Below are 45,119 nucleotides of genomic sequence, written 5' to 3' on the forward strand. Positions count from 1 at the left end.
CTGTCCTGATCGACGGCACCGTCCGCACGCTCTCACCCACACTGATGCGGCTCGTGCGCGCCCTGGCCCACCGTCCCGGACAGGTCCTCGACCGGGCCCGCCTGCTCACCTGCCTCGGAGAGGACGCCGACGCCCACGCCGTGGAGACGGCCGTGGCCCGACTGCGCACCGCCCTGGGCGACCCCCGGATCGTCCAGACCGTGGTCAAGCGCGGCTACCGGCTGGCACTGGACACACCCGACTGCACCGCCTGACCCGCACCAGGAAGGACGGGGCGGGCGCGCCCGCCACGCGATGAACCGAGACACCCTGATCCTGGCCGTCCACGGCACCCGCGACCCCCACGGCACCGCCGTCGCCCGAACCCTGGCCCGCGACGTGGCCAACCTGGTCAGCCAGCCCACCAGGCTGGCCTTCGCCGACGTGCGCACACCGACCGTCGGCCAGGTCGCGGCCCGGACCCCCGGCCCCCTCGTGGTCGTGCCCGCGTTCCTCGCCTCGGGCTACCACGTGCGCACCGACATCCCGCACCAGCTCGCCCGGGCCGGGCGAGCGGACGCCGTCGTCACCCCGGCGCTGGGCGACCATCCCGCGGTCCTGGGCACCGCCGTGCGCCGTCTGGACGCCGCCGGATACCGCCCTGGTGACGCCGTCGTGCTGGCCTGCGCCGGCACCTCCGACCCCCACGCGGGCGACGAGCTGCGTGAGGCCGCCTCCCGCCTGTCGCGACGCCTGGCGGCCCCGGTGGAGGCGGGCTTCATCGCCACCGGAAGGCCCACCGTCACCGAAAGGGTCGCCCAGCTGCGCGAGCGGGGCCACCGGCGGGTGGCCGTGGCGGCCTGGTTGCTGGCTCCGGGCCTGTTCCATGACCGGCTGGCCCACACGGGCGCCGACGTGGTGGCCGACCCCCTGTGCCCGGCCCCGGCCATCGCCCGCGCCGTGGTGGCCCGCTACCACCGGGCCGCGATCGGCCAGCCCGCCTGAGCGACCGCTCGTGCAGCACGGCTCGGGACTCCCGGGCGATCCCCGTCCGGCGCCGCGTCCTTCCCCACCGGGCCGGAGGCCGCGCTCAGCTCACCCCTCGGTGAAGCGCAGCTGGTACAGAACCGAGTCGGAACTCGCGATCGCCTGGCAGGCAGCGAAGTGCGGCTTGGAGTCCGGGTGGGCGATGGCCGCCCGGAAGGCCTCCTCACTGCTCCACTGGGCGTAGTTGCAGACCCGGGTGCCGTCGAGGCTGGCGTGCACGCTCGCCGAGACGAACCCGGGGAGGTGGCGCATGACGTCGTCCGTCGCCTCACGCAGGATCTCCAGCAGCCGCTCGTGGTTCTCGGGCTCGACGGTGAAGGTGTTGACGAGGGCGACGCCGTCGCGGTCGGTGCTGATCACGGGCATGGCTGGGATACCTCACTTGGGCGGCTCGGGCGGCGGACACCACGACCCCGCGGATCGAACTCCTGGCGTCGACGCGGGGCTTCGCACCGTGGCCCGCCTCACAGTAATCGCAGCGTAGGGCGTGTGTAAGGCAAACGGCGGGTCCGGAAACGGTGTGTCGTACGCGTGCTGCGAGGCACTACGGAGCAAAGCCGGTCGAACCGGTTGTCCGTCTCAGGGTTGTCCGTCCAGAGGCACCGGGCAACACCGGATCGCCGTTTGCGTGGGGGCTGACCAGGATGCGCACGCCGTCGATGACCCGGCGTCTGTTTCCCGGAAGTGGGGGTGCGGCGGAACCCTGCCTGGCATCCTGGTTGTCGTGCCTGGCCGTCATGAACACACCGATGCCGCGTGGGCCCTGCTCGCCCCGCTCCCGCCCACCGACGCACTCAAGGGCGAGAAGTGGGCGGCCGATCAGCGCGAGGTCATCGACGCGACCCTGTTCCCGGCCCGGCGGCGCACCGCCGGTGCCACCCCACAAGCGGTCCCGTCCGGGACGCACCGTACGGGTGCGCCGCAATCGGACGCCCCGGCCGCGGACAGACCACCAAGGTCCACCTGCCCGTTGACCAGCACCCGCGCCCACTGGTCCTGACCACCGGCCCCGGCCCGCGCGGGGACCCTCTCATCCTCGCCCGTCCGGGAACGGGGCGGTCGCCCGAGGCCTCAGGACGCCGGTCCGTGTCTCACAGCGCGACCTTTGCACGGAGAGAGGACGGCGGATGGAACACGACTCTTCGGACGCAGTGCCGCGAGGCCGCGCGGGAACAGGCAGAACGTGCTTCCGGACCTTCGGTTGGAGCGTGGACGACCGGTGAGCGTCGAACCCGTGGAGTTCGGCCCCGCGTTGAGGACGCTGAGGAGCAGTCAGGGTCTGTCCCTCGGAGACCTCGCACGCCTGGTCAACTACAGCAAGAGCCACCTCAGCCGGGTGGAGAACGGCAAGAAGCAGCCGACCTCGGATCTGGCCCGGCACTGTGACGTCGCGCTGGGTGGCGAGGGCAGTCTCGTCCGTATCGCCATGAGCGTTCCGCGTCGCGTGCGACAGGCCATGGCGGCTCCCACAGTGCGGCAGCTCCCGCGTTCCGTCACCGACTTCGTCGGGCGGGTCGACCTCCTTCGACAACTCGACGGAATGTGCCCGGAAACCTCCGACGGGCGGTATCGGGGCTCCCCGCTCGTCCTGGTCGACGGACCCGCCGGGATCGGCAAGACCGAGACGGTCCTGCGCTGGGGGCACGTCGCAGCGGAGAGGTTTCGCGATGGCACGCTCTTCGCGGACCTGAACGGATTCCGGCAGGGCGGTTCGGCCCTCACCGCCGAGCAGGTGCTCCGCCGCTTCCTCCACGACCTCGGCGAGTCGGGCGCGGCTCTGAACGGGAGGGACGCACAGCAACTGGGCGTTCGCTTCCGCAGTCTGCTCACCGGGAAGCGCATGCTGATCGTCCTGGACAACACCACCGGGCCCGAACAGGTGCGCCCCCTCCTGCCCGCCAGTCCCGGCTGCATGACCGTTGTCACCAGCCGCAGCCGGATGCCGGGCCTGCTGGCCAGAGACGGCGCTCTGCGTGTCCAGGTCCCGCCCATGGACCCCGAGGAGAGCCTGGAGCTCCTGGCCACCCTCGACCCCGAAGGCCGACTGGCCCGCAGGCCCGAGTACCTCGACGCGTGCGGGCACGTACCCCTGCTCATCCGTATCGCCTCCCGGCGGAACATGAACCCGGAGTTCTACGACAGCCCCTGCCGGTGGGAGAGCGCCGCGATGCTGCGGCTCTTCTCCATGGGCGGTGACGACTCCACGTCCCTGCGGTCCCTGCTGTCGGGGTCGTACGAGGTGCTGACCGACGAGGCCACACGTGCCTTCAGGCTGCTGGGTACCCGCACAGAGGGGTGGTGCACGGCCCGCGACGCCGCCCGGCATCTGGACACCGGGCAGTCGGCGGCCGAGGAGTTGTTGTCCGAACTGGCCGACCTGCACCTGATCCAGTACCGGGACGGGTGGTTCTCCTTCGATCCCCTGCACCGCGCCTTCGCTATCGAAAGGGCGGGCGCGGTGCGGCCGGATCGGGGCGTCGGACCGGTGTAGCCGCTCGGAGGTGTGGCGCCTCAGCACCAGCAGCCGCCGGGGGCACGGGAGCGGCCCGCGGCAGTGGTCCACCGTTCCGGGAACGACCGCCCCGAAGGGCGCCGTCCGCATTGCAGAGGTCCTCACTCGTGATGGAATGCCCCGTCATCACATTTATCGACGACTTCGTGGTTCTTGTGCAAACAAGAGGCGTTGTCTGGGATCTCCGAAGAACAGACAACGGGCAACGCCTCCCCAACGGTGTCGAAACGAATGCAGACTTGTCGTCCATCGGTGATTGAGGACGGACACGTGCAACTTCCCTCCGATTCCATCCGCGTCGACGACAGGAACAAGGGTCCGCGCCATGGGCGATCGCGCCTCCGCCATCCGGCCGCGTACCGCCACCGGGCGACGTCTCCCGGCGGGTCCGCCTGGAACCGAACCCCAATACCAGCGGCGGGTCGCCCGACCGCTCGGCGAGAGTGATTCCCTCTCCTCCCTTTCCGTGGATCCCTCGACGCGTGTCCACGTCGAGGGCCGTCCCGGACGAACAACGGTCGCTGTCACAACAGACCCGCCGTGATCCACATCAGTGCCGTGCTCATGAGCGCACCGAACCAGAATGGGCTAGTTGATGCGCGATGTCAGGCTCGACAGATACCAGGAATACATCAAGCGGCACGGGCTCACGGAACAACAGGTACTGGACCAGGTCGACGAGACGTTCGGAGAGCCGCTCCTCGTCGTCGCCGCGGGATCGGTCATCTCCGGATTCGGCAACGACACCAGCGACCTGGACCTGTACACCGTCGTGGAAGACGACGTGGCCAGCCTGCTTCCGCTGATGTCGTATCCCAACGGCGCACGGATCGACGCGGTCCTGTGCGGAGCCCGACAACTCCTGGACAGCCACCGGGAACTCGGTTCGGACACGTGGCCCCCGCGGCAGGTGAAACCGGGGGACATCTGGGCCAAACGCAAGGCGATCGACGCCATCACCAGGTACGGCCTGGGCCTTCCGCTCTTCGGCACAGAGCGGTGGACCGCCTGGCAGCGGCGTTTGCAGGCCGAAGCGCACGGGTGGATGAGTGACTGGCACGCGGTGGACGCGTACCGCATGCGGGCGGCGGCGAGGGCCCTGCTCACCCACAAGCCCCTGGTGGCCGGCATCCGAGCGGGCGACGCGCTCATGGCGGCGCTCGAACGCCACGCGCTCGCGCGGGGAGAACCGTACTTCAAATGGAAATGGCTGGGGGAGAAGCTGGAACGCCTGGGCGACTCACAGGCGCTCTCGGCCTACGAACAGTCGCTGAGCCCTCCGCTCTCCGAACGCGACGTGCCGCGCTACGTCGAGCGCACCGAAGACCTGCTCCACTCCTACCTGGGCGATGTCGACACCGGCTCCTGGCGCCTGAGCCTGCAACCGGCGGTCGGTACCTCCTGGGAGCCGTTCGGGGAGGAACACCTGGTCTCCCGGTGGGGGCTGCGGGCGGCGGCGGTCTCAGCGGGAAGCAGCGTCGGTGAGCCCGGTACCTGGACCTATCGCCTCTCTGAGACGTGGGATCCGGACGTCGAGGCGCTCTTCAGTGAGGACATGCTCTGGCTCGGCGTGCAGCAGGCGGGGCCGCTCCCAGGCCAACCGGAATGAGGAGGACGCATGAACGTGCGGCGCAGCATGTTGGTCACCGGTGCCACCGGAGTGGTCGGCTGGGAACTGGTACAACAGGCACGCGCGGCGGGGTGGGACGTCGTCGGCTGCTCGGCGCGGGGGAGCGACACCAGCACCGCCTGGCGCATGGGCAAGGAACCGCCTCCCGCGGAACTGGACAGGGAATGGCACGTCATCGTGCACGCCGCCGCCCGGCCGCGTTGGAACCTTCCCCGGGACGAGGCGGTCAGCGGCAACCTGGCGCCCGTGGCGGCACTGGCCCCGTTGGTGGGCCGGGGAACGCACGTCATCCACATCTCCACCGCGTATTCGATCGGCCTGCGAGGGGACACACGCTCCGACTCCCTCCACGACTACCGCAACACGTACGAATGGTCGAAGGCCGCGGCGGAGCGGGAAGCACGGGAACGCTACTCGGCGAGCATCGTCCGCCCGCCACTGATCCTCGGACGCCGTTCGGACGGAGCCGTCAGGAGACGGAGCGGGCTCTACTCCCTGCTCCAGGCATCAGTGACCGGAGCCCTCCCCGTGCTCGTGGGAGAGCCGGACGCCGGCTTCGAGGCCGTCACCACCTGCGACGTCGCCACGTGTGTGCTGGCGATCGCCGACGGCGGGCCCGCCGCACGGCCCGTCGTTCTCGGCCGTGCGGAACACGCGGCGCCCGCGGGGGAGATCTGGGATCTCGCCTTCGCCTCGCTGAACGAATGGAGAGTCGAGCGCGGAGCGGGCGAACTGGAGGCGCCCACCTTCATCACGCCCGACCAGTGGAACCGCTTCTACTTTCCCTTCGCCCGGCCGCACCTCTCGGACCTCCAACTGCACACCATCGACCTGCTCAGCGAATTCATCCCCTACCTCTCCCGGGTCGATCCGATCGGCGTGAACTGGTGCGTCGATCCCGTTGAAGCCGCCCTGCCCACCATCGTGCGGGGCTGGGCCGAGCGGTTGCCCGGCCTGGCGATGCGAAGCCCACAGCCCTGGACGGTCAAGGAGCAGGTATGACGGACGCGTACGCCTTCGAAGCCGCGAGAGTCTCTGCCTGGTCGGACACGTCGCGTCTCATCCCGCAGGGCGGCATCGACGAACTCGCCGCCCACGCAGAGGAGAACGACAGGTCCGGCAGACTGTCGGATCGCAGTATCGATGTCCTGCGTGAGGCCGGATACTTCGGCCTGCCCGTCCCCCGGGACTTCGAGGGCCAGGGGGCGTCAGTCGAGGAGTGCTGCGCGGTACAGCGTCGGATCGGGGCGGCGGACCCCGCGCTGGCGATCGCCACCAGCATGCACCTCTTCTCGGTCGGGGTCGTCGTCGAGCACTGGAACCGCAACCACGACGAGTCGTGGATGCTGTTGGAGGCGATCGCCAGCCAGCAGCGGATCGTGAGCAACGCGTTCGCGGAGCCCGGACTCGCCGGAGCGCTCACGAGGTCGAACTGCGTCGCCCGCAGGTCCGGTGAGGACTGGATCCTCGACGGCCTCAAGGTGCCCTGCTCGCTGGCGGAGCGCAGTGATCTGCTCTGTCTGCAGATGATGGACGAGCAGGACGGGGAAGACGCCCTGATGGTCGCTCTGCTCGCGACCAGGAGTCCCGGAATCAGGACCGAACGCACCTGGAACACCCTCGGGATGAGAGCGACGGAGTCGGACTCCGTGCGGTTCGAACAATGCAGGTTCTCCGATGACCTGGTCTTCCACCGGACGGAACCGGGATCCCAGAGCGATGAGGTCTTCGCCGCCGGCATCGCCTGGTTCTGTGTCGCCTCGACCGCGTCCTACCTGGGTGTCATCTCGGCGGCGGTCGACGAGTCCCGCGTCGCTCTCCAGAAGTCCCGGATCACGCACCTCGACGCGTCACGGTCGCAGCTGCCCTCCTTCCAGGGAGCACTCGGCGACATCATGTCCCTGGTCCTGCCGATGGAATGGTCCTGTGCGGGGCTCGCGCGTCAACTGGGCGAGAAGGGTACCGATCCGCGCGCCCTGATCCCCTCGGCGCTGGCCCTCAAGCAGCAGACGGCCCAGCTGGCGACCACCGCCGTGGCGATGGCGGCCGAACTCGTCGGAGTGGGCTCGTACTCGGCGAACGGCAAGGTGGCGCGGCTCCTGCGAGACGCCCAGGCGGCCCGCTACCATCCGCCCACCCGGTTCGCCACACGGCAGCTCCTGGGGCGTTGGGCACTCGGACTTCCGTTCGGTTTCGAGCTGGACGAGAAGCCGGTTGGAGACGACTGAGATGCTCGAACCCGTCGATCTCATCCGTACCCACCAGTCCTCCGGCCGGTCGTTCCTTCACAACATCATGGGTGCCGTCGACCCGGAGGTCTCGGGGAAGGGGCAGTGGATAACGAGCCGGGACGGCAGCCGCTATCTCGACGTCGGTTCCTTCGGGGTGTTCCTCCTCGGACACGGGCACCCCGGGCCGGTGGGCGCGGTCGCTCGGCAGCTCGACCTCATGGCGGGCTCCAGCAGGACCCTTCCCAACCCGGTCAACGCCCGCGCGGCGGCCGCGCTGGCGGGGGCAGCACCACCGGGCCTGTCCAAGGTGCTCCTTCTGAACTCCGGGTCCGAAGCGGTGGAGGCCGCACTGAAACTCGCCAGGGCCCGCACGGGGCGGACACCCCTGGCACACCTCTCCGGCTCCTTCCACGGCAAGAGCACCGGCGCGCTGAGTCTCACCGACGCACGCGCGTTCCGCCAGGGAATCGGCCCGTTGCTGCCGGACGTGGTGAGGCTTCCACGCGACGACGCCGCCGCGGCCGCCGATCTGATCGAACGCCACCGGCCAGCCGCCGTGTTCGCCGAACCCGTGCAGGGCGAGGGCGGTATGTATCCGATCGGGCGGGACTACGCCGCGGTCCTGCGGGAGGCGTGCACTCGAACAGGCAGCCTGCTGGTCTTCGACGAGATCCAGTCCGGTCTCGGGCGGTGCGGAACGCTGTGGGCCCATGAGGGTCTCGGCGTGCTCCCCGACGTCCTGCTCAGCGGGAAGGCGCTGGGAGGCGGTGTCATGCCGGCTTCGGCGGTGATCGCCACCGAGGACGCGTTCCGTCCGTATGACGTCGATCCACTGCTGCACACCTCCACGTTCGGCGGGAACCCCCTGGCGTCGGCTGCCGTTCTCGGTGCGCTGGACGTCATCGCCGAGCTGGACGTGCCGGCAAGGGCCAGCCGTGCGGGTGAATCGCTGAAGGGGGTCCTGAACGGACTCGTCTCGAACCGGCCCTCGTTGTTCTCCGCCGTGACCGGACGCGGCCTCATGCTGGGCCTGCACTGCCGCAAGGCGGACGTCACGGCTGAACTGATGCGGGAGTCCCTGACCGAGGGTGTGCTGCTGACCATGTGTCTCACCACGCCGACCGTGCTGCGATTGACGCCGTCCGCCTTCATCGACGCCGAGGAAATGGATTTCCTGGGGCGGAAGCTGGACATCGCGGCCGCGAGGGTGGAAAGAGAGCTTGCCTGACTCCTTCGCGGTCCACCTCGCCGTCGTCGCGACCGGAACGGGGACGCACCGGACCGGAGGAAGCAGTCCCCGCCGGGGCCCCGGCGTTCTCGGCCCCGGCCGTCATGCCGTCGCCCAGTTTTCCGAACAGGAGTTGTATGAGTGTTCGAAGCACGAACGGACTGCGGTCCCACGTTTGTCGAACCAGTCACGGTGCCGTGATCACGCTGGTGATCATCCAGGGATCCCTGGAGGACATCGCCGGTGGAGTACGCGCCGGCCAGTGGCGGATGGTGGCGGCGCAGACCCGACAGCTGGTTCTGGCGAGTCTCCAGGTGAGCGGGCTCGAGTTCGGCGGTGAGCCCTACTGGCAGGAGAACGGCGGCGCCCTCGACCAGATCACCCGTGCGCCGGAGTCGCTCCGCGTCCAGGGGTTCACACTCGTCCACGAGGCGAACGCACTCGCCACCGACCCCTCAGGGGCCGATTCCTGGCTGGCCCGACTCGAGGGGTGGGCGGGTCTGGTGCAGAAGGGGCTCGGCCTCGACGAGAACCTGCCCGAACTCCGATCGCCCCAAGGAATGTTCGGAGGGCTCAGGTTGGTCAGGGGATGGACCGAGACCGTCGACTCCCTCGGTCTTCCGCCCCTGCTTCCCAGCGACTGGACCAAGCCGCTCTAGACAGCGTTCCCGCCTGCGCCCGGACCCCGGAATCCCGCCGGTTCGAGCGGCTCCATCCCCCTGTTCGCCCTCAAGTGAGCCGATCTCCACGAAAAGGAAGCATCCATGCCGATTGTGACAGTGACCGAGCGTTTGCAGGTGTCGGCGGAAAAGGTCTGGGACCTGGTGTGTGACGTCGCGTCGTATCCCAGGTTCATGGAATCGGTGATCAGTACCAGCGTGCTGTCCGAGGCCACACTGGAGAACGGCCATGTCGAGGTCGTGACCGAGTGGGAAGTGCAGATCAAGGGGTCCGTACTCAAGTGGGTCGAGAGGGAGATCCGCTACCCGGAGCGCTGGCGCATCGACTACACCCAGCAATCCGGCGACCTGGAGGTGTTCCAGGGGTTCTGGCAGGTGGCCCGGGTCGACGACGAGGTGACCGAGGCCACGCTCGAGGTCGAGTTCGAGATCGGCGTGGCGATGCTCAAGCCCATGCTGGAGCCCGTGGCCGCTCGGGCGATCGAACGCAACTCATCGGACATGCTGCTTTCGCTGGGCCGACGGGTCGGCGTATGACGCCGAGCCTGCGGGTGGAGGGACTCACCAAGTCCTACGGTGAGCGGCAGGTGTTGAGGGGCGTCGACCTCGCCGTCGGGCGCGGTGAGATCCTGGCGATACTGGGTGCCAACGGAGCCGGGAAGACGACCCTGCTCTCCGTCATCGCCGGAGTCACCTCCCCCGGCGCCGGTCGGGTACGCGTCCTCGGTGTCGACGTGGGGGCGCATCCGAAGGCCGTGCGTGGTCGGATCGGCCTGGCGGCCCAGGACACGGCCGTCTATCCGACCCACACCGTCGTCGAGAACCTCCGGTACTTCGGAACTCTGGGTGGGGTCCGCCGTGGTGAGTTACGCGCGTCGGTCGAAGCCGTCATGGAGGCCCTCGGCCTCACCGGGCTTCGTCGCACCCTGGTCCGGAACCTGTCGGGAGGACAGCGACGCAGGTTGCACGCGGGATGCGCACTCGTGCACAAGCCGGAGATCGTCCTGCTCGACGAACCCACTGTCGGAGCCGACCCCGAAACCCGACGTGATCTGCTGCGCCTGGTGACCTCGATCGCCCGGGACGGGGCCACCGTGATCTACACGTCCCACTACCTCGGAGAGATCGAGGAGCTCGACGCTCGTGTCGCCGTGCTCTGCGGGGGCAGGTTCCTCGACGAGGGTCACGTGGGTGACCTGGTCTCTCGGCACGCCAGAAGTGAACTCGTTCTCCAGTTCGACGGATCGCCGCCAACGATGAGTTGGCCCGGGGCGAGGGTGGAGGACGACCTCCTCCGCCTTCCCACGTCGGATCCCGCCATCGACATCATGAAGGCCGTCGAGTTGGCGGGTGTCGAGCGCGATCGACTGCGCTCCGTGGACATCTCCAGGGCCAATCTGGAGTCCGCCTACTTCAACATCCTGAAGTCGGAGCCAGGTCGGTGACCAACGCACTGTCCGTTCTTCGCCACGACCTGATCTGGTTGCGCCGGGACCCGGTGCCGTTCGTGACCCTGCTCCTGACACCCTGTCTGCTGATGTCCTTCACGGCGCCGCTGTACGCCGTCGTCACCTCCCAGTTCGGCTACGACGACGCGAGCGGTGCGGATCTGTCGGTTCCCGGCATGGCTCTGATGTTCTCCTTCTTCATGGGCGGGGTCATCAAGGAATCCATCTTCCGTGAGTTCGAGCTGCACACCTGGAAGCGGGTGCGGGTCTCCGGTCTTTCCGCCAGGGATCTCCTCTGCGGAAAGGTGCTTCTGGGGGGAACGCTGGTCCTCATGCAGTCCTCGGTGCTGTTCCTGGTGGGGTGGCTGCTGCTCGGCCTGAACGTGAGGGGGAGTGTGGCGGCCCTGGTCGTGCTCCTCGTCGCGGTCGCGGCGTGCGTCGTCTCCTTCTCCCTGGCGCTGTGCGCACTCGCACGCTCCCGCAGCCAGGCGTTCGCCTACGACCGGGTGGTCACTCTCCTGTGGACCGTCGTCGGGGGCGCTCTGGTCCCCATCGACCTCATGCCCTCCTGGGTGCGGGCCCTCGCCACGGTCACCCCCGTGTACTGGGCCATCTCGGGGTTGCGCGAGGTCATCGTCGGCGGCGGCGACCTGCGCCAGGTCGTGGCGCCGGTGGCGTGCCTTCTCGCCTTCTCCTCCGTGTTCGCCGTGATCGCCTTCTGGCGCGTGTCCACGAAGGTCGACAAGGTGTTCAGGTCGTGAGCGTTCCGAGTCCCCCGGACCCTGGGCCCCGAACAGCAGGGACCGCGCCGGCCCCTGCTCCAACAGCTGCCACGGGAGCTACTCGCTCTGCAGGAGCTCCCGCACGGCCGTGTACGAGGTGTGGGCCCGCAGCTTCTCGCGCAGCCCCCCGAGCTCGGAGGCTGATCGAACCGAATCGACCGAACTCAGGCACCGGGCCGCGTGGCGTACGGTGGCGACCGCCGCGTCGAGGTCCCCCAGGGCCAGATGCGCCTCCGCGGCCCGCACCAGGTAGATCGCGTGGCTGCGTGGGAACTCCGTGTCCCCGGGGTAAGCCGCGGCCCTGGCGGCCTCGAAACGGCGCAGGGCCTCGGACGGGTCGCCCAGACTCAGGGCGGCCGACCCCGCGATCATCTCGATCTCGCCGTGGTCCACCCAGTACAGGACCTCGGGATCGTCCTCACACGGGCCCTGGTCCAACGCCGTACGCGCCAGGTGGAGCTGGCGCGCGCACTCCTGCTTCGCCCCTGTCGTGGACAGCGCACGCGCGGTGCGGGCCGCGAGCATGGCCCGCATACGCGGGGTGGTCTTCCCCCGCACCTGCGCGTGCGCGACCTCCAGCAGGTTCACCGCCCGGTCGCCCGGTCCCGTGGAGTAGCACTGGATCGCGGCGAACGACGCGGCGTAGGCACCGCCCACGGGGTCGTTGGCCTCGGCCGAGGCGCGCAGCGCGCCGTCGAAGTACCGGCCCGCCAACCCCGGTTTGCCCTGGTCGAACGCGGCCCATCCCACCTGTCGCGAGGCTTCGGAGGCCATCGCGTACAGGCGGGTCACGGTGGCTCCGTTGTAGCGCCCCGAACGGATCAGCTTGATGATGAGCCCGAGTTCGCCGCGGGCCAGGTGCAGGACGTCGCCGCTGCCGAGTTTGTCGTCGAGGTGGCGCAGGTGGTCGAGTCGGTCTCCGATGTGTGCCAGGAGACCCGGGCCGCCGGGGACGTCGAGCGGCTGTCGGGGCGCCGCCTCCAGCGCCCTGGCCCAGCTGCTCGCCGAGACCGACAGGGCCTCCGCCACGGTGAGGGGCTCGCGCCGGTCCGCGTGACCGCCCTTCAACAGGCCGGTGAGCACCGCCATGCTCTCCGGTCGCTCCCAGACCAGCCCGCAGGTGCCGGTGACGGGGTCGTGCAGGGCCCTGGTGAAGCGGCCGCCCGTGCTCAGCACCCCGTCGTAGGCCCTGGCCACCTCGGGAGTCAACGCCCTGTTGCCGTTCTCGATGTTGCGCAGATAGGTGGCACTGAACCCCGCCTCGCGTGCGAACCGAGCCCAGACCAGTCCCGATGCGCGGCGCTCCTGTCGCATCTCCTCGCGCAGTCGATCGGACATGCAGGGCGCCTCCGCTGTGGAATCGGTGCTGGATCGGCTCTCGCCATTGTCCTCGCGAGCCCGCGGGGTTGTACTCGAAATGACGAATCGGGCACCTCTCCGACCTGCGCCTCCGGGGCCGTAGGGGGACACCGCCGGTTCCGCCCCCGATGTCAGCGAACGACCTTGCCCGCGGCCCACGACCCCGACCGGCTACGGCCAGGGGCGGTGGTCCCACGAGAGAACAAGGACGCCCATGCCCGACGAGACCGTCGTCTCGCCCCCCGCAGGGACCCACACCATCGGCAAGACCTTCGAGTTCGAGGCGGGGCACCGCCTGGAGGGCCTCGCGCCCGGCCACAAGTGCTCACGCCAGCACGGACACAGCTACCAGGTCGAGGTCATCCTCACCGCCCCGGCCCTGACCGGGCCCGGGTTCGTCACCGACTTCGGTGACCTCGCGCCGTTCAAGGCGTATCTGGACACCGAGCTCGACCACCACTACCTGAACGACGTCCTCCCCTTCGAGCCGACCTCGGAGAACCTGGCCGGGTACCTGGCCGGGTGGTTCATCCACCACGTCGAACCGGGGCTGCCCGGCCGCCTGGTCGCCGTCCGCGTCCGGGAGACCACGCGCAGCTGGGCGCGCTTCGACGTGGAGCGCCCATGAGCCCCGAACGTGTGGACGGGCCCGGACTGCTCGTCGCCGAGCGCTTCGGGGTCGAGCGGCCCACCTTCCAGGGGGAGGGCCCGAGCAGCGGGGTTCCGGCCCTGTTCATCCGGCTGTCGAGGTGCAACCTCACCTGCACCTGGTGCGACACCCCCTACACCTGGGACACCTCCCGGTTCGACCTGCGGGCGGAGTCGTCGCGGCAGACGGTCCAGGACCTGCTGGTGTGGGCGCACGGTTCGCGGGTGGAACTGGTCGTCATCACCGGTGGTGAGCCGCTGATCCAACAGCGGTCCCTGGTGCCGCTGGTGCGGGGCCTGTTGGCCCGTGGCAACCGCGTGGAGTTCGAGACGAACGGCACCATCACCCCCGCCCCGGAACTGCTGGTCGAGGGCGTGCGGTTCAACGTCAGCCCCAAGCTCGCCAACTCCGGTGTCGCCGAGGACAGACGGCTCGTCCCCGAGACCCTGAAGGCCTTCGCGGCCAGCGGCAGGGCGGTGTTCAAGTTCGTCGCCCGCACCGAGGCGGACCTGGACGAGATCGACGCCCTCACCGGACGGTACGGCCTGGCCCCGATCTGGGTGATGCCCGAGGGCGCCACTCCGGAGGAGCTGATCGCGACCACGCGCGTTCTCGCCGATTCCGTCGCGGCCCGCCGATGGCACCTGGCCCAGCGTCTGCACGTGATGGCGTTCGCCCAGGCCCGTGGACGCTGACCCCGCCTACTCCGTTCTGCCCGGACCCCTTGGAAGCGAGGCCCCTGTGACGCACACCCTCAGCTCGCCCCCCGAACAGAGCCCGTCCCCGCTGCCCGAAACCGATCCCCGGACGATGCCGCCGGTCGACGTCGACCGCGTCACCGACCTGGTCGGCCAGCTCCTGTCCGCGCTCGGTGAGGACCCCGGCCGGGAGGGCCTGGCCGACACTCCGGGCCGGGTCGCGACCTGGTACCGCGACTTCCTCTCACCGGACGCCGCCAACATGGAGACCAGCTTCGCCGAGTCCCGGGTGAGCGGCCAACTGGTCGTGGTCTCGGGCATGAGCGTGTGGTCGCTGTGCGAACACCACCTGCTACCGATGCGCCTGGAGGTGGCCACCGGATACCTGCCCGGAGACCAGGTGCTGGGTCTGTCCAAGTTCGGGCGCATCGCGCGCGAGTGCGCGGCGCGTCTGCACGTCCAGGAGCGGTTCACCCGCCAGGTCGCCGACAGGGTCGCCGCCGCCGTGGGAACCCCGGACGTGGCGGTCGCCGTGCACGGCACCCACCTGTGCATGAGCATGCGGGGCGTACGGATGGAAGCGGCCCGCACCACCACGCTGGAACACCGGGGGCGCCTGGACGGCGATCCGGCGCTGGCGCAGCGCTTCCTCACCCTGACCGCCGCCCCCCGGGGAGCCGCATGAGCCAGCACAGCACCCCGACCCGTACCGACCAGGACCGGGCGGTCGTGCACCTGACGTGGCACCGGATCGGGGAGATGGTCGACCACATCGCCGAGCAGGTCCGGAGCGACGGCGCCCCCCGGGTCGTGGTGGCCGTACTGCGCGGCGGCGCCACCCCCGCGGTGTGGCTCTCCCACCGCCTCCGGCTGCGCGACGTGCGCACGGTCGAGGTCACCCACACCGCCGACGACAGCCGGCACGCCGCCAAGACCCCGGAGCCGGTGGCGGTCAACCCCGGCTCGCTGGGCGACCTGACCGGCCAGGACGTCCTGGTTGTCGACGACGTCGCGGGCACCGGTCACACCCTGGCGGCGACGGTGCGCCTGGTTTCCCAAGCGGGCGCCGCCCGGGTGCGCACGGCGGTGTGCGCGGTCAACAACGACAACTGGGTCGGCTCCGCACCCGCCGAGGCGACCATCACCTACATCGGGGAGAACACCCGCGGGTGGGTGGTCTTTCCCTGGGAGGGCGGCATCAATGAGGGCTGAACCCCCGCACGGACCCGGCGGCGAGCGATCCGCCCCCTACCCGCCGAAGGAACCCATGACCGCTCCTGTCATCCGCGCCGAACCCGCGCTCCCGCGCCCGTTGTGGGTCAGCGTCGAGGGCATCAACGGCGTCGGCAAGTCCACCGTGGCCCGGTCCCTGGCCGCCACGCTGGGTGAACGGTGCCTACTGCTCGACGAACTCACCGACCGGTCCGAGGAGACCCTGCCCGGCCGGGTCACCGCCGCACTGGCGGCCGAGGGGGACGTGTACCTGCGCACGGGCCACCCGGTCGCCGAGACCCTCGCCCTGCTCGCCCTCAAGGTCCGCGAGACCGAACGGCTCGCCGACCGGCGCCTCCCCGGGGTGGACGTGATCCTCGAGGACCGCGGTCCGGACTCGGTCGCGGTGTACCAGGCGGCGATCCTGGCCGCCCACTACGGCGAGGAGGACCCCGCCCGGTTGGCCCGGTACGTGCTGACCACGGCGCGCGCCTGGTCCCGGCTCCCGGACGCCACGGTGTGGCTCACCGGCGACCGGGCGGTGTGCACGGACCGGTTCGCCGCGCGCGTGGGCCGCACGCTCGAGCCCCGGGACCTGGCCGTGATCCATCGGGCCGAGGAGCTCTACCGTGTGCTGGCGGCAGGGGAGCCCGACCGCTACACCGTCGTGGACACCACCGGGTTGTCCCCGAGGGAAAGCGCCGAGGCCGTCGAACAGAGCGTGCGGGACCTGATCCGGACGCGGGAGGTCGCCCATGTCGCGTGACGTCACCCTGCTGTGGGGCCTGCGCAGCCCGTGCGCCTTCGCCTGCCCCCACTGTTACTTCGGGACCATCGAGGAGCACAAGGACGCGCCACCGGACCAGCTCGGAGTCCTGTCCCACCTGTCGCGCAACGACCTGTCCGGCCGGGAACTGACCGCCTTCGCCCGCACCCTGTCCGACTCACCGGTCGAACGGGTGGTCATCGCCGGGGGCGAGCCGCTGGACTGGCCCGGCGCCCTGGAGGTGATCGGACTCATCAAGGAGGCGGGCTGCCAGGTGGTGATCGCGACCAACGCGATACCGCTCACCCGGCCCCACATCGTCGAGGGCCTCGTCGCCCTGGGTGTCGACGGCGTGTCGGTCTCCCTCGACAGCGCCGACGCCCCGACCAACGACCGGCTGCGGCCCTCACGCTCGGGCCGGTTCGGCTACGACCAGGTGCTCCAGGGCATCCGGGCCCTGCTGGCGGCACGTGAGGGCCGGGCCGCCCCGCGGGTGGGGATCTACACCGTGGTCATGCGCTCCCGCCCCCAGGAGATCGGCGACGTGGCCCGCCTGGCCGCGGACCTGGGCGTGGACTACTACGTTCCCCAGCCGATCTCCCTGGCACCCGACCACGCCCTCTTCGAGAAGCACGCCCACCGCCCGTCGGACGTGGCGGAGGTGGCCGGCCAGCTCGATGACCTCTACGCCGACCCGTCCGGCCTGACCCTGCCCGACCCCTCGTACGCGCGGCGGTTCCTGGAGGCGATCTCCACCCACGACAGCGGCCGGGTGGCGGGCTGCTTCGGGGGAGCGCGGCTGTTCTTCGTCCAGCCCGACGGGTCGGTGTGGGACTGCCCCTCCGACCGGCGCATCGCCGCCACGCCCCCCGAACGGCGGCGCTCCATCCGCGGCGCCGACGCACGCACCCTCTTCGCCGAACGGCCCGGGTGCAACGACTGCGATCTGTTCAGCAGGGACTGCGTGAACATGTGGCCCCTGGTGCTGGACATGCCGCGGATACTGAGCACGGAGGCGCCATGACGGGGCTCCCGACCGTGCCCGACCGTGCACGGCTGATCGCCGCACACCTCGGCCCCGTCCTGGAACAGATGCCCGACCCCAGCGGCGGGCGCGCGGTGACGGAGCTGGAAGGCGAACTCGCCTCAGTCCTCGGTGCCGATCACGTGGTGGCGGTCTCCTCCGGCACCGCGGCCCTGCACGCCGCGCTGTCGGCCCTCGGCGTGGGACCGGGGGACGAGGTCCTGGTGCCCGCGCTGAGCGTGGTCATGACCGTGGCCCCCCTGGCCGCGCTCGGGGCGCGTCCGGTGTTCGTCGACAGCGACGCGGCCGACCTCGACCTGGACTACGACGACGCGGCCCGCAAGGTTACCTCGCGTACCCGGGCCGTCCTGCCCGTGCACCTGTGGGGCCGGATGGGTGACCCGGCGGCCCTGACCGCGTTCGCCTCCGCACACGGGCTCGCCGTCGTCGAGGACGCAGCCCAGGCCATCGGCACCGTCCGCGACCACCGGCGCGCGGGCACTGTCGGCACGGTGGGCTGTTTCAGCATGAAGGACGGCAAGGTCGTGTGGAGCGGGGAGGGCGGCTTCCTGGTCACCCGGGACCCCGGGATAGCCGAGCACGCACGCGCGTCGCGCAGCCACTGGCAGCCGCCCCCGAAGGGCCAGGCGCCGCAGAGCCGTCTGGCGACCAACACCCGCCTGGCCGCTCCGCTGGCGGCGATCGCCCGCGCCAACCTGGACCTCCTGGACGCACTGGTGGAGCGTCGCCGCGCGCAGACCCACCGCCTGCTGCACGCCCTGGAGGGGACACCCGGACTGCGCCCCCTGGTCCCGTCGCCGGACGAGGAGTGGAACGCCTACGCCCCGCTCCTGCGCCTGGACCTGCCCCGCCCCCGGGCCTTCGCCGAGCACCTGGCCGCGCGGGGCGTACCCAACTCCACCGGCAGCTTCCGGCTCGTGCCCTGCGACACCAGACCCATGTTCACCGACCAGCCCGGCGCGCCCTGCCGGGGCGCCGCCGAGATCCTCGACCACACGCTCGCCGTGATCGTGACCGAGTCCGACACCGAACCGGTGCTGGACCACCACGCCGACGTCATCGCCCGCGAGGCCGCCGCGTGGACCGGGTGAGGCACGACCCGTCCCCGCCGGCCACCTCTGGAACGGAACCCAGCCGTATGCGAAACACAGCAGTCCACCCCGCCTGTACCCGCGGGCCGCTGATCTCCGCCGAGGGCGTCAACGGGGTCGGCAAGACCTACCTGACCAACCGCGCCGTCGAGGCCCTCCGCGAACCGCCGTTGATGCTCGACGAGTTCTCCGAACGCGTACACGGCCGCCACGGACTGGGCGAGGACCTGCTGGACGCGCTGCGCGAGGCCAGCGGCAGGGACCCGTTCCTGCGCGGGGGCACCCCGATGGCCGAGGCCCTGCTCCTGATGGCCATGAAACGCCATGACCTGGACACCGTCCTGCCCGACCTGGCCGCGGGGCGGTCCGTCGTCGAGGGCCGCAGCGTCGACACCACGGCCGTGTACCAGGCCCTGCTGCTGTGTCCCGACGACCCGGAGGGTGCCCTGGACACGGCCAGGGCCCTGCTCGACCTGGCGGCCTCCTACCGTTGCCTGCCGGATCTGACCGTCCTGGTCACCGATGACGCCGCACAGGCCGTCGAGCGAGCCCAACGGCGCGACCGGCGCATCCTCACCCCTGAGCAGTCCGGGTTCCTGGTGGCCGCGTGCGAGCTCTACGAGCGGCTCGCCGCCACCGACCCGGCGCGCTACCGGGTCGTGGACCGGCGCCGGGTCGACGAGTTCGAGGCGGCCGAACTGATCCGGTCGTGGATCCTCGACGCCGGGGCCGACCTCGGATGTGTGCGGGAGCCGTGGCAGGACCCACAGACCCCGTGCCTGTGCTGCGGGCAGGGCGTGGAACCGGTGCCGGCGTGAACGCGGCGCCGCACGCGTGGACCTGTCCCGGACCCGCCTCGCCGGGCTGCGCCTCCGGAATCCCCGAGGGCGTCGAAGCGCTGATCCTGGACTTCGACGGCACCGTCGCCGACACCACGCCCGGGCACGAGCGGGCACTGCGGGCGGCCCTGCGCCCGCACGGTGTGGACCTGGACCCGCACTGGTACCGCCGCCACGTGGGCCTGTCCATCCACGACCTGGTGGCCGCACTCCCGGGCGGGGAGCGTCTGCCCCACGAGGAGATCATCCAGCGCAGCCGCGCCCACCTGCTGTCCCACGTGCGCACCATCACCCCGTTCGGCTGTGTCCTGGGCCTGCTGCGCGCCGCGCGCCGCGCCCGCCTGCCCTGCGCCGTGGCCTCCGGGGCCAGCCGCCTCCTGGTGGGGCCCGGTCTCAGGGCCCTGGGCCTGGAACGGGAGTTCGCCACCGTCGTCACCCGCGAGGACGTCCCGCACGGCAAACCGGCCCCTGACCTGTACCTGGCCGCCGCCCACCGACTCGGCGTCCCCCGGGGCGCCTGCCTGGCCGTCGACGACGCTCCCGAGGGCGTCGCCTCCGCTCGCGCCGCAGGTATGCGGGTGCTCACCGTCGTGGACGGCCACCTCGCCCCCACCGGCGCCCAGGGCACGGACGCCGTGGTCGGGGACACCGCCGGGGCGGAGGCGAGACGATCGGCTGATACCGCCTCATGATCACGCCCCCGACCGGCAAGGCCACGGAACCCAAACACCTGCGACAGGACGGTGAACCGCATGGGCTCCCTGACACGCGACCCCGCCTTTTTGGCGACGACCTTCGGGGTCATCGACTTCGAGACGACGACCCCCGCCGGGCATCCGGCCCAGCCCATCGAGGTCGCCGTTCTCGCGCTGCGTTACGAGCAGGAGGGCGGGTGGGTCGAGGCGGGCCGGACCACGTCCCTGATCCGGCCACCCGGGTTCGCGCCGGTGACGCCCGCCGACACCGCCCAGAGCGGGCTGAGCCCCGAACAGTTCACGACGGCCCCCACCCCCTCCGAGGTGCTGGGGGCGTTGGACCGGCGGTTCGCCGCGGACACCCGGTACCTGCTGGTGGCGCAGCACGCGGCCACCGAGGCCAACATCATCCACCACCAGCGCGCACACTGTCCGAGGCTGGCGCGCATCGACTACCTGGACACCATTCCGCTCGCCAAGCGCCTCGTCCCGGGCCTGGAGAACTACAAGCTCGACACCCTGCTGGCTCACTTCTCGATCCCGCACCCGGCGGACCGACACCGGGCCTACGCCGATGTCGACGTCACCGCGCAGGTGTTCGTACGGCTCATCGACGCCGCCGACCGCGCGGGCGACCCCCATGACCTCGCGGCGCTGGTGAAGGTCGCCGGACGCACGGCCAAAGCCAACCTGCCCACCCAGGAACACCTGTTCGACCTCTGACGGCCCGGTCAGCCGACGTCGGCCGGCCCCCGGATCGCTTGGGAGACGCGTTGCCCCACCAGTCGCTCCGCCGTCGTGAGGGGATACCAGGCGGCGCCCCTGACCTCCGAGCCCTGGACACGGCCCACGTCCACGTGCGCCGGCGCGCTGAAGGAGTACCCGATGTCCAGGTGGAAGTGCGCCGGCTCGCCCTTCGCCGGGCGGGCCGGAACCGGTCCGTACTCGACGTAGACGGGGGAGGGGGAGGCCGGGACGATCTGACCGGGATCGACGTCGGCCTCCTCGACCAGTTCGCGCAGCGCCGCGTCGATCAGGGTGAGGTCGGTCGGCTCCAGGTGCCCGCCCGGCTGCAACAGGATCCCGTACGCGAGGTGGTCGACCAGCAGGACCTCCTCGCCGCGCACCAGCAGCGCACCGACGGTGACGTGCATCGGATAGGTGTGCCGCGAAGCGAAGTCAGCCCCCTCGGCCAGCTGCCGTACCGGGTCGGCCAGCGGCTCCGCCTCCTGCGGATGACGATTGAGGTAGTCGGCCACCACGGCCCTGATCTGGGAGTCACCGACCGCCACGGCACACCCCCGCACCTACCGGGGAGCCGGGCTCCCCGTGCCCCGATGACAGGTGGGTACCGATGAACAGCGACACGATCAGCTCCAGAACACACGGTGGCGAAGAGGTCCGTAGCCTACTGGCGGGACCCGGCCCGTGGAGGGCCAACGCGCCACTTCACCGCCACCGAGGGGCGCCTCCCACGCACGACCTGGACCTGCCCGACCGCGGAACGGGGCGCCCGCGATGACCACGGACGCCCTCACCGGCTGGGACGAGGAGGCCACCGCCGAGGCCTACGCCGCGTTCGCGCGGGACTGGCCCATGTACAGCGACACCAGCCACGACCTCGCCCGACGCGCCCGCCTCGCCGACAGTCGCCTGGTCGTGGACCTGTGCGGGGGCACCGGCGTGACCGCCCGGGCGATCCTCGATCTCGTCCCCGCCGACGCCAGGGTGATCTCCCTGGACAACGCCGCCGCCATGCAGCGCATCGGCCGACGCACCCTGGACGACGCACGCCTGACCTGGGTCACCGCACCAGCCGAGACCCTCACCCAGCACGTCCCCGCGCACCGGGTCGACGCCGTGGTGTGCAACTCGGGCATCTGGAAGACGGACGTCCCGGCCGTGACCGCGGCGGTCCGCCGCGTCCTTCGCCCCGGCGGCCGGTTCGTGTTCAACATCGGTGGAGGCTTCGCGGGCCTGACCGACCCGAACGACCGCGCCACACCGTCGCTGGACTCCTTGATCCACCTGATCGCGGCCCGCGACCACGGACACAGCCCGCCACCGGCGACCACCAGCGGTCCGAAGCTGCCCCTGGCCACCGTCACCCGCCACCTGAGCGACGCGGGGCTCGCACTGGTGGGTGCGGAGGTCAAGGAGCAGCACACCACCATGGCGGAGCGCAGGGCCTGGTTGTCCATCCCGGTGTTCGCCCGCCCCGCCGGTGCCTTCACCCACGAACAGAGAATGCGGATGCTGGAGGCGGCCTACGCCCGGACCAGCCCCGACCAGACGACCGTGACCCGCTGGCTCGTCGTCACCGCCCAGCTGCACCGGGACCGGCCATGACGTCCGCACGCGATCACGACCCCCGTGCGTCCGAACGCCCGCGGTGGTGAACCCGCCCGGTCGGACACTGCGAAGGGCTTGTTCCGGATCTCTCCGGAACAAGCCCTTCGCTGGTCACACCGTGTGGGCGACACAGGACTCGAACCCGTGACCCGCGCCGCGTCGAGGTAGCTCGGACGGTGTGGCGCCCCGCGCCACCAGGCGGTGCGGGTCGCCCTCGGACCGGTCCGCTCCGCCAGGGCCCACCCGGGGTGGGGAGAGCGCCGAACCCGCCAGGGTCCCGGGCCTTGGTCTGGGCGCCCCGGGGGGTACAGGGCTCGGCCTCCGTCCGCGGGACGTCTCGGCGGCGAAGGCCGCGAAGCGGGCGCCCGCGCCCCGCGGCCCCGACGCCCCGCGATCCCGAAGTGCCGCAGGGCGGGCGCGGGCCGAATCAGCACGCGCATCCGCAAAGTGTGGTGGCAGCAGGGGAGTTCGGCTGCGGGGCGTCGACATCGCGACGCGAGGCGCCCTCCCGGCCGAGGCAGGTACCGCACGCTGCGAGAACGCGGCCGCGCCCCGCGAAGGAGCGCTCTGCGAGAGCCGTGCCGGGGCGAACCCACACCCGCACTTGACAGTCGCAATCCGAACATAGATGATTCAATACGAACATGTGACCCTGATCTCAGAGGTGTGCTCTATGACTCTCACGTCCCTCCCGCCCATCGCGGAGGCACTCGACGGAGCCGTCGATCTGCATTGCCACTCGGGACCGAATCCCTTCTCGCGGGAGTTCGATCACGTGGAGGCGGCCCGCGATGGAGAGCGCCTGAACATGCGGGGAATCCTGGTGAAGTCGCACCACCACAACACCGTCATGGACCTGCTCGCGATGCACCGCGAACTGGACGACGTCGCGACGCCGATCTTCGGGGGGATCGCTCTCAACGCCCAGGTGGGTGGACTCAACCCGTACGCGGTCGCGATGTCGCTACAGATGGGCGGGCGCGCGGTGTGGTTCCCCACCTTCTCCAGCCGCTGCCACTGCGAGAACGACCACCACGGCTTCCCCGAGTCCGACTACGACATCCCCAACCGCATCGTCGACGTGGTCGACGCCGAAGGCCGTCTCGTCGACGCGGCCCACGAGGTCGTCGACCTGGTGGCGGAGGCGGACGTGCTCCTCTCGGCGGGCCATCTGGAACCGGCCCAGTCGGCCCAGCTCTTCGCCGCCGCCGCCGAGCGCGGAGTGCGACGCATGATCCTCAGCCACCCGAACTTCATCGTCGACGCCGATGTCGAGCGGTGCCGCCAGCTGGCCGCCCTCGGCGGCTACATCGAGCACGAGGTCGGCATGTACGACCCCCAGGGCTTTCGCAAGTGGGACCCGGCACTGTTGGTCAAGTGGATCCGCGCCATCGGCCCCGACCACACGGTGCTTTCCTCGGACCTCGGACAACGAGGGCGCCCCATGCCCGTCGACGCCTTCATGCGCGTCGGTGAGGCCCTGCTCGATCAAGGCCTGTCGGTCGAGGAGCTCCGCCAGGTCACCTCGCACAACGCCGCCTTCCTGCTCGGTCTGGATGACGAACGGCCCGCTTCGGTCGAGGGGCGCTGAAGGATGGCCTACCTCGCGAGTGACCCACGCAGCCAACTGGCCGCTTCGAGCGGACTCGACACCGACGCCGCGCACGAACCGCAGTACTTCGACTTCAGTGAGCTCGACCCCACCGGAACCACGGGACGGGGCGGGCGCCTGTGGACGGTACGAGCCGCCAACGCCGTCGTCGTCTACGCCGAACACGCCGACGGAGACACCTTCGACCGCGAGGACGTCGACGAGACGATGCTGGTGGTCCTGCCATCCACGGGCCGCCTCACGGTGCGCACGGCGGGGGAGGTGGTCACTGTCGAACCGACGAGCGTCATCACGGTCCAGCCGGGCCCCTGGCGGTACGAGGCCGAGGGGGCGCTGCGGCTGCTGCGTCTGCACACGGTGGCCACATCGGACGTGCTGGATCAGGCGCTCAACGGCGAAGCCTATGCCGACGGCCTCGGACTCAGCGTCCGTGCCGAGCCCTGGCCCGCACCCTCGGGCGACGCCGCGATCCGCGTCTACGACGCCATCGAGGACATCGCCCCGCAGGAAGGACGCCTGGGGCGCATCCTCCGCAGCCGTCACGCCATGGTGAACCTGCTGTACCCACGCGTCGGTCCTCGGGATCCACGCACTCTGTCCCCCCACACCCACGACGACTTCGAGCAGTTGAGCTTCGTCGACGCGGGCGAGTACGTCCACCACATCCGGCGTGCGTGGGGAAACGACCGCACCGCATGGCGCTCGGACCAGCACCGTGAGATCGGCGGGCCGTCGTTGACCATCATCCCNNNNTCGGAGCCGAAGAGAACCGCATGGTCGACATCTTCGCCGGGCCGCGCGAGGACTTCTCGCGACGTCCGGGCTGGGTGCTCAACGCCGCGGACTACCCGGTGCCGGAGGCACTCCGATGAGCCGCGTGAACGGATCCGAGGGCACGCGGTGGGCCGCCTGGGTCAAACTCGACACCTGGGAGTCCACGGCCATCCTCGCCCAGGCCGGTGTCGAAGTGATCGTCGTCGACGCCGAACACACGATGCTGGACATGTCGGCGATCGCCCGGCACATCGCCGTCGGCCAGGCGCACGGCATGCGGGCGCTCGTGCGGGTTCCCGACCAGGGGCCGTCCTTCGTCCAACGGGTGCTCGACGCCGGGGCCGACGGGATCGTCGTTCCCCACGTCGACGGTCCTGAGGCCGCGGCCGAGGTCGTGTCAGCGACGCGATTCGCTCCTGAGGGGCGGCGCGGCTCCGGCGCGACCTCGCGTGCCGGAGCGTGGGGACAGGGCCCGCGAACCGACTACCTGTCCCGGCCGGTCGAGGTCATCGCCCAGATCGAGTCACTCGCCGCGCTGGAGTCCGTCGAGGACATCGCCGCGGTCGACGGGATCACCGGACTCCTCCTCGGGGCCGCGGACCTCGGACTCGACGCCGGCCGTGCCGTCAGCGACGCCGATCTCACCATCGTCACCGCCGCTCGCAGGCACGGGATCGCCGCAGGGGCGGCGGGAGGCCCCGATGGCGCCGCCCGCGCTCGCGAACTGGCGTTGGACTTCTTCGTCGGCGCCGCCGACACGACACTGCTCGCCGAGGCCGCCGTGAGTGCCGTCAGGCGCATGCGGGCCAACGAGGACCACACGGGAAGGGCGTCGCTCCATGCGTGAGCCAGTCATGAACTTCGTCCATGTCAGCAAGCACTATCGCGGAGGAACAGTCGCGGTCGACGACTTCCACTTCGATGTCGCCGACGGTGAGTTCGTCTCCATCGTCGGACCGAGCGGATGCGGCAAGAGCACACTGCTCAAGCTCATCATGGGTCTGGAACCGCTGACCGAGGGCAGCATCAGGTACCGCGCCGAAGCGCGCAACGAGTCGGCGATGACCGGCATGGTGTTCCAACAGCCGCTCCTGCTGCCCTGGAACACGGTTCTGGACAACGTGCTCGTCCCCTCGATTCTTCAGGGGCGCTCCCAGCGCAGGCGAGACGAAGGCCGGGCGCACGAGCTCCTGGAGATGCTCGGACTGTCGGACTTCGCCACCAGTCACCCCTACCAGCTGTCCGGTGGGATGCAACAACGCGTCGGGATCGCCAGGGCCCTCCTGCACGACCCGAGGATCCTGCTGATGGACGAACCGTTCGGCGCACTGGACGCGATGACTCGCGACCAGCTGACGATGGACCTGCTGGAGATCTGGGAGAGGGACCGCAAGACGGTCGTCTTCATCACCCACAGCATCTCCGAGGCAGTGCTCCTCTCCGATCGCGTCGTGGTGATGACCCCGCGTCCGGGTCGCGTCGGCGCGGTCATCGACATCGACCTACCGCGCCCGCGCACCCTCGACGTCGTGAGCACTGCCGGTTTCGGCGACTACACGCGTCGCATCAGAACCGTTCTTGACAGAGCCGAAGTGGTGGCCACTCCATGACCGCATCCAACTCCTCCTCGTCCAGGCAGACCCTGACAGTGGAACGCGAGGCCGGGAACACCGAGACACGTCGCCGGCTCTCCGACCTTCCAGGCTGGTTGCTGTCGAGCACCACAGTGCTCATCCTGCTGACCGTCTGGGAAGTGGTGGTCCGCACCTTCGACATCTCGGTGATCCTCTTCCCCGCGCCCACCCGGATCGTCCAGGCGCTCGTCGAGGGCTTCACCGACGGGCCGTTCCTGCGCCACACCTGGGTCACGCTGCAGGAGATCATCTACGGCTTCGGCATCGCCGTCGTCTCCGGACTGCTCGTCGCGGTGTGGGTGAGCTCCTCGCGTCTGGCCGAGAAGATCGTTCTGCCGATCGTCGTCGTGCTGCAAACCGTGCCGAAGGTGGCCCTCGCGCCGTTGTTCCTCGTCTGGTTCGGCTTCGGCATGGAGTCGAAGATCCTCACGACGGCGCTGATCGCGTTCTTCCCGATCCTCGTCAACGCCACGCTCGGCTTCAACTCCACCAGCAGCGACCAGGTGAACATGATGCGTTCCTTCGGAGCGACGCGTCTGCAGGTTCTCACGCGGTTGCGCCTGCCGACGGCCATCCCCAGCATCATCGCCGGTCTCGACGTGGCGGTCGTGCTCTCGGTCATCGGTGCCATCGTCGCGGAGTTCGTGGGTTCGCAGGCCGGGCTCGGCTACCTGATCATCGCCAGCAACACCTCGCTGGACGTGGCCACCATGTTCGCGGCGCTCGTCGTGCTTTCGACCATCGGTCTCGTGCTGCACTACGCGGTCGTCCTCGGAGGGCGGCGACTCGCCTTCTGGTCCGAAGAGAACCGCGCCCGCTCCGTTGCCAACTGACTCCCCTCAAACCGAAGGACAACCCATGGCCACGACACGTGTGTCTCGCAAGGTGCTGCAGGGCGGCGCCGTACTGATGTTCACCTCCCTGCTCGCGGCCTGCGGAGGGTCGAGCGGCGACAGTGGCGACCAGCAGGTCTCCATGACACTCGCGACCCCGACCTGGAACGCGGGAATCGCCTCGATCGCGGTGTCCCAGGAGATGGGCTACTTCGAGGACGAGGGCCTGGACGTCGAGATCATCCTGGCCGACTCCGCGACGACCCAGGTCCAGCAGATCGCGACCGGGCAGGTGGCCACCGGGGCCGTGAGCCCCGAACCGGTGATCCTGGGCCGTGAGCCCGGCAAGAACCTCGATCTGACCTACTTCATGTCCTACTACAAGGACAACATCTATGGTCTGAGGGTCCCCGCGGACAGCGACATCACGTCGATCGAGGACCTCGAGGGCAAGACGGTGGGCGCGATCAGCCTCGCGAGCGCCTCGGTCACACAGGCCCAGGTCGGTCTGCGTGAGGCGGGGGTACCGGAGGACTCGGTGACCTTCGTCGCGATCGGGACGGGAGGCCAGCAGGCCACTGCCGTGGAGAACGGCCAGGTCGACGCACTCGCCTTGCTGGACACGTCGTTCCAGGTCCTTGAGAACCAGGGAATCGAGCTGCGCGAGATCGAGGTGCCGGGTACCGACGAGCTCACGAGCGGCGGACTCGCGGCCCGGACCAGTGACCTGGAGGAGGACCGCGAGCTCTACGTCAAGCTCGGACGCGCGATCGCCAAGGGCGTGGTCTTCAGCGAGGCGAACCCCGAAGCCGCCATCGAGCTGCTCTTCGACGCCCACCCCGAAGCGCGCCCCTCGGGCCTCGAGGACGACGTCGCCGTCGCGTCGTCGGTCTCCGTCCTCGAAGCGCGACTGGCCAACCTCGGTGCCGAGGACGACCCGTACGGCGCGATCGATCAGCGGGCGCTCCAGGCCAACGTGGACTTCCTGCTCGACGCGGGCGAGCTCACCGAGCCGGTGGACCCCGCCGACCTGTACGACGACTCGTTGATCCAGGACATCAACGACTTCGACCGTGCCGCCGTCCGTCAGGAAGCCGCCGACCATGCCTGATGACATGACCGTGATCGACCCCTCGGGGCTGAGCGCGCAGGAGAACTACCGACTGCTCACGGGCTGCGTCGTTCCCCGCCCCATCGCGTGGGTGACCTCCGTGAGTCGCGACGGTGCGGCGAACCTGGCGCCGTTCAGCGCCTTCACGATGGTGTCCAACGATCCGCCCATGGTCGGAATCAACATCGGTCGCCGTGAGGGCGGGTTCAAGGACACGGCCCGCAACATCGCGGAGCGGGGCGAGTATGTCGTGAACATCCCTGGTTGGGAGCACTGGAGGGACGTCCACGAGTCGGGGGAGGTCCATCCCCCCGGCGTCGACGAAGCCGAGATCCTCGGACTCGGGACCGAGCCGAGCGACGTGGTGAGCGTGCCCCGGCTGGCCGCGGCGCGGGTGAGCCTGGAGTGTCGGCTCGCGCGCGTGGTGGAGTTCGGCCGGGCCGGTGCGCAGTTCACAGTGGGTGAGGTCGTGCGGTTCCATGTGCTCTCGTCGGCGTTGGACGGCCTCAAGATCGACACCGCGATGATCGACCCGGCGTCGCGCCTGGCCGGTCCGACCTACGGACGGCTCGGGAACGTCGAACGAATCGGTCGGGCGTCGAGGGGCCCGGGTCAGGGGGAGTCGTTGGTGGAACGCACCTGACCGGGTCAGTCCCCGGCGCCGAGCGACTGGGAGATCGTGGTCGCGGCGTTCCGGAGCGCAGCGAGTTCGACGCTCTCGGCGTGTACGTCGAGCACGTCGCGGGTGCTCAGGAGCGCGAGTGACGCCGCGAGGCCGTGCTCGTCCCACACGGGAGTGGCGAGCACGGCAATGCCCCGGGTGCTGACCTGCGCGGCGTAACCGCGCTCGGACGTCTCGCGCACCAGGCGCTCGATCCGTTCACGCTCCCCGGGCGGGAGCTGCCGCGAGGCCCGCGCCACGCTGGGGGCGTCGGCCATGAAGGTGTGGAAGATGCCGGTCTGCGCGGCGGCGGTCGACAACTGCATGCCCACTCGCACGGAGACGACGATCTCGCGGCGCGGAGGTTCCTCGACGTGGGCCACGACCGGTGACGAGGAGCCCCAGAGCGACAGGACCGCCGTGATCTCGGTGTCGCGAGCGAGGGTCTGCATGGGGTCCACGGCGAGGCGCAGGATGTCGCGTCGGCCGAGAGCGAAGGCGCCGAGTTGCACGAGCGCAGGCCCGGGAACATACGTGCGGTCATCGCGGAGGTCGAGCACGTTGGCGTTGACCAGGGACGTCAGATAGCGGTAGGTCGTCGTGCGATTGAGGCCGATGAGGTCGGCGGCTTCGGTCGACGTCACCGATTCACGATGCGGACCGAACAGTGCGAGGATCATTCCCACGCGGTCTACAGCTTGGATGTCCACTCCGGCGCCCCTGACGTGATGTGTTCCAGTTGTTCACATGGCGACCACATCGTACCTCGCTTGCGGGCACCCCAGAGAACTGCTGGCGACGCCCGGCCCCTCGGAATCAGACCCGGGAACCCAGTGGAAGTCGGCAGGGAGCCGACGATCCGAGTCGGAGGCGGCCCTGACCAGGAGAGCCTGGGTGCCGAGGCGCGGGGACTCTGCTGCCGGTCGTCCCGGCGACCTTGGCGGAGAACGACGCCGGTGGCCGCGGTGCGATCGAAGCCGCGGTGACCGGGGGCGGCTCACGCACTGACCGGCCGGTGCCCCTTCCGTGCCCGCGTGGGCGGCGTCCCTCCGGTGGGGGCGGTCCGCGGACCTCTCAGACCGTCGCCCGGATGATCTCCACGGTACGGGCCAGGTGGGGCTCGGAACGGTCGGCGCGGTGGGCGACGGCGAGTTGCACGTGCGCGTCGGCCCCGGTGAGCGGCCGGTAGGCGACGCCGTGGAGTTCCAGCGCCGTGACGGGTTCGGGCACGACCGCCACACCGAGGCCCCCGGCCACCAGAGTGACCAGAGTCGAGGTCTCGCCGACCTCGTGGCGGATGCGTGGCTCGACGCCCGCGTCGCGTAGCAGGCCCAGGACGATGTCGTACATCACCGACCGGCGGTCGGCGGAGTGCACGATCAGGTCCTCGCTGGCGAGGTCCTCGGCGCGCAGACGTCTGCGCTGGGCCAGGCGGTGGTTCACCGGCAGGGCGACGACCAGCCGGTCCCGACGCAGTGTGTGCACGATGATGGAGCGATCGGCCACCGGGGGACGCAGCAACGCGACGTCGATCGTTCCCTTGCGCAGTGCCTCGACCTGGTCGGGGCCCAGCATGTCGCCCCGGAAGGAGAAGTCGACCCCCGGGAGTTCGACCGAAAGCCGACGGGAGAGCGTCGGCAGGAGGCTGTACGTCGCCGATCCCACACATCCGAGCGCGAGGTGGCCCACGGAGCCGGAGGCGATGAGGCGGGCGTGGTGGGCCGCCTTGTCGACGTCGGCGAGAATCCCGCGCGCCAGATCCAGGTAGACCCGACCGGCCTCCGTGAGGTCGACGCGACGTGTCGTGCGGTACAGCAGTTCGACACCGAGTTCCGCCTCGAGTTGGCGGATCTGCTGGGAGAGCGGCGGTTGGGCCATGTGAAGCCGCTCGGCGGCCCGACCGAAGTGGCGTTCCTCCGCCACCGCCACGAAGTACCTGAGATGACGCAGATCCATATCTGGTCCATATCAATAGCCTTGGATATGAGTACTTCAGGATATCGCGCTCAGGGATTAGCGTCGTTGGCATGAGTTCATTCCTGTACGCCGCGACACGGACGCCGTTCGGTCGCTTCAACGGCGCGCTGGCCGGCGTCCGCCCTGACGACCTGGCCGCGGCCGCGATCACCTCGACGCTCGCCAAGGTGCCCGGGTTCGACCGGGCCGCGATCGACGATGTGGTGTGGGGCAACGCCAACGGAGCCGGAGAGGAGAACCGCAACGTCGGCCGCATGGCGGCGCTGCTCGCCGGACTGCCGGTCAGTGTCCCGGGCACCACGGTCAACAGACTGTGCGGTTCCGGCCTCGACGCGGCGATGACGGCCAGCCGGACGATCGAGTCCGGCGACGCCGAGGTCGTGCTGACCGGTGGTGTGGAATCGATGACGCGGGCGCCGTGGGTGCTGCCCAAATCGGCGAGGCCGTTCCCGGTCGGCGACGTCACCGCGGTGTCGACCACGCTCGGTTGGCGTCTGGTCAACCCGCGCATGCCGAAGGAGTGGACGGTCGGCCTCGGTGAGGCCAACGAACTACTCCAGGAACGCTTCGGGATCTCCCGCGAGCGTCAGGACCGGTTCGCCGCACGCTCTCACGGACTCGCCCACCAGGCCTGGGAATCGGGCTTCTACGACGACCTGGTGGCACCGGTGGGAGGGGCCGACCTGGTTCGCGACGAAGGCGTCCGAGCCGAATCCACACCGGAAGTACTGGCCACACTCAAGCCGGTGTTCCGTTCACCGGAGCAGGGCGGCACCATCACCGCGGGGAACGCCAGTCCCCTCAACGACGGCGCGTCCGCGGTGCTGTTGGGCAGTGAGAGGGCCGCGGACGCGATCGGGGCCGACCCGATCGCCCGCATCGCGGGCCGGGGCGTCATGGCGCTGGAGCCGCAGAACTTCGGCTACGCCCCGGTCGAGGCTGCCAACCGCGCCCTGGCCCGAGCCGGGATCGGCTGGGACCAGGTGGGCGCGGTCGAACTCAACGAAGCCTTCGCCGTGCAGGCGCTGGCCTGCCTCGACGCCTGGGGGATCGATCCCGCCATCGTCAACCAGAAGGGCGGGGCCATCGCGATCGGACACCCGCTGGGCGCTTCCGGTGGTCGTATCCTCGCCACCCTGGCCAAGGTCCTGCGGGAGTCGGGGCAGCGCTACGGAGTCGCCGCGTTGTGCGTCGGGGTCGGCCAGGGGCTGGCCGTCGTACTGGAGAACTGCGATGCCACGGAGCGGGTCCGATGAGCCGCGCGGAAGTCGCTGAGAGCGCCGACGCCGCCGTGGCCGGGGTCGAGGACGGGGCCACCGTCCTCGTCGGCGGCTTCGGTCTGGCGGGTATGCCGTTCGATCTGATCGAGGCGCTCATCCGCCAGGGAGCCAAGGACCTCACGATCGTGTCCAACAACGCGGGCAACGGCGAGGTCGGGCTCGCCGCGCTGCTCGCGGCCGGCCGGGTGCGCAAGGTGGTCTGCTCCTTTCCCCGGCAGGCCGACTCTTGGGTCTTCGACCGTCTCTACCGTTCGGGAGGGATCGAACTCGAAGTGGTGCCGCAGGGCAACCTCGCCGAGCGGATGCGCGCGGCCGGTGCCGGCATCGGTGCCTTCTACTGCCCGACGGCGATCGGTACACCTCTGGCCGAGGGCAGGGAGGAACGTGAGATCGACGGTCGCAGGTACCTGTTGGAGTACCCGATCAAGGGCGACTACGCCCTGATCGGCGCGAACAAAGCGGACACGTTGGGCAACCTCACCTACCGCAAGACCGCACGGAACTTCGGGCCGGTCATGGCCACGGCGGCGACGACGACCGTCGTGCAGGTCGATCAGATCGTCGAGCCCGGGGAACTCGTCCCCGAGGCCGTCGTGACCCCGTCCATCTACGTCGACCGGATCGTCCAGGTGGAGTCCCGTCGCTACACCGTCCAGGGGGCACGATGACCCACTCCAGCAACCCGCACACCGGAGCGCCGATGAGGGCCGACCATCCCTTGTCGATGGACGAGCTGGCCGCCGTCCTCGCCGCCGACATCCCGGCCGGAGCCTTCGTCAACCTCGGGATCGGGCAGCCCACCAGGATCGCCGACCACCTGCCAGCCAGCTCAGGGGTGGTGCTCCACACCGAGAACGGCATGCTCAACATGGGGCCGAGGGCCGAGGGCGACGCCGTCGACCCGGACCTGACCAACGCGGGCAAGGTCCCGGTGACCGAGCTTCCCGGATCGGCGTACTTCCACCAGGCCGACTCCTTCGCCATGATGCGCGGCGGGCACCTGGACGTCTGTGTCCTCGGCGCCTACCAGGTGGGGTTCCAGGGCGACCTCGCCAACTGGCACACGGGTGAACCCGACGCCATTCCCGCTGTCGGCGGTGCCATGGACCTCGCCATCGGTGCCAAGGACGTCCACGTGATGATGCCCCTGTTCACCCGCTCGGCTCAACCGAAACTCGTACCGCACTGCACGTATCCGCTCACCGGGGTCGGGTGTGTCAGTCGTGTCTACACGGACTACGGCGTCTTCGAGGTCGGTGCCGAGGGCGTACGGATCCGGGAGACGTACGGTGTCGGCGCCCACGAACTGGCCGGACGACTCGGCATCACGTACTCCGGCACCGCACTCAACGGCTGAGAGGGCCTGCGCCGTCGCCCTGCCGCGGTCTCCTGGCCTCGTGGCCCCGGCCCCGGCCCCGGCCCCGGCGACCCCGGCGGACGCGGGGCGACGCCGGGGCCGCCGTCCAGCCAGGGTCAGCGGAGTGTTCCAGGGCCGATCACGGACAGCAGGCGCAGCTTCTCGTGGCTCTCGCTGCCGGGGACGGCGGTGTAGACGAGCAGCGAGTGGGCCTGGTCCGGGTCGAGGAGCCTCTGGCAGTTCAGTTCGAGCGGGCCGACCTCCGGGTGCACGAAACGTTTGATCCCATGCGGGCGGATGCCGACCTCGTGGTCCTCCCAGACCCGGCGGAACTCCGCGCTCTGCTCCAGAAGCAGGTCGGCGAAGTGTGCGGCGCGTGAGCCGGGACCGCGCAGAGTGGCGATCTCGCGCAGGCCCGCGACGTACATGCGGGTGAGGAACCGGTGCTCCTCGGGAGCGTGGAGCGACCGTGCGGCCGGGTCGGTGAACCACCGGTACCCCGAACTGCGGGCGGGCCCCTCGTATCGGGTCGTGGCGCCGGTGAGCGCGACCCCCATCGGGGTCTGCCGCAACGTCTCCCCGAGTTCGGTGACGATCTCCGCCGGTGTGTCCCCGAGGCGGTCGAACACGCGCAGCAGCCCCGGGCTGATGTGCTCGGTGTCCGCGCCCCGAACGGGCGGGTTGTGCCCGGCCAGGCGGAACAGGTGATCCCGTTCGTCGAGCGACAGGTGCAGCCCCTGGGCGATCGAGGCGAGCATCTGCTCTGAGGGATGCGGCCCGCGCGCGCGTTCGAGCCGCGCGTAGTAGTCGGTCGACATGGCGCAGAGGAAGGCGATCTCCTCTCTCCGCAACCCCTTGGCCCTCCTGCGTTGTCCGCGGGGGAGTCCCACGTCCTCCGGCTGCAGGGACTCTCGGCGGCGGCGGAGGAACCCGGCCAGCCCGGTGCGATCGATCACGACTGTCCTTCTTTCGGTGTCCTTCCTCGTGTCTACCGTCTCGGCGCTCGGTGAACCACGGCCCGTCGATCCACCTCTGCGCCCCGAAGGGGGGCTCGGCGAGCCGTGGTTCGGCGAGTCCTTGTCCCGCCTCCGCTGAGAGACGAACCTGGGGATCGGAACCCATCACATCGGCCCTGGAGACGACCCATGCCCCGCCAACGACCCGAGTTCACCGTTCCCGATCAGTCCGGCCGACGTGCGTTGGTCACCGGCGCGAGTGACGGAATGGGGCTGCACCTGGCCCTGCGCCTGGCCGAGGCCGGAGCGGAGCTGGTTCTTCCTGTGCGGAACCAGGGCAAGGGCGAGGCCGCTCTCGCGTGGATCGGCGAGCGGGTGCCCCACGCGAAGGTGGAGCTCGCCTCCCTGGATCTGTCCTCCCTCAACTCGGTCGAGGCCCTCGCCGAGCGGCTCTGCCACGAGAACCGGCCGATCCACCTGCTCGTGAACAACGCGGGGGTGATGACGCCTCCGGAACGACAGAGCACGGAGGATCGCTTCGAGCTCCAGTTCGGCACGAACCACCTCGGACACTTCGCTCTGGTGGCCCGCCTGATGCCACTGCTCCGGGCGGGCGGGGCACGTGTGACCTCCCAGCTCAGCGTCTCGGCTGATCGGAACTCGATCAACTGGGACGACCTGAACTGGGAGCGTTCCTACAACGGAGGGCACGCCTACAGCCAGTCGAAGATCGCGCTCGGTCTCTTCGCCCTCGAACTGGACCGGCGCAGCAGGGACCAGGGGTGGGGCATCACGAGCAACATTTCGCATCCGGGGGTCGCTCCGACCAGCCTCCTGAGCGCCCGTCCCGAGATCGGTCGTGACCGGGACACCCTGGGCGTGCGCGTCATCCGGGCGATGTCCGCACGGGGCATCCTCGTCGGAACGGTGGAGAGCGCTCCGCTCCCGGCCCTGTACGCGGCGACCTCGCCCGAGGCCGTGGGCGGTGGGTTCTACGGCCCCGCCGGCCCCGGCCACCTGGGCGGACCGCCCGCGGAGCAGAGGCTCTACAGTCGGCTGAAAAGCCCGGAGGAGGCCGCTCGGGTCTGGCAGGTCTCCGAACGGCTCACCGGGGTCGCACCCTCCGCGTTCTGAGCCTCCCGCCGTTCGGGAAGCGACTTCGCTTCCCAAGGGCGCCCGCCCTGTCGTCAGGCGTCCGAACCGGGCACGGCTGCCTCGGGGATCCCGTCGGGTCGTCGAACGGCGCGGGGCCCTGCGCAAGCACGCGCGATCACCCTGACGCTGAGCGGGCCGACGCGTCGGCGGGGCGGGGCCGGTGGGCCCCGTCCCGCCGTACCGGGCCCCTCCGTCCTCCCCGGGTTCGGACTCCTGCGGCGTGAGGTAGTTGCCGATGAAGCCGAGGACACCGAAGGCCGCCGCCGCGCCGACGCTCGGCACGAACAGCAGGTCGGAGGCGCCGGTCACCCACTCCGGACGTTGGACGAGGACTCCGGCCATCTGTCCCAGGACCAGGAGCGCTCCGAGCGCCAGGCAGCAGACGAGACCGATCTTGAACAGCGCGCGGACCACGCCGAAGGTTCTGGGCTTGAGTGCGAGCACGGTCATACCCCCAGGATCGGAAGGACGCCCCAACCGATCAGACAGCCGATCAGGAAGATCGGGATCATGTAGTAGACGATGAGTGGCAGGAAGGTGCTCTCCGGCCGTGCCCCGGTCAGGCTCGCCGCGACGAAGATCGAGCCGGAGGCGGGAGGGGAGGCCCCCTCGGTGGAGGCGAACACCAGGATCGCGATGATCGCGAGGAGCGGGTCGACCCCCACGCCCACCAGCGCGAGCAAGGAGATCTGGCCGACCGCCGTCAGGGTGGCCGTGGACGAGAGCGGACCGGCGACCAGGGTGACCACCAGGCCGACGACGACCACCATCACGGCGGAACCGACGGGCAGGGACTCCAGGATGACGTTGACGTCCTCCGCCAGGCCCAGGCGCCCCAGGATCTCGCTCGCCGCGATCGCGAAGAACAGCAGGGCCCCGATGGTCGCGAACCTCGGCAGGGCACCGTCCAGCAGGCGCGACCAGTCGCGCACCGTTCGTGGGAGACGGTCCCGTCCGGCGATGAGCGAGAAGCCGATGATGAGGATGGGGATCCAGGTGAGCAGTGAGATGTCGCCGACCGCGTCGCCCAGGGGCGTGGACTCGGTCAGGTAGGTCGCCAGGGGGCCCACGGTGAGGACGATGGGGATGAGGGCGCCGAGGAAGATCGTCAGCGCGCCGGCGCCCTGGCGCAGCGACGTACGCATCGGCACAAGGTCGTGCTCGTCCACCTTGGGGACTCCGTCACGGCGGACGAAGTACGTGACCAGGCCGATGCGCAACAGGATCTGGTACAGCCCGGCGATCAGGAGACCCAGGTACACCTGGCCGGTGGTGACCATCCCCCCGGCGAAGCCGATCATGATGACCATCGAGGCACTGGGCGGCAGGGCCGCGCCCATCCCGCCGTTGCCCGCGAGCACGGTGGCCGCGCGCGTGGGGGACCACCCGGTGCGCACCATCCAGGGGCCGGTGAAGGACCCGCTGGAGGCGGTGTTCGCGGAGTTGGACCCGGACAGGGCCCCGAAGACGGCGGATCCGGCCGTGTCGATGAACGCGGGACCGCCCCGGACGCGCCCGAACGCGGAGTTGAGGATGGCCAGGATCTTCTGGATCAGGCCCGTCACGTCGATGAGGTAGGCCATGAACACGAAGGCCAGGGCCGCGAAGAGCACGTCGTGGGTGAGGGCGTCGGTCAGCCCGCCCAGGAGGTACGCCGGGGCCTGCGTTCCGGCGAACAGGGCGGTGACCACGAGTCCGAGCAGCATGGCCTCGCCCATGTTCCGCTTGAACACGACGTTCCACACGATGATCACGGCGATGAACGCCGCGAGGGCTAGGAGCGCGATCGGCATGGGTCGACTTTCGGTGGAGGGGAGTACTGGTGCCCGTGGACGGGCGGGGTGTCGCCCCTGGGGAGCGACCTGGTGGGGCGGAGGTGCGTCACGCGCGTTCCCTCCGGATGGCCTCGCGGCGCTCGGCCTCGTCGGAGATGACGAGCCGGGCGGCGACCAGGGTCCGCTCGGCTTCCAGGCGGGGCACGACGAACACCCCGTCTCCGTCGGCCACCACGATGTCCCCTGGAGCACAGACCGCGCCGCCCACCGCGATGGTGCGACCGACGTGGCCGGGACCGTCCTTGTAGGGGCCCGCGGGGGAGATCGCGGCGGACCAGACGGGGAAGCCGAGTTCGCGCAGTTCGTCGGCGTCCCGGACCGCGCCGTCGATCACCATCCCGCGCACTCCCTTGTTGATGGCGCGTTCGGCGATGAGCTCTCCCAGCAACGCCCGGGAGTCGTCACCCCCTCCGTCCACGACCAGCACGTCGCCGGGCCGCGCGACGGTCAGGGCCTGGTGCAACGCGCGGTTGTCGCCGGGCCGCGTCTGCACCGTCAGGGCACGTCCCGAGAGCCGCGCCCCGGCCCAGACGGGCCTGATCCTGGAGGACAGGAAGCCGAGACGGTCCCGCGCGTCCCCGATGGCGGCGGTGGGGATCGTCGTGTAGGCGTCGATCAGCTGCTCGTCGGGCTGGTCGGTCACGCGCGCCAGATACCGGTGACGGTCGGCGGCACCCGTGCTCACGGGGGCTTCCACGTGGAGCTCGTTCAACAGGGCGATGCTGGCGTCCAGCTCCTGCGAGCGCCGCACGGCGTGCAGACGCGTCCCGTGATCCAGCCGCTGGAGTGCGGCGGTCCCGTCGGTGAGGGCGGCGGCCACCTGCTCACGCATCCACTCCTCCTCGCCCGCCGCGGATCCGGCGTCCAGGGCCTCGGTGATCAGTGCCCCCAACCCCTTCATGAACACGCTGCGCAGCAGCTTGCGCCCCGACGCGGCGCCCACGGTCCCGCCGATCGGCTCGGCGTCCGAACCCACGGCCCTCAGCGCCAGGGCGGCGTCCTCGGCGGCCGGTCCCGCGAGGAGGATGTTGACCTTCGGCCCGAACTTGACGACCGAACCGATGAGAGCTCCGTCGACCACGCGGGCCGCGCCATCGATGGTACGAGCCACGTGCGTCTTGACCTGCGGCGAGGCCGCGTTGAGGTCAATGTAGACGGCGTCGGTGCGCAGCGCGGACACGGCTTCGCGGGCGACGGAGACCGCATGGGCGGCCGTGGCCAGGCTCAGGACGACATCCGCTCCGGTCACCGCCTCCGCTGTCGACGTGGCCCGGGTGACGCCCTCGGGAGTCCGCGCCGTGCTCGCGGGATCGAAGCCGACGGTCTGCCAACCGGCGGCGGCGAAGGCCTCCGCGAAGATCGCGCCGGCTTCGCCGAGTCCCAGTACGGCTACCTTCATCATTCCACCAGATATCATTGAGTGATAGTTCCTCTTGTTGATTGATAGCGAGTGTGACCTGTGGCTCTCTCGGCTGTCAACCTGCCGGAAACCTCTCCGCTACCTTGGAGAGGGCGACAGCAAGCTGCATCGCCGTGTCCGGCGGGCCCCGAGGTCACTGCCCGGGGGCAAGGAAGTTTTCCGAGGAACACGAGCGAAGGAGTGGCGAGGCGAGCATGGGCGCCGGAGGCGGAAACCAGGGGCGCACGCTCGACCGTGCGCTGGACGTGCTCGAGTGCCTGGAACGCGCGCGCGGTCCGCTGAGGCTGAGCGACATCGCTCGGGAGGCTGACCTGCACCTGGCCACCACCCAGCGGACGGTGAACCAGCTCGTGCGGCGCGGCTACGTCCAGCAGGGACGCCTGGGGTACTCACTCGGGCCGGTGGTGCTGGGGCTGGCGCACGGTTTCGTGGTCAACGACCGTGTGAGCACGATCGCGACGCCGGTGCTCACCGAGCTCTCCGCGACCACGCGACTGACCTCCTCCGTGTTCGTCCGCTCGGGGGACGAGCGCATCCTCATCGCACGCGTCAGTGGAGCGGACCCCCTCCGGTACCAGTTCCCGATCGGGCGTCGCGTGCCGCTCAACGTCGGTGGCGGGAAGGTGCTGCTCGCCGCGTGGCCGGACGGGGAGATCGAGGACTACGTGCGCCGCTTCCCGGAGACCTCACTGGCCTCCGGGAGGACCCAGGGGGAGCGGGACCTGATGGAGGACGTCCGGGGAGTGCGCGAGGACGGCTACTACCTCGCGGAGTCCGAGCGGGAACTCGGTGCGCTGAGTCTGAGCGTGCCGGTGTACGACGCGGACAAGGAACTCGCCGGGGCGATCAACCTGGTGACGACGACCGATGTCACCAGCGCGGAGAAGCTGCTCACCTGGCTGCCCGAGCTGTCACGGGGGGCCGGGGCCATCGGCGCTCGCATCTGAACCGGGCCTGTTGCGCATCGAAGAAGTGCATCAGGGCTACTCCCTGCCCAGTTCGCGAATGCGCGGCGCGTGGCTCACACCATCCTGGGCCTTCTCGGCGCCGCGAGGAGTACCAACGAGTTCCGGGCTCGTGTCCAGCGGCTGCGGAGGCACACAGCTCATGGATCGGCCGAACCCCCATCGACGCGACCATCGTGGACGGGGCGCTGACACAGCCGATCCCGCCGAGGCGAGGGTCGGTACGCGTACGCCCTGTTCCGATCACGACCAGACACCGCCGGACGACGTCCCACAAATGCGAGGCCGCATGGCCTCGATGAACAACACTGGGTCGCATGACGGAGGAACGCTCGACCCACCCACCTGCCCCGAGTGATCTTCTGCCCGATCTCACCCCCGGACAACTCCGTGCGCTCCACCAGATCGGACGAGAGTGGGGTCAGGTGGCGGGGGAGCCGAAGGAATGGCGCCGTGCCCTCCCGGTGGACCCGACAGTGGGGAGCTACCCGGCGCGCCACCAGGTCCGGCAGCCGCGCTACGAACGCTTCGTCACCGTCTCCGAACTCGGCGGAGATCCCCGTACGACACTCGCCTCGGCGGCCGCTGACGAAGCCTCCACTCCCGCGGGCCGCGCTGGCTATCGCCTGCGCCGCGTGCTCCTGGGGCCAGCCCTGAAGAGCACCGCGCTGGTCCGTGAACGCATGCGCAAACTCGTCGCCCTGCCCGTGCTGTCCTCCGACGCCCTGTCCTCCGTCGCCTACGGCCCCGAGGCGATGCTCACCATCCTCGTCATCGGCGGCGTGGCGGGCCTGTCCCTGTCCCTGCCGATCGCCCTGGTGATCATGCTGATGATGCTGGCGGTGGGACTCTCCTACCGACAGACCATCCGCGCCTATCCCAACGGCGGCGGTTCCTACATCGTGGCCAGCCACAACCTCGGGCGAGCACCGGGCCTCCTGGCGGCGGGCGGTCTCATCGTCGACTACGTCCTCACCGTCGCGGTGTCGATCGCCGCAGGCATCGCCGCGATCACCTCCGCGCTGCCCGCGCTCAGCGGAGCGACCGTGCCCATCGGCCTGGGTGTCATCGCCCTGCTCCTGGCCGGAAACCTGCGCGGTGTGCGCCAGGCGGGCATCCTCTTCGCCGCCCCCACCTACGTCTTCGTCCTCTCTGTCGGTGCCGTGATCGTCGTCGGTCTCGTCGACGCGGCCCTCCGTGGCTTCCCCCCGGCTCCCACGCCCCAGGTCAACGCCACCACGGGCGTCACGCTGTTCCTCATCCTGAGGGCCTTCACGTCGGGGGCCACGGCCCTGACCGGCATCGAGGCCATCACCAACGCCGTCCCCGCGTTCAGGCCCGTCGAGTGGCGCAACGCCCGCACCGCGCTGACCTGGATGATCGGCACACTGTTGGCGCTGTTCGGTGGTCTGATGGCCCTGATCCTGGTCACCGGCACGATCCCGGCACCGGGTGCGACCGTGCTCTCGCAGCTGGCCCGGCACTCCTTCGGGACCGGCGCCATGTACGTGCTCGTTCAGGCGAGTACGGCGGCCATCCTCCTGCTGGCCGCCAACACCGCCTACAACGACTTTCCACGGGTCCTGTCCCTGTTGGCACGCGACCACCACGCCCCCCGCGGGTTCATGCGCATGGGTGACCGACTGGCCTACAGCAACGGCATCCTCCTGCTGTCGGTCGCGGCCGCCCTGATCTTCGTCTCCTTCGGTGGCGACACGACCTCCCTGATCCCGCTGTACGCGGTCGGGGTGTTCCTGGCCTTCACACTCTCGCAGGCCGGCATGGTGGTGCACTGGTGGCGCTCACGAGCCCTGCACTGGCGCACGAGCCTCGCGTTCAACGCCACGGGGGCCGTGATGTGCGGGGCGGTGTTCGTCACCGCCGCCATCGTCAAGTTCAGCGCGGGAGCGTGGGTGGCGCTTCTGGCCGTGGCCGCGTTCGTCGTGCTGGCCCTGCGTATCCGCGTCCACTACGACGCCGTCGGGCGTGCGCTGCGGCTGCGACCCCACGCGGCCTCCGCCCCGGGTGGCCCGATCAGCGTGGTCCGTCGTCCACCCGATGCGCGCACACCCACGGGACGGCCAGACGCGGAAGCGACTGTGGACGAGGCGGGCCCCGAGACGAGAGTGGGGGCGAGCCGCGCGGAGGGGCCGGGGGACCAGGAGGCGGAGGAGACCCCCGAGGAGGTCCACCACCTGTCGGTCGTTCCCGTGGAGACCCTTGATCTGGCCAACATCCGCGCCCTGGCCTACGCGGCCTCACTCCGACAACCCGTTCTCGCCGTCCACCTCAGCCCCTCCGAGGAGGAGGCGGAGAGGATGCGGGGGTACTGGCTGCACTGGGGGGACCATCTGCCCCTGGAAGTGGTGGTCTGCCCCTATCGGACGATCATCGCGCCGTTGGTGAACTACATCGAGGCGCTGCGCGAACAGCGGTCGGACCTGACGATCACGGTGATCTTGCCCGAGGTGGTGCCCCGGCGCTGGTGGCACCGGGTCCTCCACGACCGGATGGCGTTTCGGCTCAGGCACGCCCTGCGCGAACGTCCCAAGATCGTCGTCACCACCGTGCCCTTCCACGTCTGAGCCATCGTCGCGGGGCCCCACACACGAAAGAGCCGACGCATCCCCGGACCCTGCCCGGGTGAATCGAGTTTCGCCCGCTGATCGCGCGTGTGTGTCGCTCACAGGACGAGGCCAGAGCGAGCATGAACATGGTCCTGCGTCACGAGGTCGGGCGATGCACTGGGTGTCGGTGAGACGCGGATACGAGAACCGGGGTTGGTACCCGAGCCGCGCGACGGCTGGCCCCCGTCGTGGCACAGGATGGGGGCGGGGTGGGGGACTGGGAACAGTGGCTGCTGACCGTACCGGTCGGCGTGATCTACTCAGTCGCCCTCGTGTTGCCGTTCCTGGAGTCAGCAGTCTTCGTCGGACTGGTGGTTCCCGGCGAGACCGGGCTGCTGGTCGCCGGAGCGGCAGCGGGCCTGGGCCACGCGGATCCCTTGGTAGTGGCGGCCTGTGGAATCGTCGGAGCCGTGGCCGGGGACACCGTCGGCTTCCTCGTCGGTCGTGGCCTGGGGCCACGGCTGACCACCGGAAGGCTCGGCCGCATGATCGGTACCGCCCGCTGGGAACGCGCTGAGGGGTTCGTGCAGCGCTACGGTGGCCACGCGGTGTTCCTCGGCCGCTGGGTGGGGTTCGCGCGTGCCCTCGTCCCGGCGCTGGCGGGCGCTGGCGGTCTGGGATACCGGCGCTTCCTCGTCTGGAACGCGTTGGGGGGTGCGGTGTGGGCGACGTCCGTGACCCTGCTCGGATACCTCGCGGGGCAGTCCTGGCAGCATGTGGAGCGTATCTTCGGTGCGGCCGTGATCCTGGTGCTGCTCGCCGGAGCCGTGGTCCTGTTCACTGTGGTCCTCGCCCGATGGATCGCCCGACACCCCGACCGCGTGCGCGGTTGGGTCGGGCGCCAGGTGGAGCGACCCGGCGTGCGAACGGTTCTCACACGCTACGACCGGCAGGTCCAGTGGCTGGGCCGCAGATTCCAACCGCACACGGTGCTGGGCCTGCAACTGACCGCAGGGGTGGCGTTCATCGTGACCGGAGGATGGTTCTTCGGCGCGGTGCTCCAGGACGTCATCGTCGGCGAGGAGGCCGTCCGAGTCGACCGACCGATCCTGCACTGGTTGGCCATGCACCGAGACGGTGCCCTGACCTCGCTCGTCGTCCCGGTCCACGGTCTCACGGGTGTGTGGGGCTCCCTGGGCGTCGCCGTCGCCGGAGCCCTTCTGCTGCGGGGGCGCCTCCGGAACGTGGTCCTGGCCCTGGCGGCATGGAGTGGTGCTGCGGGCAGCGCTCTGGTGGTGGCCGCGTTGGTCGGGCGTTCCGGGCCACCACCGGCATGTGCCCTCGCCGCTGGGCCCACCAGTGGGTCCTTTCCCGCGTTCGAGGTCGCGACCACGATGGCCGTGGCCAGTGTCCTGGCCTGTCTTGCGAGCGGGCGGGCGCGTAGTTGGGTTCGCGCGGTGATCTACTGGACCGTGTCCCTGCTCTGGGCAGGCACGGCCGGAGCCCTGGCTGCCTACCTCGGTGTGGCATGGGCCACCGACGTTCTGGGTGGCTGGGCCCTGGGAGCGTTGTGGTCCGCGGCCCTGGTCACCACGACCACCCAGTGGGAACGCTTGTCCGACTCCGCTTGCACAAGCTGAACCCGTTCCCGGAGGGAGGTTCCCCGGGTCCGCTCACACGCGGGCGAAACTCATGTCGGCCCCGGCTCCACGAGTGCGAGGAGCGGAACGTTCTCAGCGGGTACGCCGAAGCGACGATCCATCAGGAGCCGGGCGACGCGGATGAGGAAAGCCCTTCACCGCTGAGCGTTCGGAGCGGACTGTTCGGAGTGGGTCTCCCCGTTGGTTGACCCGTACCCGCCTCCGCCACCACCGCCCGAGCCCGATCCCGGGCAGCCCGTAGCGAGGACGGCGACCGCTGTCGCGGCCAGGGCCCCGAGGAGTACCCGGCCCACACGCTGGGGCGGAATCTGACCGCGATTGGTGTCGTCCTGCATGACTCATCCCATCTGTGACCTGCCGGTATCTCTGGCTGCGAGACGCCAGCGGAGCCACTGTCAGCACCAGTATGGATACTCCATGTAATCATCCCGAGTCGTGCGGTACCGGAGCGGAACGGCCGTGTCGAACCGGACGCGCCGTTCGTTCAGAACCGCAAGTACGGGAACGGCGGCGAGCAGGACACGCAGCCAACGGCTTGGATTCGCCTCAACCCTGGTGAGCGGGAGGACCTTCGGGCTGTTCGGCGTTGCGCTCGTACTCCGCCATCGCCTCCGGCGTGTTCAGCGGGGAGGGAACCCAGGTCGCCTCGACCTCGGTCTCACCGCGCCGCGAAGGAGCGCTTGGCCGCCAGCGTGTGGACGGCAGTCAGCCCGGACGCCGCCCGTTCCGCCCCCGCCGCACACGTTGCCGCGTTCGCTTGGCGAGCGTGTGCACCCTACGAACGCTTCACCCCCTTGTGGGAGTGTGGTTCTCCCGAACACCCGAGAACAGGACAACTAGACCTGCGGGTAAGTACGCCGCCGGTCAGTCCTGAAAGTGAAGAGAATCACCACGATCGGTGACGCCCGTTGTGGCCACAGTGATGGTTAGAGTTCGGCCCATGCCCAAGATCAACGCTGCCCGTCTGCATGTCCCCGGCCACCCGCTGCAGGTCGAGACGGTCGACAAACCCGCCCCCGGGCCCAAAGAGGTCCTGGTCAAGGTGTCTCGTGCCGGGTTTATTGGAGACTCGGAACCA

Annotated in this window: 44 protein-coding genes; 36 read left to right on the forward strand and 8 right to left on the reverse strand. The window is 70.1% G+C overall.

The features are described from left to right. On the forward strand, positions 1-254 hold a 254-nt coding region (locus D452_RS28500), incomplete at its 5' end, for a winged helix-turn-helix domain-containing protein (protein ID WP_017545468.1). 40 nt (positions 255-294) lie between these two features. After that, entirely contained in the window at positions 295-984 is a 690-nt protein-coding gene (locus D452_RS0117630) for a sirohydrochlorin chelatase (protein WP_017545469.1), read from the forward strand. 90 nt (positions 985-1,074) lie between these two features. Here the strand turns inward: D452_RS0117630 and D452_RS0117635 are convergent, their stop codons facing one another. Next, a complete protein-coding gene (locus D452_RS0117635) occupies positions 1,075-1,392 on the reverse strand; it encodes an antibiotic biosynthesis monooxygenase family protein (RefSeq protein ID WP_017545470.1) in 318 nt (105 codons plus the stop codon). 358 nt (positions 1,393-1,750) lie between these two features. Between D452_RS0117635 and D452_RS30430 the strand changes: the two genes are divergently transcribed. The 10 genes from D452_RS30430 (at position 1,751) to D452_RS28515 (ending at position 11,516) form a co-directional block, all read left to right on the forward strand. Beyond that, positions 1,751-2,026: a hypothetical protein gene (locus D452_RS30430; protein ID WP_152498607.1), complete on the forward strand. Its 276-nt coding sequence runs from the start codon at positions 1,751-1,753 to the stop codon at positions 2,024-2,026. 219 nt (positions 2,027-2,245) lie between these two features. Further along, complete coding sequence (locus D452_RS0117640; protein ID WP_017545471.1) at positions 2,246-3,517, forward strand: XRE family transcriptional regulator; 1,272 nt, start codon at positions 2,246-2,248, stop codon at positions 3,515-3,517. Positions 3,518-4,133: 616 nt separating this feature from the next. Then, positions 4,134-5,147, forward strand: coding sequence for a hypothetical protein (locus D452_RS0117645; protein WP_017545472.1), 1,014 nt, complete (start codon positions 4,134-4,136; stop codon positions 5,145-5,147). A gap of 9 nt (positions 5,148-5,156) precedes the next feature. Further along, positions 5,157-6,170 carry an SDR family oxidoreductase gene (locus D452_RS28505; RefSeq protein ID WP_017545473.1) on the forward strand — a complete coding sequence of 338 codons (1,014 nt, stop codon included), beginning with the start codon at positions 5,157-5,159 and terminating at the stop codon, positions 6,168-6,170. Beyond that, on the forward strand, positions 6,167-7,396 hold the full coding sequence (locus tag D452_RS0117655) for an acyl-CoA dehydrogenase family protein (RefSeq protein ID WP_017545474.1): 1,230 nt from the start codon (positions 6,167-6,169) through the stop codon (positions 7,394-7,396). The genes D452_RS28505 and D452_RS0117655 overlap by 4 nt, the downstream gene beginning before the upstream one ends. 1 nt (position 7,397) lies before the next feature. Further along, complete coding sequence (locus tag D452_RS28510; RefSeq protein ID WP_017545475.1) at positions 7,398-8,627, forward strand: aspartate aminotransferase family protein; 1,230 nt, start codon at positions 7,398-7,400, stop codon at positions 8,625-8,627. A gap of 197 nt (positions 8,628-8,824) precedes the next feature. Continuing rightward, positions 8,825-9,286: a hypothetical protein gene (locus tag D452_RS0117665; RefSeq protein WP_017545476.1), complete on the forward strand. Its 462-nt coding sequence runs from the start codon at positions 8,825-8,827 to the stop codon at positions 9,284-9,286. A gap of 105 nt (positions 9,287-9,391) precedes the next feature. After that, positions 9,392-9,844 carry a type II toxin-antitoxin system RatA family toxin gene (locus D452_RS0117670; protein WP_026129426.1) on the forward strand — a complete coding sequence of 151 codons (453 nt, stop codon included), beginning with the start codon at positions 9,392-9,394 and terminating at the stop codon, positions 9,842-9,844. Continuing rightward, positions 9,841-10,752: an ABC transporter ATP-binding protein gene (locus D452_RS0117675; protein WP_017545478.1), complete on the forward strand. Its 912-nt coding sequence runs from the start codon at positions 9,841-9,843 to the stop codon at positions 10,750-10,752. Before D452_RS0117670 ends, D452_RS0117675 begins: the two co-directional genes overlap by 4 nt. Further along, entirely contained in the window at positions 10,749-11,516 is a 768-nt protein-coding gene (locus tag D452_RS28515) for an ABC transporter permease (protein WP_017545479.1), read from the forward strand. Before D452_RS0117675 ends, D452_RS28515 begins: the two co-directional genes overlap by 4 nt. Before the next feature lie 78 nt (positions 11,517-11,594). On the opposite strand, the gene D452_RS29280 is transcribed toward D452_RS28515, so the two are convergent. Beyond that, positions 11,595-12,875 (reverse strand): helix-turn-helix domain-containing protein, encoded by a 1,281-nt coding sequence (locus D452_RS29280; RefSeq protein ID WP_017545480.1) that lies wholly within the window; start codon positions 12,873-12,875, stop codon positions 11,595-11,597. Positions 12,876-13,110: 235 nt separating this feature from the next. On the opposite strand from D452_RS29280, the gene D452_RS0117695 reads away from it, so the two are divergent. Genes D452_RS0117695 through D452_RS0117740 form a run of 10 tightly spaced genes read left to right on the forward strand, consistent with a single transcriptional unit; the run spans position 13,111 to position 20,614 of the window. Continuing rightward, positions 13,111-13,524 (forward strand): 6-pyruvoyl trahydropterin synthase family protein, encoded by a 414-nt coding sequence (locus D452_RS0117695; protein ID WP_017545481.1) that lies wholly within the window; start codon positions 13,111-13,113, stop codon positions 13,522-13,524. After that, positions 13,521-14,240 (forward strand): 7-carboxy-7-deazaguanine synthase QueE, encoded by a 720-nt coding sequence (locus D452_RS0117700; protein WP_017545482.1) that lies wholly within the window; start codon positions 13,521-13,523, stop codon positions 14,238-14,240. The genes D452_RS0117695 and D452_RS0117700 overlap by 4 nt, the downstream gene beginning before the upstream one ends. A gap of 46 nt (positions 14,241-14,286) precedes the next feature. Further along, the gene (gene folE, locus D452_RS0117705; protein ID WP_017545483.1) at positions 14,287-14,928 is read left to right on the forward strand and encodes a GTP cyclohydrolase I; all 642 of its coding nucleotides are present in this window, start codon (positions 14,287-14,289) and stop codon (positions 14,926-14,928) included. Next, the gene (locus D452_RS0117710; RefSeq protein ID WP_017545484.1) at positions 14,925-15,455 is read left to right on the forward strand and encodes a phosphoribosyltransferase; all 531 of its coding nucleotides are present in this window, start codon (positions 14,925-14,927) and stop codon (positions 15,453-15,455) included. The genes folE and D452_RS0117710 overlap by 4 nt, the downstream gene beginning before the upstream one ends. A gap of 55 nt (positions 15,456-15,510) precedes the next feature. After that, positions 15,511-16,221: a dTMP kinase gene (locus D452_RS0117715; protein WP_017545485.1), complete on the forward strand. Its 711-nt coding sequence runs from the start codon at positions 15,511-15,513 to the stop codon at positions 16,219-16,221. After that, on the forward strand, positions 16,211-17,245 hold the full coding sequence (locus D452_RS0117720; protein WP_017545486.1) for a radical SAM protein: 1,035 nt from the start codon (positions 16,211-16,213) through the stop codon (positions 17,243-17,245). The genes D452_RS0117715 and D452_RS0117720 overlap by 11 nt, the downstream gene beginning before the upstream one ends. Beyond that, the gene (locus tag D452_RS0117725; protein ID WP_017545487.1) at positions 17,242-18,357 is read left to right on the forward strand and encodes a DegT/DnrJ/EryC1/StrS family aminotransferase; all 1,116 of its coding nucleotides are present in this window, start codon (positions 17,242-17,244) and stop codon (positions 18,355-18,357) included. Before D452_RS0117720 ends, D452_RS0117725 begins: the two co-directional genes overlap by 4 nt. A 47-nt stretch (positions 18,358-18,404) precedes the next feature. Continuing rightward, positions 18,405-19,175, forward strand: a complete 771-nt coding sequence (locus D452_RS0117730; protein WP_017545488.1) for a nucleoside/nucleotide kinase family protein — start codon at positions 18,405-18,407, stop codon at positions 19,173-19,175. Further along, positions 19,172-19,888 (forward strand): HAD family hydrolase, encoded by a 717-nt coding sequence (locus D452_RS28525; protein WP_017545489.1) that lies wholly within the window; start codon positions 19,172-19,174, stop codon positions 19,886-19,888. The genes D452_RS0117730 and D452_RS28525 overlap by 4 nt, the downstream gene beginning before the upstream one ends. A gap of 60 nt (positions 19,889-19,948) precedes the next feature. Continuing rightward, on the forward strand, positions 19,949-20,614 hold the full coding sequence (locus tag D452_RS0117740; RefSeq protein ID WP_017545490.1) for a 3'-5' exonuclease: 666 nt from the start codon (positions 19,949-19,951) through the stop codon (positions 20,612-20,614). A gap of 8 nt (positions 20,615-20,622) precedes the next feature. On the opposite strand, the gene D452_RS0117745 is transcribed toward D452_RS0117740, so the two are convergent. Continuing rightward, entirely contained in the window at positions 20,623-21,183 is a 561-nt protein-coding gene (locus D452_RS0117745; RefSeq protein WP_017545491.1) for an NUDIX hydrolase, read from the reverse strand. 226 nt (positions 21,184-21,409) lie between these two features. Between D452_RS0117745 and D452_RS0117750 the strand changes: the two genes are divergently transcribed. The 7 genes from D452_RS0117750 (at position 21,410) to D452_RS0117785 (ending at position 28,850) form a co-directional block, all read left to right on the forward strand. Then, complete coding sequence (locus D452_RS0117750; RefSeq protein ID WP_017545492.1) at positions 21,410-22,240, forward strand: class I SAM-dependent methyltransferase; 831 nt, start codon at positions 21,410-21,412, stop codon at positions 22,238-22,240. A gap of 676 nt (positions 22,241-22,916) precedes the next feature. Continuing rightward, positions 22,917-23,834, forward strand: a complete 918-nt coding sequence (locus tag D452_RS0117755) for a DUF6282 family protein (RefSeq protein WP_017545493.1) — start codon at positions 22,917-22,919, stop codon at positions 23,832-23,834. 889 nt (positions 23,835-24,723) lie between these two features. Then, positions 24,724-25,476 carry an HpcH/HpaI aldolase family protein gene (locus tag D452_RS28535; RefSeq protein WP_017545495.1) on the forward strand — a complete coding sequence of 251 codons (753 nt, stop codon included), beginning with the start codon at positions 24,724-24,726 and terminating at the stop codon, positions 25,474-25,476. Then, complete coding sequence (locus tag D452_RS28540; RefSeq protein ID WP_040694128.1) at positions 25,469-26,239, forward strand: ABC transporter ATP-binding protein; 771 nt, start codon at positions 25,469-25,471, stop codon at positions 26,237-26,239. Before D452_RS28535 ends, D452_RS28540 begins: the two co-directional genes overlap by 8 nt. After that, positions 26,236-27,096 carry an ABC transporter permease gene (locus D452_RS0117775; RefSeq protein ID WP_017545497.1) on the forward strand — a complete coding sequence of 287 codons (861 nt, stop codon included), beginning with the start codon at positions 26,236-26,238 and terminating at the stop codon, positions 27,094-27,096. Before D452_RS28540 ends, D452_RS0117775 begins: the two co-directional genes overlap by 4 nt. Positions 27,097-27,121: 25 nt before the next feature. Then, on the forward strand, positions 27,122-28,207 hold the full coding sequence (locus D452_RS0117780) for an ABC transporter substrate-binding protein (protein WP_017545498.1): 1,086 nt from the start codon (positions 27,122-27,124) through the stop codon (positions 28,205-28,207). Next, entirely contained in the window at positions 28,200-28,850 is a 651-nt protein-coding gene (locus D452_RS0117785) for a flavin reductase family protein (protein WP_204366621.1), read from the forward strand. Before D452_RS0117780 ends, D452_RS0117785 begins: the two co-directional genes overlap by 8 nt. A gap of 5 nt (positions 28,851-28,855) precedes the next feature. On the opposite strand, the gene D452_RS28545 is transcribed toward D452_RS0117785, so the two are convergent. Together D452_RS28545 and D452_RS0117795 are read right to left on the reverse strand one after the other, a co-directional pair. After that, on the reverse strand, positions 28,856-29,578 hold the full coding sequence (locus tag D452_RS28545; RefSeq protein WP_338042026.1) for an IclR family transcriptional regulator: 723 nt from the start codon (positions 29,576-29,578) through the stop codon (positions 28,856-28,858). Positions 29,579-29,942: 364 nt separating this feature from the next. Continuing rightward, a complete protein-coding gene (locus D452_RS0117795) occupies positions 29,943-30,824 on the reverse strand; it encodes a LysR substrate-binding domain-containing protein (RefSeq protein WP_017545501.1) in 882 nt (293 codons plus the stop codon). A 71-nt stretch (positions 30,825-30,895) separates the two neighbouring features. On the opposite strand from D452_RS0117795, the gene D452_RS0117800 reads away from it, so the two are divergent. Genes D452_RS0117800 through D452_RS0117810 form a run of 3 tightly spaced genes read left to right on the forward strand, consistent with a single transcriptional unit; the run spans position 30,896 to position 33,482 of the window. Beyond that, a complete protein-coding gene (locus tag D452_RS0117800; protein WP_017545502.1) occupies positions 30,896-32,101 on the forward strand; it encodes a thiolase family protein in 1,206 nt (401 codons plus the stop codon). Beyond that, positions 32,098-32,793, forward strand: coding sequence for a 3-oxoacid CoA-transferase subunit A (locus tag D452_RS0117805; RefSeq protein WP_017545503.1), 696 nt, complete (start codon positions 32,098-32,100; stop codon positions 32,791-32,793). Before D452_RS0117800 ends, D452_RS0117805 begins: the two co-directional genes overlap by 4 nt. Beyond that, positions 32,790-33,482, forward strand: coding sequence for a CoA-transferase (locus tag D452_RS0117810; protein ID WP_017545504.1), 693 nt, complete (start codon positions 32,790-32,792; stop codon positions 33,480-33,482). Before D452_RS0117805 ends, D452_RS0117810 begins: the two co-directional genes overlap by 4 nt. Positions 33,483-33,598: 116 nt before the next feature. Here the strand turns inward: D452_RS0117810 and D452_RS0117815 are convergent, their stop codons facing one another. Then, positions 33,599-34,438, reverse strand: a complete 840-nt coding sequence (locus D452_RS0117815; protein ID WP_017545505.1) for a helix-turn-helix transcriptional regulator — start codon at positions 34,436-34,438, stop codon at positions 33,599-33,601. Between the two features lie 189 nt (positions 34,439-34,627). Between D452_RS0117815 and D452_RS0117820 the strand changes: the two genes are divergently transcribed. Then, positions 34,628-35,572: an SDR family oxidoreductase gene (locus D452_RS0117820; protein WP_017545506.1), complete on the forward strand. Its 945-nt coding sequence runs from the start codon at positions 34,628-34,630 to the stop codon at positions 35,570-35,572. A gap of 467 nt (positions 35,573-36,039) precedes the next feature. Here the strand turns inward: D452_RS0117820 and D452_RS0117825 are convergent, their stop codons facing one another. Both D452_RS0117825 and D452_RS0117830 read right to left on the reverse strand, forming a co-directional pair. Then, the gene (locus D452_RS0117825) at positions 36,040-37,386 is read right to left on the reverse strand and encodes a TRAP transporter large permease subunit (RefSeq protein ID WP_017545507.1); all 1,347 of its coding nucleotides are present in this window, start codon (positions 37,384-37,386) and stop codon (positions 36,040-36,042) included. A gap of 88 nt (positions 37,387-37,474) precedes the next feature. Further along, positions 37,475-38,827, reverse strand: coding sequence for an RraA family protein (locus D452_RS0117830; protein WP_026129427.1), 1,353 nt, complete (start codon positions 38,825-38,827; stop codon positions 37,475-37,477). Between the two features lie 215 nt (positions 38,828-39,042). On the opposite strand from D452_RS0117830, the gene D452_RS0117835 reads away from it, so the two are divergent. From D452_RS0117835 to D452_RS0117845, 3 genes are all read left to right on the forward strand, one after another. Next, positions 39,043-39,795, forward strand: coding sequence for an IclR family transcriptional regulator (locus tag D452_RS0117835; protein WP_017545509.1), 753 nt, complete (start codon positions 39,043-39,045; stop codon positions 39,793-39,795). 335 nt (positions 39,796-40,130) lie between these two features. Beyond that, positions 40,131-42,398 (forward strand): APC family permease, encoded by a 2,268-nt coding sequence (locus D452_RS0117840; RefSeq protein ID WP_026129428.1) that lies wholly within the window; start codon positions 40,131-40,133, stop codon positions 42,396-42,398. A 251-nt stretch (positions 42,399-42,649) separates the two neighbouring features. After that, the gene (locus D452_RS0117845) at positions 42,650-44,020 is read left to right on the forward strand and encodes a VTT domain-containing protein (RefSeq protein WP_017545511.1); all 1,371 of its coding nucleotides are present in this window, start codon (positions 42,650-42,652) and stop codon (positions 44,018-44,020) included. Positions 44,021-45,119 lie beyond the last annotated feature (1,099 nt).

Origin of the sequence: Nocardiopsis prasina DSM 43845, assembly GCF_000341265.1 — a bacterium.
Lineage (GTDB): Bacteria > Actinomycetota > Actinomycetes > Streptosporangiales > Streptosporangiaceae > Nocardiopsis > Nocardiopsis prasina.

Coding starts and splice junctions, on each gene's coding strand:
- D452_RS0117630 (WP_017545469.1), top strand. CDS start 295: ATGAACCGAGACACCCTGATCCTGGCCGTCCACGGCACCCGCGACCCC.
- D452_RS0117635 (WP_017545470.1), bottom strand. CDS start 1,392: ATGCCCGTGATCAGCACCGACCGCGACGGCGTCGCCCTCGTCAACACC.
- D452_RS0117645 (WP_017545472.1), top strand. CDS start 4,134: ATGCGCGATGTCAGGCTCGACAGATACCAGGAATACATCAAGCGGCAC.
- D452_RS28505 (WP_017545473.1), top strand. CDS start 5,157: ATGAACGTGCGGCGCAGCATGTTGGTCACCGGTGCCACCGGAGTGGTC.
- D452_RS0117655 (WP_017545474.1), top strand. CDS start 6,167: ATGACGGACGCGTACGCCTTCGAAGCCGCGAGAGTCTCTGCCTGGTCG.
- D452_RS28510 (WP_017545475.1), top strand. CDS start 7,398: ATGCTCGAACCCGTCGATCTCATCCGTACCCACCAGTCCTCCGGCCGG.
- D452_RS0117670 (WP_026129426.1), top strand. CDS start 9,392: ATGCCGATTGTGACAGTGACCGAGCGTTTGCAGGTGTCGGCGGAAAAG.
- D452_RS0117675 (WP_017545478.1), top strand. CDS start 9,841: ATGACGCCGAGCCTGCGGGTGGAGGGACTCACCAAGTCCTACGGTGAG.
- D452_RS29280 (WP_017545480.1), bottom strand. CDS start 12,875: ATGTCCGATCGACTGCGCGAGGAGATGCGACAGGAGCGCCGCGCATCG.
- D452_RS0117695 (WP_017545481.1), top strand. CDS start 13,111: ATGCCCGACGAGACCGTCGTCTCGCCCCCCGCAGGGACCCACACCATC.
- D452_RS0117700 (WP_017545482.1), top strand. CDS start 13,521: ATGAGCCCCGAACGTGTGGACGGGCCCGGACTGCTCGTCGCCGAGCGC.
- D452_RS0117710 (WP_017545484.1), top strand. CDS start 14,925: ATGAGCCAGCACAGCACCCCGACCCGTACCGACCAGGACCGGGCGGTC.
- D452_RS0117715 (WP_017545485.1), top strand. CDS start 15,511: ATGACCGCTCCTGTCATCCGCGCCGAACCCGCGCTCCCGCGCCCGTTG.
- D452_RS0117720 (WP_017545486.1), top strand. CDS start 16,211: ATGTCGCGTGACGTCACCCTGCTGTGGGGCCTGCGCAGCCCGTGCGCC.
- D452_RS0117725 (WP_017545487.1), top strand. CDS start 17,242: ATGACGGGGCTCCCGACCGTGCCCGACCGTGCACGGCTGATCGCCGCA.
- D452_RS0117730 (WP_017545488.1), top strand. CDS start 18,405: ATGCGAAACACAGCAGTCCACCCCGCCTGTACCCGCGGGCCGCTGATC.
- D452_RS0117740 (WP_017545490.1), top strand. CDS start 19,949: ATGGGCTCCCTGACACGCGACCCCGCCTTTTTGGCGACGACCTTCGGG.
- D452_RS0117750 (WP_017545492.1), top strand. CDS start 21,410: ATGACCACGGACGCCCTCACCGGCTGGGACGAGGAGGCCACCGCCGAG.
- D452_RS0117755 (WP_017545493.1), top strand. CDS start 22,917: ATGACTCTCACGTCCCTCCCGCCCATCGCGGAGGCACTCGACGGAGCC.
- D452_RS28535 (WP_017545495.1), top strand. CDS start 24,724: ATGAGCCGCGTGAACGGATCCGAGGGCACGCGGTGGGCCGCCTGGGTC.
- D452_RS28540 (WP_040694128.1), top strand. CDS start 25,469: ATGCGTGAGCCAGTCATGAACTTCGTCCATGTCAGCAAGCACTATCGC.
- D452_RS0117775 (WP_017545497.1), top strand. CDS start 26,236: ATGACCGCATCCAACTCCTCCTCGTCCAGGCAGACCCTGACAGTGGAA.
- D452_RS0117780 (WP_017545498.1), top strand. CDS start 27,122: ATGGCCACGACACGTGTGTCTCGCAAGGTGCTGCAGGGCGGCGCCGTA.
- D452_RS0117785 (WP_204366621.1), top strand. CDS start 28,200: ATGCCTGATGACATGACCGTGATCGACCCCTCGGGGCTGAGCGCGCAG.
- D452_RS0117795 (WP_017545501.1), bottom strand. CDS start 30,824: ATGGATCTGCGTCATCTCAGGTACTTCGTGGCGGTGGCGGAGGAACGC.
- D452_RS0117800 (WP_017545502.1), top strand. CDS start 30,896: ATGAGTTCATTCCTGTACGCCGCGACACGGACGCCGTTCGGTCGCTTC.
- D452_RS0117805 (WP_017545503.1), top strand. CDS start 32,098: ATGAGCCGCGCGGAAGTCGCTGAGAGCGCCGACGCCGCCGTGGCCGGG.
- D452_RS0117810 (WP_017545504.1), top strand. CDS start 32,790: ATGACCCACTCCAGCAACCCGCACACCGGAGCGCCGATGAGGGCCGAC.
- D452_RS0117820 (WP_017545506.1), top strand. CDS start 34,628: ATGCCCCGCCAACGACCCGAGTTCACCGTTCCCGATCAGTCCGGCCGA.
- D452_RS0117825 (WP_017545507.1), bottom strand. CDS start 37,386: ATGCCGATCGCGCTCCTAGCCCTCGCGGCGTTCATCGCCGTGATCATC.
- D452_RS0117830 (WP_026129427.1), bottom strand. CDS start 38,827: ATGAAGGTAGCCGTACTGGGACTCGGCGAAGCCGGCGCGATCTTCGCG.
- D452_RS0117835 (WP_017545509.1), top strand. CDS start 39,043: ATGGGCGCCGGAGGCGGAAACCAGGGGCGCACGCTCGACCGTGCGCTG.
- D452_RS0117840 (WP_026129428.1), top strand. CDS start 40,131: ATGACGGAGGAACGCTCGACCCACCCACCTGCCCCGAGTGATCTTCTG.